Annotated in this window: 39 protein-coding genes, 1 tRNA gene and 2 pseudogenes; 21 read left to right on the plus strand and 21 right to left on the minus strand. The window is 61.2% G+C overall.

The features are described from left to right. Positions 1–187 precede the first annotated feature (187 nt). From ACW9H9_RS23105 to ACW9H9_RS23145, 9 genes are all read left to right on the plus strand, one after another. Positions 188–313: a hypothetical protein gene (locus ACW9H9_RS23105; protein WP_457345968.1), complete on the plus strand. Its 126-nt coding sequence runs from the start codon at positions 188–190 to the stop codon at positions 311–313. Beyond that, positions 314–2,872 (plus strand): autotransporter domain-containing protein, encoded by a 2,559-nt coding sequence (locus ACW9H9_RS23110; RefSeq protein ID WP_457345967.1) that lies wholly within the window; start codon positions 314–316, stop codon positions 2,870–2,872. A 424-nt stretch (positions 2,873–3,296) separates the two neighbouring features. Then, entirely contained in the window at positions 3,297–3,977 is a 681-nt protein-coding gene (locus ACW9H9_RS23115) for a CsgG/HfaB family protein (protein WP_457345966.1), read from the plus strand. Between the two features lie 29 nt (positions 3,978–4,006). Beyond that, positions 4,007–4,366, plus strand: coding sequence for a DUF4810 domain-containing protein (locus tag ACW9H9_RS23120; RefSeq protein WP_457345964.1), 360 nt, complete (start codon positions 4,007–4,009; stop codon positions 4,364–4,366). Next, positions 4,363–5,013 (plus strand): DUF799 domain-containing protein, encoded by a 651-nt coding sequence (locus ACW9H9_RS23125; protein WP_457345962.1) that lies wholly within the window; start codon positions 4,363–4,365, stop codon positions 5,011–5,013. The genes ACW9H9_RS23120 and ACW9H9_RS23125 overlap by 4 nt, the downstream gene beginning before the upstream one ends. Positions 5,014–5,132: 119 nt before the next feature. Beyond that, on the plus strand, positions 5,133–6,761 hold the full coding sequence (locus ACW9H9_RS23130; protein WP_457345961.1) for a vWA domain-containing protein: 1,629 nt from the start codon (positions 5,133–5,135) through the stop codon (positions 6,759–6,761). A gap of 25 nt (positions 6,762–6,786) precedes the next feature. Beyond that, positions 6,787–7,347 carry an RNA polymerase sigma factor gene (locus tag ACW9H9_RS23135; protein WP_457345960.1) on the plus strand — a complete coding sequence of 187 codons (561 nt, stop codon included), beginning with the start codon at positions 6,787–6,789 and terminating at the stop codon, positions 7,345–7,347. Continuing rightward, entirely contained in the window at positions 7,344–7,892 is a 549-nt protein-coding gene (locus ACW9H9_RS23140; protein WP_457345959.1) for a hypothetical protein, read from the plus strand. Before ACW9H9_RS23135 ends, ACW9H9_RS23140 begins: the two co-directional genes overlap by 4 nt. 190 nt (positions 7,893–8,082) lie before the next feature. After that, positions 8,083–8,499, plus strand: a complete 417-nt coding sequence (locus ACW9H9_RS23145; RefSeq protein ID WP_457345969.1) for an NUDIX hydrolase — start codon at positions 8,083–8,085, stop codon at positions 8,497–8,499. Between the two features lie 96 nt (positions 8,500–8,595). On the opposite strand, the gene ACW9H9_RS23150 is transcribed toward ACW9H9_RS23145, so the two are convergent. Together ACW9H9_RS23150 and ACW9H9_RS23155 are read right to left on the minus strand one after the other, a co-directional pair. After that, positions 8,596–8,877: a hypothetical protein gene (locus ACW9H9_RS23150; protein ID WP_457345957.1), complete on the minus strand. Its 282-nt coding sequence runs from the start codon at positions 8,875–8,877 to the stop codon at positions 8,596–8,598. 178 nt (positions 8,878–9,055) lie between these two features. After that, a tRNA-Arg gene (locus tag ACW9H9_RS23155) sits at positions 9,056–9,132 on the minus strand. A gap of 367 nt (positions 9,133–9,499) precedes the next feature. Between ACW9H9_RS23155 and gabD the strand changes: the two genes are divergently transcribed. Both gabD and gabT read left to right on the plus strand, forming a co-directional pair. Then, positions 9,500–10,942, plus strand: a complete 1,443-nt coding sequence (gene gabD, locus ACW9H9_RS23160; protein WP_457345955.1) for an NADP-dependent succinate-semialdehyde dehydrogenase — start codon at positions 9,500–9,502, stop codon at positions 10,940–10,942. 182 nt (positions 10,943–11,124) lie between these two features. Continuing rightward, positions 11,125–12,402: a 4-aminobutyrate--2-oxoglutarate transaminase gene (gene gabT / locus ACW9H9_RS23165; protein WP_457345954.1), complete on the plus strand. Its 1,278-nt coding sequence runs from the start codon at positions 11,125–11,127 to the stop codon at positions 12,400–12,402. 40 nt (positions 12,403–12,442) lie between these two features. Here the strand turns inward: gabT and ACW9H9_RS23170 are convergent, their stop codons facing one another. The 6 genes from ACW9H9_RS23170 to ACW9H9_RS23195 are packed head-to-tail and all read right to left on the minus strand — an operon-like array spanning position 12,443 to position 20,602. Further along, on the minus strand, positions 12,443–13,477 hold the full coding sequence (locus ACW9H9_RS23170) for a PLP-dependent cysteine synthase family protein (RefSeq protein ID WP_457345953.1): 1,035 nt from the start codon (positions 13,475–13,477) through the stop codon (positions 12,443–12,445). A gap of 26 nt (positions 13,478–13,503) precedes the next feature. Beyond that, a complete protein-coding gene (hisC, locus tag ACW9H9_RS23175) occupies positions 13,504–14,613 on the minus strand; it encodes a histidinol-phosphate transaminase (protein ID WP_457345952.1) in 1,110 nt (369 codons plus the stop codon). Positions 14,614–14,629: 16 nt separating this feature from the next. After that, on the minus strand, positions 14,630–16,003 hold the full coding sequence (locus ACW9H9_RS23180; protein ID WP_457345951.1) for an MATE family efflux transporter: 1,374 nt from the start codon (positions 16,001–16,003) through the stop codon (positions 14,630–14,632). Continuing rightward, positions 15,997–16,995: a hypothetical protein gene (locus tag ACW9H9_RS23185; RefSeq protein ID WP_457345950.1), complete on the minus strand. Its 999-nt coding sequence runs from the start codon at positions 16,993–16,995 to the stop codon at positions 15,997–15,999. The genes ACW9H9_RS23180 and ACW9H9_RS23185 overlap by 7 nt, the downstream gene beginning before the upstream one ends. 31 nt (positions 16,996–17,026) lie before the next feature. Further along, on the minus strand, positions 17,027–18,385 hold the full coding sequence (locus tag ACW9H9_RS23190) for an alanine racemase (protein WP_457345949.1): 1,359 nt from the start codon (positions 18,383–18,385) through the stop codon (positions 17,027–17,029). A 33-nt stretch (positions 18,386–18,418) separates the two neighbouring features. Then, positions 18,419–20,602, minus strand: a complete 2,184-nt coding sequence (locus tag ACW9H9_RS23195) for a TonB-dependent siderophore receptor (protein WP_457345948.1) — start codon at positions 20,600–20,602, stop codon at positions 18,419–18,421. Positions 20,603–20,843: 241 nt separating this feature from the next. Between ACW9H9_RS23195 and ACW9H9_RS23200 the strand changes: the two are divergent. Continuing rightward, a pseudogene (locus tag ACW9H9_RS23200) lies at positions 20,844–22,053 on the plus strand (HDOD domain-containing protein). 18 nt (positions 22,054–22,071) lie between these two features. On the opposite strand, the gene ACW9H9_RS23205 reads toward ACW9H9_RS23200, so the two are convergent. Both ACW9H9_RS23205 and desA read right to left on the minus strand, forming a co-directional pair. Beyond that, positions 22,072–23,067, minus strand: coding sequence for a GGDEF domain-containing protein (locus ACW9H9_RS23205; protein ID WP_457345947.1), 996 nt, complete (start codon positions 23,065–23,067; stop codon positions 22,072–22,074). Positions 23,068–23,238: 171 nt separating this feature from the next. Then, a complete protein-coding gene (gene desA / locus ACW9H9_RS23210; RefSeq protein ID WP_457345946.1) occupies positions 23,239–24,423 on the minus strand; it encodes a delta-9 fatty acid desaturase DesA in 1,185 nt (394 codons plus the stop codon). Between the two features lie 166 nt (positions 24,424–24,589). Between desA and dibA the strand changes: the two genes are divergently transcribed. The 6 genes from dibA (at position 24,590) to ACW9H9_RS23240 (ending at position 30,828) form a co-directional block, all read left to right on the plus strand. Further along, positions 24,590–26,497, plus strand: a complete 1,908-nt coding sequence (dibA, locus tag ACW9H9_RS23215; RefSeq protein ID WP_457345944.1) for a phosphodiesterase DibA — start codon at positions 24,590–24,592, stop codon at positions 26,495–26,497. Positions 26,498–26,705: 208 nt separating this feature from the next. Next, on the plus strand, positions 26,706–26,888 hold the full coding sequence (gene oscA, locus ACW9H9_RS23220; RefSeq protein ID WP_003170956.1) for a sulfur starvation response protein OscA: 183 nt from the start codon (positions 26,706–26,708) through the stop codon (positions 26,886–26,888). Positions 26,889–26,964: 76 nt separating this feature from the next. After that, positions 26,965–27,975, plus strand: a complete 1,011-nt coding sequence (locus ACW9H9_RS23225; protein WP_457345943.1) for a sulfate ABC transporter substrate-binding protein — start codon at positions 26,965–26,967, stop codon at positions 27,973–27,975. Between the two features lie 164 nt (positions 27,976–28,139). After that, on the plus strand, positions 28,140–28,958 hold the full coding sequence (cysT, locus tag ACW9H9_RS23230) for a sulfate ABC transporter permease subunit CysT (protein ID WP_457345941.1): 819 nt from the start codon (positions 28,140–28,142) through the stop codon (positions 28,956–28,958). Between the two features lie 13 nt (positions 28,959–28,971). Further along, on the plus strand, positions 28,972–29,844 hold the full coding sequence (gene cysW / locus ACW9H9_RS23235; protein WP_457345940.1) for a sulfate ABC transporter permease subunit CysW: 873 nt from the start codon (positions 28,972–28,974) through the stop codon (positions 29,842–29,844). Between the two features lie 3 nt (positions 29,845–29,847). Then, positions 29,848–30,828 carry a sulfate/molybdate ABC transporter ATP-binding protein gene (locus ACW9H9_RS23240; RefSeq protein ID WP_457345938.1) on the plus strand — a complete coding sequence of 327 codons (981 nt, stop codon included), beginning with the start codon at positions 29,848–29,850 and terminating at the stop codon, positions 30,826–30,828. Positions 30,829–30,889: 61 nt separating this feature from the next. Here ACW9H9_RS23240 and ACW9H9_RS23245 read toward each other — a convergent pair whose 3' ends face one another. Beyond that, on the minus strand, positions 30,890–31,414 hold the full coding sequence (locus ACW9H9_RS23245; protein ID WP_457345936.1) for an Mpo1 family 2-hydroxy fatty acid dioxygenase: 525 nt from the start codon (positions 31,412–31,414) through the stop codon (positions 30,890–30,892). Between the two features lie 83 nt (positions 31,415–31,497). Between ACW9H9_RS23245 and ACW9H9_RS23250 the strand changes: the two genes are divergently transcribed. Continuing rightward, entirely contained in the window at positions 31,498–32,184 is a 687-nt protein-coding gene (locus tag ACW9H9_RS23250) for a Crp/Fnr family transcriptional regulator (protein ID WP_457345935.1), read from the plus strand. A 51-nt stretch (positions 32,185–32,235) separates the two neighbouring features. Here ACW9H9_RS23250 and ACW9H9_RS23255 read toward each other — a convergent pair whose 3' ends face one another. The 5 genes from ACW9H9_RS23255 to ACW9H9_RS23275 all read right to left on the minus strand — a co-directional run bounded on the left by ACW9H9_RS23255 (position 32,236) and on the right by ACW9H9_RS23275 (position 37,854). Next, positions 32,236–32,991, minus strand: a complete 756-nt coding sequence (locus ACW9H9_RS23255; protein WP_457345933.1) for a hypothetical protein — start codon at positions 32,989–32,991, stop codon at positions 32,236–32,238. Between the two features lie 93 nt (positions 32,992–33,084). Beyond that, the gene (locus tag ACW9H9_RS23260) at positions 33,085–33,840 is read right to left on the minus strand and encodes a hypothetical protein (protein ID WP_457345932.1); all 756 of its coding nucleotides are present in this window, start codon (positions 33,838–33,840) and stop codon (positions 33,085–33,087) included. Then, on the minus strand, positions 33,834–35,162 hold the full coding sequence (locus ACW9H9_RS23265) for a toxin VasX (protein WP_457370440.1): 1,329 nt from the start codon (positions 35,160–35,162) through the stop codon (positions 33,834–33,836). The genes ACW9H9_RS23260 and ACW9H9_RS23265 overlap by 7 nt, the downstream gene beginning before the upstream one ends. 281 nt (positions 35,163–35,443) lie before the next feature. Beyond that, positions 35,444–36,259 (minus strand): ABC transporter ATP-binding protein, encoded by an 816-nt coding sequence (locus ACW9H9_RS23270; protein ID WP_457346507.1) that lies wholly within the window; start codon positions 36,257–36,259, stop codon positions 35,444–35,446. After that, a complete protein-coding gene (locus tag ACW9H9_RS23275; RefSeq protein ID WP_457346508.1) occupies positions 36,256–37,854 on the minus strand; it encodes an ABC transporter permease in 1,599 nt (532 codons plus the stop codon). The genes ACW9H9_RS23270 and ACW9H9_RS23275 overlap by 4 nt, the downstream gene beginning before the upstream one ends. Positions 37,855–38,139: 285 nt before the next feature. Here ACW9H9_RS23275 and ACW9H9_RS23280 point away from each other — a divergent pair, with 285 nt between their 5' ends. Next, positions 38,140–39,126 carry an ABC transporter substrate-binding protein gene (locus ACW9H9_RS23280; RefSeq protein WP_457346510.1) on the plus strand — a complete coding sequence of 329 codons (987 nt, stop codon included), beginning with the start codon at positions 38,140–38,142 and terminating at the stop codon, positions 39,124–39,126. Positions 39,127–39,132: 6 nt separating this feature from the next. Here the strand turns inward: ACW9H9_RS23280 and ACW9H9_RS23285 are convergent, their stop codons facing one another. Continuing rightward, complete coding sequence (locus ACW9H9_RS23285) at positions 39,133–40,053, minus strand: LysR family transcriptional regulator (protein WP_457346511.1); 921 nt, start codon at positions 40,051–40,053, stop codon at positions 39,133–39,135. Between the two features lie 175 nt (positions 40,054–40,228). On the opposite strand from ACW9H9_RS23285, the gene ACW9H9_RS23290 reads away from it, so the two are divergent. Beyond that, positions 40,229–41,134 carry a TauD/TfdA dioxygenase family protein gene (locus ACW9H9_RS23290; RefSeq protein WP_457346512.1) on the plus strand — a complete coding sequence of 302 codons (906 nt, stop codon included), beginning with the start codon at positions 40,229–40,231 and terminating at the stop codon, positions 41,132–41,134. Positions 41,135–41,190: 56 nt separating this feature from the next. Here the strand turns inward: ACW9H9_RS23290 and ACW9H9_RS23295 are convergent, their stop codons facing one another. The 4 genes and pseudogenes from ACW9H9_RS23295 to ACW9H9_RS23310 all read right to left on the minus strand — a co-directional run. Next, positions 41,191–42,798 (minus strand): alkaline phosphatase family protein, encoded by a 1,608-nt coding sequence (locus tag ACW9H9_RS23295; RefSeq protein ID WP_457346513.1) that lies wholly within the window; start codon positions 42,796–42,798, stop codon positions 41,191–41,193. A gap of 103 nt (positions 42,799–42,901) precedes the next feature. Then, the gene (locus ACW9H9_RS23300; protein ID WP_457346515.1) at positions 42,902–43,663 is read right to left on the minus strand and encodes a hypothetical protein; all 762 of its coding nucleotides are present in this window, start codon (positions 43,661–43,663) and stop codon (positions 42,902–42,904) included. Between the two features lie 103 nt (positions 43,664–43,766). After that, on the minus strand, positions 43,767–44,507 hold the full coding sequence (locus tag ACW9H9_RS23305; protein ID WP_457346516.1) for a hypothetical protein: 741 nt from the start codon (positions 44,505–44,507) through the stop codon (positions 43,767–43,769). 11 nt (positions 44,508–44,518) lie between these two features. After that, positions 44,519–45,856: pseudogene (locus ACW9H9_RS23310) on the minus strand (T6SS effector BTH_I2691 family protein); the annotation flags it as partial.

A 45,856-nucleotide genomic window follows, 5' to 3' on the forward strand; every position in this document is an offset into this window, starting at 1 on the left:
GCGAGGCACTTGAAGCCGTAGTCAATAAGTAAATTATTTCGAAAACAGTACACTAACAACATAGCTGATAAGCCCAGTCGCCTTTAGCTTCAGGAAAGCGCCGAACAAACCTTCACATATGCCGAAAACACCGCCTCGATCAACCATGCCCTCATCGCGCCAGTGAGCAGCACACACCGGGTCAAAGATGAAACATGTCAAAGAGCCATCATTTAGCCCTAAAGTCGGCAAACACCTTGCCGATGGCCTGTTTCTCGAAACACCCACCACCGCCGGGGCCATGGCGGTGAACCTGGCGTTCATGGAGCGTTAAATGAAGTGCAATGGAATACAGAAAACCGTATTGGCCTTGATGGTCGGTGCGGTGGCGACGCAAGCGAACGCAGCAGACTCGGACGTGACAAGCGGGCAACACACCTGGACAAGTGAAAACATTGGGCAATCCTTGACGCTGGTCGGCAGCCGCACGGTGACGGCTGCGCCGCGTCTCTCGTATGGTGTCAACTTCGTCAATACCAACATTCAAGGCACGTTGCTCAACCGTGCCGATATCACCATGACGGGGACGTCGTTCACCGGGGTGGGTGGGTTGGCACTGGACGGTACGTTCAGCGCGGGGGGTATACCGGCGGGCGGCACCGTTACGGGCGATGTGGTCCAGGCGGGTACGATCACGCTGAACGGGATGTCCAACACGGAAGGGTTTGAAGTCGGCGCTACCCACATCGGTGGCAGCCTCATCAACTCGGGCAAGATCATCATCAATGGCAACGCGGACGGCTCCGGCGAGGGGCTGTACCTCAATGGCTCCAGCGTGGCGGGTGATGTGTCAAACACCGGCCTTATTGATATCACCGGCCCTGAAGGCAGCGGGGTGGTGCTGGACCAGCATTTCAACCTGTCTGTGCAGATCGGCGGCAAACTGCTGAACTCCGGCACCATTCGGGTCACGGGTGACGAAGCGGTGGGCATCGACATCGAGACGCCGACCAGCAACCTGAGGATCGAAAACAGCGGGCTGATTTCCGTCAATGGCAACCAGGCCATCGGGGTGCAGGTGTATGAGGGCACGATTGATTACTTGCTCAATACCAACACCCTTGAAGCCAAGGGCACCGACGCGGTCGCCATCAACCTGCGTGGCGCGACGTTTAACCCCGCCTTGCCTTCGGGCACGGGCGGCATTATCAACCGCGGCGTGATCAGTGCCGACGGTACGGCCATTCTGGTGACGCGCCCCGACCAGGTGTCGGCGTTTGAAATCAATCAGCAGGCCGGTGAAATCCGCAGTCAATCCGGCGTTGCCATCGAGGGTGGCGGCCTGGGGAGCCTGAACTGGACCGGCGGCAAAATCACCGGCGACGTGCTGGGCACCACGGCGGTGAACATCGCGGGCCAAGCCGATTTTGTCGGCAGCCGCCTGGCGGGCCCGGTGTCGATCAACGCCGGTTCCTTGAACCTGTCTGCACCCGGCGCCTCGGTGGTCGGCAACCTCAACGTCGCGCAGGGCGCAGGCATTGATGTGCGCCTGACCAACGCCTACGTGCCCACCACGCCTTACTTGACGGTCACCGGCACTGCGAACTTCGCCTTGGGTTCGGCGCTGACCGTGAACGCCACGCCGGGTGATTTCAACGCCACGGCCAGCGGCACCGAGTACACCCTGCTGCGTGCTGGCAGCCTGCAAAATAATGGCCTGACGGTGACCAGTAACTCCGGGTTGCTGAACGTATTGAGCTATTCCGCCGATGGCCAAACGGTCAAGGCGGTGGTGGCGGCCAAGAATGATCAGCAGGTGCAGGACGAACTGAGCCGCGCAGGGGCCAGCCGCTCGGGCATCCAGGCGATCAACGCGCTCAAGGGCCAGGTACTGGCGCAACTGGGCCAGGATGACCCGGTGTTCAAGGCTGCGCTCAACGGCACCCCGCAACAATTGGCGCAACTGGGCGAACAGCTCGCGCCCGACGTCAACCGGGGCGCGCTGGACATGGCGTTGTCCGGCCAGACGTTGGTGAACAACGCGCTGTTTGATCGCCTGGCCAGCCAGCGTGATCACCGCGAAGCGGCGGGTGTGTGGTTGCAAGGTTTGAGCGGCGACATGGACCAGGATGGCCGTGGCGGTAACAACGGTTATTCGGCCAACAGCAGTGGCCTGGCCGTCGGAGCGGACGGGCAGTTGAACGACAATCTGTTGCTGGGCGTGGCCTACAGCTACCTCAACGGCAATGTTCATTCCGACCGTGGCAACAAGACGCAAGTGCAGGGCAATGCACTGTCGCTGTACGGCAACTGGACGCTGCAAAACTGGTTCGCCGACGCCAGCCTGGGTTATGGGCATAACGACAATGACAGCCGACGCTCCGTGGCCGGGACCACGGCCAAGGGCAGCTATGACAGTGACGTGTGGTCGGCCAGCGCGTTGGGCGGCTACCGCTTTGCCGTGTCTGACGCCGTATCGCTGGAGCCGCGTGTAGCGGCCCGTTACGCCAGCGTGCGCATGGACGGCTTCAGCGAAAAAGGCTCCTCGGCGGCGCTGCGCATTGGCTCCCAGCGTTACGAAGTGGGCGAGTTGGGCGCTGGCGTCCGTTTGGCCGGCCACCTGCCGTTGTCCGCCGGGGCCCTGCAACCTGAGGCCACGCTGATGGCCTATCACGACTTGATCGGCGACCGCGTGGCGCAGACCTCAAGCTTCGTGCTGGGCGGCTCGACCTTTACCAGCACCGGCGCGTCAGTGGCGCGTGACAGCGTCGAAGCCAGCCTGGGGCTCAATTATCAGGTGTCGGCTTTGACCGTGGGTGCCAGCTACACCCGCCAGGCCCGCAGTGGGTTTGACGCCGATGGCGTGACGCTCAAGGCGCGCTATGCGTTTTAACCGCTGAACCGGACAGGGCCTCTGTTGAGGCCCTGTTTTGGGGGAAGCGCCACCGAGGGCATGGAGACTCCCGTTCTAGAGCGGCTGCTTGCAAAATGATCTCATATTGCTATCAATTTCACTTGAGAACGCCCCACAACCTCGTAAAATGCCGCGGCAGTTTGGCTGTACCACTTTTCAGGGACGAATGTGTCGATGCACCTACTTGCCTCGTTGCCGGTATTCACGGTTTTCGCCGGTCGCGCTGCGCGTGTTGACGCCTGCCATTCTCCCGCCCCGATTCGTTTCCTTAAACGCCTGACCTGCCTGATGCCTCCAGCATTTGCGCACGGCCCGGTGCTGCGCTGCGCGCAAGAAACACACCTTCATCCCCTGCGTCTTCCGACACCCAGCGCGGTTTCATGACCGCCACTAGGAGCACTTTGTGAACACTCTGTCGAAAATCTTGCTGTCAGGCTTCACCGCCGCAGCACTGCTGAGCTTGGCCGGTTGCGCCACCGAAAGCTCCCGGGCCCTGCCGATCGAAAAAGTCGCCAGCGCCAACGTCGCCTACTCCGGCGTGCGCGTACCGATCGCGGTTGGCAAGTTCGATAACCGCTCCAGCTACATGCGCGGGATCTTTTCCGACGGCGTAGACCGCCTCGGCGGTCAGGCCAAGACCATTTTGATCACGCACCTTCAGCAGACCAACCGCTTCAACGTGCTGGACCGCGACAACATGGGTGAAATTTCCCAGGAAGCCGCGATCAAAGGCACCGTGCAAAAGCTCAAGGGCGCGGACTACGTGGTAACCGGCGATGTGACCGAATTCGGCCGCAAGGAAACCGGCGACCACCAACTGTTCGGCATCCTCGGCCGTGCCAAGACCCAAGTGGCGTACGCCAAGGTCAACCTGAACATCGTCAACATCAGCACCTCCGAAGTGGTGTATTCCACCCAGGGCGCGGGTGAATACGCCCTGTCCAACCGTGAAATCGTCGGCTTTGGCGGCACCGCCAGCTACGACTCCACCCTTAACGGCAAGGTGCTGGACCTGGCCATGCGTGAAGCGATCAATCGCCTGGTCGACGGCATCAACGCCGGCGCCTGGAACCCACGTAACTGATCTGCGACATCACCAGGAGCTGCACACGGATGAACAACGTCATGAAGTCGGCGCTGATGCTGACGGCGATCGCCACCCTTGCAGGGTGCCAGTCGGCGCCCAAACCGCTGTACCAGTGGGAAAGCTACCAACCCCAGGTGTACCAGTATTTCAAGGGTGAGCCCAAGGAAGCCCAGGTAGAAGCGCTGGAGCGGGACCTGCAAAAGATCAACGCCACCGGCAACAAAGTGCCGCCGGGCTACCACGCCCAACTGGGCATGCTGTACCTGAGCATGGGCAAGGATGACCAGATGGTGCAGGAGTTCCGCACCGAGAAAGTACTGTTCCCGGAGTCGGCCCAGTACATGGACTTTTTGCTCAAGAACGCCAAGACCGGGGACGTTAAATGAACCTGCTAAAACTGTGCACCGGCCTGTTGGCGCTGGCGCTGCTCGGCGGCTGCGCGGCCCCGAAAACCGTGGACTACACCGCCTACAAACAAGCGCGACCCAAATCGATCCTGGTGATGCCGCCGATCAATCAGTCGCCGGAAGTGCAGGCGTCCTACAGCCTGGTGTCGCAAGTGACCTTGCCGTTGGCCGAAGCAGGCTACTACGTGATGCCGATTGCGCTGGTGGACGAAACCTTCCGCCAGAACGGCCTGACCACGCCGACCGACATCCAGGCCGTGCCGACGGCCAAGCTGCATGACATCTTCGGCGCCGACGCGGGCCTGTACATCACCGTCACCGAGTACGGCACCCAGTACAAGTTGATCGCCAGCGACACGGCCGTGACGGCCACGGCCAAACTGGTCGACCTGCGCACCGGCACCACCCTGTGGACCGGCGCTGCACGGGCGTCCAGCGAAGAAGGCCGCAGCAACAGCGGTGGCCTGATCGGCGCGCTGATCACCGCGGCCGTGAAGCAGATCATCAATAGCTCCACCGATGCGGCGTACCCGATCGCCGGTATCACCAGTTCGCGGCTGTTGTCGGCAGGCCAGAAAACCGGGCTGCTGTACGGCCCGCGCTCGCCCAAATACGGCACCGACTGATCCCCCTGCAATAACCCCGGCCGCCTGCGCGGTGGCCGGGATTCGCGGCGCTTAACCCGAACCGCGAATGGCTTGCGTCTGACCTTGTGAACGGATCATTCATTCACGAGGTTCAGACCATGTCCCGTCCCTATCCCTTCTTGCGTCCTGCCGCCCAAGGCATGGCTGTTACCGTGCTGGTGACGCTGGTCGGATGTGGCTTGCCTTCGTCCCGCGAGGCGGCCAAGCCTGCCAAGCCTGTAAGCGTGATCAGGCCCGCGGCGCTGCCAGCTGCCCCGGCGCCCATGATGGCGCGGATGGCCGTGCGTGAATCACCCGCCCTGCCATACCAAAGCGAACCCCGCGAGCAGTACCAGAACCTGCCGGACAACCCCGTGTACAGCGTGGCCCAAACCCCGGTGTCGACCTTCAGCGCCGATGTCGACACGGGTAGCTATGCCAACGTAAGACGTTGGCTCAACGAAGGTCGTCTGCCGCCCGAGGGCGCGGTGCGACTCGAGGAAATGGTCAATTACTTCCCCTACCATTACGCGCTGCCCACCGACGGTTCGCCCTTTGGCGTGACCACCGAAGTGGCGCCGACGCCCTGGAACCCCCACACCCGGCTGATGCGCATCGGCATCAAGGCCTCGGACCGTGCGGTGGCCGACCTTGCGCCCGCCAACCTGGTGTTTCTGGTGGACGTGTCCGGCTCCATGAACCGCCGCGAAGGCCTGCCGCTGGTCAAGAGCACGCTCAAATTGCTGGTGGATCAACTGCGCGAGCAGGACCGGGTGTCGCTGGTGGTGTATGCCGGTGAATCGCGGGTGGTGCTCAAGCCGACCTCGGGCCGGGACAAGGTGGCGATCCGCAACGCCATCGACCAGTTGACCGCAGGCGGCGCCACCGCCGGAGCCTCGGGCATCGAGCTGGCTTACCAGATGGCCCGCGAAGGGTTTATCCACAACGGCATCAACCGCATCCTGCTGGCCACCGACGGCGACTTCAACGTGGGCGTCCGTGACTTCGACAGCCTCAAGCACATGGCCGCCACCCAGCGTAGAAGCGGCGTGTCGCTGACCACCCTGGGGTTTGGCGTGGACAACTACAACGAGCACCTGATGGAACAACTGGCGGATGCGGGCGATGGCAACTATGCCTATATCGACACACTGCGCGAGGCGCGCAAGGTGTTGGTGGAGCAGCTCAGTTCCACCCTGGCGGTGGTGGCGCGGGACGTGAAATTGCAGGTGGAATTCAACCCCGCTCAGGTCAGTGAATATCGCCTGCTGGGCTATGAAAACCGCGCCCTGAAACGTGAGGATTTCAGCAACGACAAGGTCGATGCCGGTGAGATTGGCGCAGGGCATACGCTGACGGCGCTGTACGAAATTGTTCCAAAAGGCGAAAAAGGTCTGCTGGAGCCGCTGCGTTATGCAACGGCGGCGCCGATTGAGGGTCAATCTGCGGAGCTTGCACTGTTGCGCGTGCGCTATCAGCCTGCCGCTGGCGGCAACAGCCGGTTGATCGAACACCCGATCGAGGCAGCAAAAGGTGCCAAGGCCAGCGAGGACTTGCGTTTCGCGGCCGCCGTCGCCGCCTTCGCCCAGCAGCTCAAGGGCGAAGGGCGCTACACGGGCAACATGAGTTTGCAAGACACCGCCGCACTGGCCCGTTCCGCCCGGGGAGACGACCCCTTCGGCCTGCGGGGCGAGTTTGTGCAACTGGTCGAGTTGGCGCAGAGCCTCAAGGCGCCCGCCACTCAATGACGATCTGACAGGAGTTCGCCCGTTAATGGATGCACCCAGCGACGAATCACTGCTGGCCCGCTATCGCGACGGCGACGGGGCTTCGTTCGAAGCCCTGTACGCACGCCATCGCCAGGGGCTTTACCGCTTTCTCGTGTCCTTGAGCAACAAGGCGGAACTGGCCGAAGAAGTGTTTCAGGACACCTGGCTCAGCCTGATCCGAAGTACCAGCCAGCCACAGGGCCGGGCGAGTTTTCGTACCTGGTTGTTCCAGATTGCCCGCAACCGACTGATCGATCACTGGCGCAAGCACGGGGTGCACAACCCGCTGCACGACAGCTACGATGAACAGCTGCACGGCCAACCCGACGACGGCGCCGGCCCCGAACAACTGCTGAGCTTGAGCCGCGACCAGGCGCGCCTCGACGCCGCGCTGCAAGCGCTGCCCGAAGACCAGCGCGAAGTGTTCCTGCTGCGCCTGCACGGCGACCTCGAAGTGCCCCAAATCGCCGCCCTCACCGGCGCCCCACTGGAAACAGTAAAAAGCCGCTTGCGTTACGCCCAGCAAAAACTGCGTCGACTGCTGGCCGAGGAGGTATCCGCATGACTGACTCACCGCACGCCCAACGCCCGAACGACGACGGGCTGATCCACCACTTTCGCGAACACACCCACACCGAGCCCCCGGCCTCGCTGGACGCCTTCATCCTGGCCACCGCCCACCGCGAAGCCCCCGTGCGCACACCGAGCCTGTGGCAACGCTGGCGACAGGCCTGCCTGCAACCACGCTGGCAAATGGCATTCGCCACCGTGGCCGGCGTGGCGCTGCTGATCGGCGTGGTCATGCGCGCCCCGGTGCCGCAGGCCGAACTGGCCACCGCCACCTTCTCCGCCAGCGCCCCGCCTGCCGCCCCCGCGCCCATGGCCCGCATGGCCATGGCCCCACAGGCACCCCAGGCAGAGCCCGCGCTGGGGGCGGCCATGAGCAAACGTGCACTTGCCGTGCAACCTTCGCTGGAACAAGGGTTACAGGAAATCCTGGACCTGCGCCGGACCGGGGAGCGTAAAGCGGCGGATGAAAAACTGCTGGCGTTGGCCAAACGCTTTCCACAGGAAGACCTGGCGGGGCGGTTGGAGGGGATGCAGCCGTGAATGCGCGGCGCTCGTGAGTGGTTCGTTACGTTGCCCAAGCCCGCCGTTTTTACGGGGAGCGTCATCGCTCTGGGTAAACGTCGGATTACTCCGCCCGCTGGCGATTCATGGATAATCGCCAGCACGACGTATAACGGACTAAACCCAAGGGAGTTTCACTCATGTTAGCCCCGCGCATTGCCCGCTCGCGCTGTGTATCTTTCATCACCAAGGAAAAATACTGGTCAACCCATTCACTGATGCGGTTGGCGGGCAGACCCTTTTCCGGCCTATTGGCGGCGGTATCGAGTTTGGCGAAAGAAGCATGGATGCCATCGTCCGCGAAGTGCAGGAGGAACTGGGCCTTTCGATCAATAACGTTCGACTGATTGGCACGCTGGAGAGTCTTTTCACCTACGCGGGCAAGCCTGGGCACGAGATCGTTCAGGTCTACGATGCAAGGTTTGACGACGAAACGGTCTATGAAAAACCTCTGTTAGAGGGCTATGAAAGTGACGGTGCATCGTTCAACGCCATTTGGCATGACAGCGCCAGTTTCACGGCGACCTCCCCATTGGTGCCTGAAGGGCTATTGGATTTGCTCAAGAACGCTTCGTTGTTGGATTGAATGCTGGGCGGGTGCGGGCTTGTTAGTCGGTGGTGGTCAGGGTGTATAGAGCCCGGGCAAACGTACGCTTGACGATGATTGATGGCACAATGCCTCTTACTCGCAATCAATTGCACAAGGAGGTTCGGCAATGGGTTTTACCCTGGCTTTGGCTCTAAGTAATTGGGTGAATCTGTAAATCGCGAGATGTATGTCGTCTTGGGTATCTCCATCCCACTCCTCAACCGTTTCCAAGTCGGCTCGTAAGCTGGCAATACGCTGTTCGATCTCAGCAGCACCACATTGCTCAGCGATTGCCTGCCAAGCTTCATCAGAAATTTTTTCGTCGAGAGCCAAGCCGGAACGGGCATTTACGATTAGGTTCTGGAGGTTACTCATCTGGGGGCTCGGGTAGGCGGTGACAAAAGGCGCTGGGGGCCCTGAGGATAACTTGAGGACACGGATGGGAGTTACAGGGTTAGACCGGTACGGACATCCAAAAACAACAAAACCCGCACAAGGCGGGCTTTTCTTGAAGCGTTTCGTAGACTGTCCAAGACAGCCCAAAACTGCAATATGGTGCACCCGGCGGGATTCGAACCCACGACCCCTGCCTTCGGAGGGCAGTACTCTATCCAGCTGAGCTACGGATGCTTGTGCGGGCGACATCATACCCATGTCGACCTTGGGCGTCCATGCCGGTTTTTGGGGCGCGTGGCGCGGGAATTTGCCTACCCAATGCCCTGTCTCGGGCCATTTGCGCTACAGGCCTGCCATCGGCTACTTACACGCCGATCTGAAAAAACCTGCAAATGCGCCGTTTTCGTTCTTTTTTTCGAACATCCTATTGCCCTGCCCCCCCATTACTCCTAGGATTCGTTTGAGATTTCAAACGCCCTGTCTCCCGTGCGCTGTTTCTTCGCTCGCGCCCAGACTGATTTCCCTGACGGCAGCCCACAAGGCGCCTTTCTACAACTCTAATTCGCTCCGCGCGTGCGCGGTGCTGTTAAGGAAAGCCGACATGCAGCTTAAAGACACCCTGTTGTTCCGCCAGCAAGCCTTCATCGATGGCGCTTGGGTAGACGCGGACAACGGTCAGACGATCAAGGTCAACAACCCGGCCACGGGCGAGATCCTGGGGACTGTGCCAAAGATGGGCGCTGCCGAAACCCGTCGGGCCATTGAGGCCGCCGACAAGGCGCTGCCGGCCTGGCGTTCGCTCACTGCCAAGGAGCGCGCCACCAAGCTGCGCCGCTGGTTTGAGCTGTTGATCGAAAACCAGGACGACCTCGGTCGCCTGATGACCCTCGAGCAAGGCAAGCCGCTGGCCGAGGCCAAGGGCGAAATTGCCTACGCCGCGTCGTTTATCGAGTGGTTCGCCGAAGAGGCCAAGCGCATCTACGGTGATGTGATCCCCGGCCACCAGCCCGACAAGCGTCTGATTGTGATCAAGCAGCCGATTGGCGTGACCGCGGCCATTACCCCGTGGAACTTCCCCGCCGCGATGATCACCCGCAAGGCCGGCCCGGCCCTGGCCGCCGGTTGCACCATGGTCATCAAGCCAGCCTCGCAAACCCCGTTCTCGGCCCTGGCGCTGGTGGAGCTGGCGCACCGTGCCGGTATCCCCAAAGGCGTGTTGAGTGTGGTCACCGGCAGCGCGGGTGACATCGGCGGCGAGCTGACCAGCAACCCCATCGTGCGTAAATTGTCCTTCACCGGCTCGACCGAAATCGGTCGCCAGTTGATGGCCGAATGCGCCAAGGACATCAAGAAAGTCTCGCTGGAGCTGGGTGGCAACGCGCCGTTTATCGTGTTTGACGATGCCGACCTGGATAAGGCCGTTGAAGGCGCGATCATCTCCAAGTACCGCAACAACGGCCAGACCTGCGTGTGCGCCAACCGCCTGTACATCCAGGATTCGGTCTACGACGCGTTCGCCGAAAAACTCAAGGCGGCCGTGGCCAAGCTCAAGATCGGCAACGGTCTGGAAGACGGCACCACCACCGGCCCGCTGATCGACGAAAAAGCCGTGGCCAAGGTCCAGGAACACATCGCCGACGCGGTGAGCAAAGGCGCCAAGCTGCTCAGCGGCGGCAAACTCATCGAAGGCAACTTCTTTGAGCCGACCATCCTGGTGGACGTGCCCAAGGACGCCGCCGTGGCCAAAGAGGAAACCTTCGGCCCGCTGGCGCCGTTGTTCCGCTTCAAAGACGAAGCCGAAGTGATCGCGATGTCCAACGACACCGAGTTCGGCCTGGCGTCCTACTTCTATGCCCGCGACCTGGGCCGTGTGTTCCGTGTGGCCGAGGCCCTGGAGTACGGCATGGTGGGCGTCAACACCGGGTTGATCTCCAACGAAGTGGCGCCGTTCGGCGGCATCAAGGCCTCGGGCCTGGGCCGTGAAGGCTCCAAGTACGGGATCGAGGATTACCTGGAAATCAAATACCTGTGCCTGGGCATCTAAGGCCCGGCATGGCATCGCTGTAAACGCCAAGGGCACGAGAGCGCTGCCCTTGGCGTGTTTGAAGACGTTATTCGCAGTGGCCGGGAACGCTGTGGCAGTCGATCATCGCATGCTGCCGTAGTTGCCTCCCCGCCACCTATTCCTTGAGCCACGCCGCCCGATGAGCGGCGAATGAGGACTTTATGAGCAAGACCAACGCATCCCTGATGAAACGCCGCGAAGCCGCTGTACCCCGCGGTGTTGGCCAGATTCACCCGATCTTCGCCGAGAGCGCGAAGAACGCCACTGTGACCGACGTTGAAGGTCGTGAGTTCATCGACTTCGCCGGCGGCATCGCTGTGCTGAACACCGGCCACGTGCACCCTAAAATCATCGCGGCCGTGACCGAGCAGTTGAACAAGCTGACGCACACCTGCTTCCAGGTACTGGCCTACGAGCCGTACGTGGAGCTGTGCGAAAAAGTGAACGCCAAGGTGCCGGGCGATTTCGCCAAGAAAACCTTGCTGGTCACTACCGGTTCCGAAGCCGTTGAAAACGCCGTGAAAATCGCCCGCGCCGCCACGGGCCGTGCCGGTGTGATCGCCTTCACCGGCGCTTACCACGGCCGCACCATGATGACCCTGGGCCTCACCGGCAAAGTGGTGCCGTACTCGGCCGGCATGGGCCTGATGCCCGGCGGCGTATTCCGCGCGCTGTACCCTAACGAACTGCACGGTGTGAGCGACGACGACGCCATCGCCAGCATCGAACGCATCTTCAAAAACGATGCCGAGCCGCGTGACATCGCCGCCATCATCATCGAGCCGGTGCAGGGCGAGGGTGGTTTCTACGTGGCGCCAAAAACCTTCATGAAGCGCCTGCGTGAACTGTGCGACAAGCACGGCATCCTGCTGATCGCCGACGAAGTGCAAACCGGCGCTGGCCGTACCGGCACCTTCTTTGCGATGGAACAGATGGGCGTCGCCGCCGACCTGACCACCTTCGCCAAATCCATCGCAGGCGGCTTCCCGCTGGCCGGTGTGTGCGGCAAGGCCGACTACATGGACGCCATCGCGCCAGGCGGCCTGGGCGGCACCTACGCCGGTAGCCCGATCGCGTGCGCCGCGGCCCTGGCGGTGATGGACGTGTTTGAAGAAGAGCACCTGCTGGACCGCTGCAAGGCGGTGGGCGAGCGCCTGGTGACCGGCCTCAAGGCGATCCAGGCCAAGTACCCGGTGATCGGCGAAGTGCGTGCCCTGGGCGCGATGATCGCGGTCGAGCTGTTCGACGACGGCGACACCCACAAGCCAAACGCTGCGGCGGTTGCCTCCGTGGTCGCCAAGGCGCGTGAGAAGGGTCTGATCCTGCTGTCGTGCGGCACCTACGGCAACGTATTGCGCGTACTGGTCCCGTTGACCTCGCCCGACGAGCAACTGGACAAGGGCCTGGCGATCATCGAAGAGTGCTTCGCCGAGCTGTGAGTGCCCGGGCCGTCAGGCTCGCTTGAACCAGCCGCTGATGCTAACGCTCAGCGGCTTTTTCATTTCGGGCCACCGCCCGTGTCACCGGCACGGGCGCCAGCCACTGAGCCAGTTCGCGCTGCACCTCGGGGGCCAGCAGTTGATGGGCTGCCATCCACTCGTCGTTGAATACCGTGTCCAGGTATTTCTCGCCCCCGTCACACACCAGCGCCACGATGACACTGTGGGCCGGCGCCGTTTGCGCCTGGCTCAGCGCCTGGTAGATCACACCCCCTGCCGAGCCGCCCACCAACAGGCCCCGGCGCCGGGCCAGGTAGCGCGCGGTTTCAAACGCGCGGGAATCGCTGACGGTCAGGCCCTGATCGATCAGGTCGTAGTCGATGAGGTCACCGATCTCGGCGCCCGCCGGTGTTCCGGTCCCGGACTGGTGATACGGTGCGCCGGGGCCACCGAAGATCACCGAACCGACCGGCTCCACGCCAATCACTTGCAGCGCACCGGAGCGCCGTTTCAGGGCGCGCGCGGTGCCGCACAACGAGCCGCCGGTGCCGACGGCGCCTACCAGGTAATGAATCTCGTTGCCCAGTTCGGCGCGCAGTTCTTCGGCCAAGGCGTGGTAGCCGTTGGCGTTGGCGGGGTTGTGATGTTGGCGCGTCCAGTAGGCGTCTTGCTCGCGGGCGATGCGCTGGGCGGTGGCGTCCCGGTCGGCGGTGGCCAGGCCGGTGTCGGGCGCCCCCACGCGGACCAATTGCGCGCCGTAGGCCTGCATGCCACGCAGTTTGTCGGCGCTGGCGTGGTGGTCGACCACGGCGGTGAAACGATAGCCGCGCTCAGCGGCAATCAGGGCCAGGCCCAGGCCGGTGTTGCCGGATGTCGACTCGACGATCCACCCCCCGGGCTTGAGCTGCCCCGAAGCCTCGGCCTCGTCCACCATTTGCCGGGCCATGCGTATCTTCGCGGTGCCGGTGGGGTTGAACTGTTCCAGCTTGAGCAGCACGCAAGTGCCATTGGCGGTGACGCACAATTGCAGCAGGGGCGAGCCGCCGATCAGTTCTGAGATGTGGGTCTTGATCATGACAACCTCGGGGCAGGTTAAAAAAATCAGCGGGCCAGCAGTGCGACGGCCTTTTGCAGGCTGGCGAAGAACTGGTCGTTTTGGGCTTGGGTGCCCAGGGACACGCGAATAAACGTGGCGCACGCCGGGTCGTCCCAGGCTTTGACAATCACCCCGTCTGCGAGCAGTGCGTTGACGATTGCCAGGCCGTTGCACCCGGTGTCTACAAACAGGAAGTTGGCCTGGGACGGCACCACGCCAAATCCTGCGCCTTGCAGGGCGGTGCTCAGGCGTTGGCGCTCGCTGCCCACGAACGCCTGGCTGCGGGCCAGGTGTTCGTGGTCGTGCCAGGCCGCAATCGCCGCGTCCTGGGCCAGTTGGTTGACGTTGTAGGGCGTGCGCACGCGGTGCAGCGCGTCGATCAGGTCCGGGTGGGAGGCGATGCCGTAGCCCACCCGCAACCCTGCCAGGCCATAGGCCTTGGAAAAGGTGCGCAGCACGATCCAGGGCCGTGCCTGGGCACTCAGGATCGCCAGGGCATCGGCCGGGTTGTTGGCGAATTCGTAGTAGGCCTCGTCGATCACCAGCAGCGTGTCAGGCCGGGCGAAGGTCACCAGCGCCTCCAGCGCCTGAGTCGACAGGGCATTGCCCACCGGGTTGGAGGGCGTGCTCACCATCAGCAGCTTGGCCGGTGACGCCAGGGCGGCTTTCCAGGCGTGGGGGTTGAAGCTGAAGTCTGCGTGGGCAGGCACCTTGTCTACCCGGGCGCCCATCATGCGCGGGAAAATATCGTGCAGGCCAAAACAGGGCTGCTGTGTGACGACCCGGTCGCCCGGGTCGAGAAAGGCCAGGCACAGCAACTCCAGGATGTTTTCCGAGCCGTTGCCCAGGATGATCCGCGCCGGGTCCACGTCCAGGCGTTCGGCCACCACCCTGCGCAAGGCTTTGCCGCTGGGGTCGGGGTAACGTTGCAGACCGTCGCCCGTGCTGGCAGCAATCACCTGCGCGGCGGCCGGCGAAACGCCCAGCGGGTTTTCGCAGTTCGACAGCTTGGCGATCGTGGGCGCGGTGAGGCTGTGGGGATCGGCGCCCGGATCGTATAGCGGCAGGTCGCGAACGCAGGGGCGGATAAGCGCCTGAAGGGCCTTGTCGTGCATGACGGCGTGCTCCTGTTCAAACCGCCTGGGCGGCGGGTTCGTGGGGGATGAGGGCCTTGAGCTGTTTTTCAAACGACCACACCAGCAACAGCGCAGTGGCGGCCAGGCCAATCGCCAGCCCGCTCCACACCCCGAAAATCCCGTAGGTGCCAACGATGCCCAACAGATACGCCGCTGGCAGGCCCACCAGCCAGTAGCCGAGCAACGAAATACGGAACGGCCCGGCGGTGTCACCGATGCCGCGCAAGATGCCGTTGCCGATGTTCTGGCTGGCGTCGAACACCTGCAGCACGATGGCGATCAACAGGCCGGTGGCGGCGAGGTTCACGGCGTCGAGGTTGTTGGCGTGATCGGCGCTGATAAACAGCGCGATCACCTGTTCGGGGATCAGCGCGTAGGGCGCGGCGAACATCAGCATGGTCACCACGCCCATTCCCAGCGCCAAGTACCCCAGGTGCCGTGCGCGGCGGTATTGGCCAATGCCGCATGCCTCGCTGATGTGGATAGAGGCGGCATGGGAGATCCCGGCGGAAAACATGAACACGATGTAGATGATTTGATTGAGCACCGTCTGGGCTGCCAGGGCTTCCATGCCCAGGGTGCCGATCAGCAACGTCAATACACTGAAAAATCCGGCTTCGCTGGCGTAGGTGCCCGCAATCGGAAGGCCCAGCGTCCATACGGCCTTGACCTGCGTCCAGGAGAACGTCAGCTGCGACAGCACGAAGTATTTCGACAAATGCCGGTTGCTCAGCACCACCGCCAGAAACATCAGGCACGACAACGCAAACACCAGCAGACTGGTGAGCGCCACGCCTTGCAAGCCAAGGGCCGCAAAACCGAATTTGCCGAACACCAGCACGTAGTTCAGGCCCGCGGTAAGGGCGATGGAGATCAGGGTGATCGCCAACAGCGGGCCCGGGTGTTTCAGGCCGACGGTGAAGTGGCGCAGGGTCTGGAACCACAGGCAAGGCAGCAGGCCCGGGGCCAGGATCAGCAAGAAGTCTGCGGCGTCGGCAACCACGCCAGCGTCCTGGCCCAGCCACGCCAGCGGTGTTTTGAGCAACCACAGCACGCCCATGAACACCAGCCCGCTGACGGTCGCCCAGAACATCCCCGCCACCAGCAACGCGCGCACCTGGGCGTCGTCACCCCGCGCATTGGCCTGGGCCACCAAGTTGCTGACGCCCGTGACCAGGCCGGTGCCAGTGGTACGCAGTTGGTTGAACAGCGCCAGGGCCAGGCCACCGGCTGCCAGCTCCTTGGCGCCCAACGTGCCGAGCACCAGCACATCGATGGTGGTGAGGGCCACGTAAGCCAGGTTGGTGAGGATCAGCGGCAGGGCCAGATAAAGCAGCGCAGCGCTGTCTTTTTTCCACAGGCTCACCATAACGAGACCCTCTGGCCACGTTGCCGGGCGATGGCGTGTTCGGCCATCAGACGGCCCAGGGCGACGTCGGTGACGACCATGCCGCTGTTGTAGGCGAACACAATGTCATCGGGGTGGCGGCGTGCCGGAACGGTGCCCAGCAGGATGTCGGGCAATTGGGCCTCAACGCGCGGCAGGCTGCCGTCGGGTTTGGCCAGGTCGGCGCATGTCACTTGCATTTGCGCGATGTCGGTGGCGATACGGTAGTCGGCGTTGTGCAGCACGTCGGCGTCCACGCCATACCCCACCAGCACCGCGACGGCGCCGGGCTTGAGCCAGGCATGGCGCACTTGCTCGCGCACCGAAAGCCCGGAAACACCCAGGATGATGTCAGCGTCCGCGGCCGCCGTGGCCAGGTCCTGCGCGATGTGCACCTCACGCCCGGGGCAGTGGCGCTGCAGGGTTTCGCGCACGGCTTTGAGCCCGTCGGCGTAGTGCCCGTAGACACAGAGCCGTTCCAGCCCCGGTAAGGCGGCTAGCAGCATGGGCAAGGCGATCTGGCCCTGTACGCCAGTCCCTACCACCAGGGCGCTGCGCGCATCAGGGCAGGCGGCACGGGCGAACAGCGCCGAAGTGGCCGAGGTGCGCAGCGGGCCCAGCTTGGCCACGTCCATCAAAGCGATCGGCTGGCCGGTCAGGTCATCGCACAGAAAAATGAACGAGTGAAAACGATAGGCATCGCGCCGCCGCTCTGGATCATGCTCGTACACCACCTTGAAACCCACGGTGTTGCTGGCGCCGTCACGCCCGACCATGGAGTAGCTGATGGAGCGCTTGTCCAGAGGCTCCACGATGGTCTTGAGCGGGTTTTGTGAATCGCCGTTGCGCAGCGCCTTGTAGGCCTGTTCGACCACTTCGAGTACCTGGGTGTAACTGACGGGCAAGTCATCGAGCGCAGCCTGGGGCAGCACCCATAAGTCGCCCGGGGCAGGGTGTTGGGGGGACGTGTTCACTGCGTTCTCCTGTGAGTGATGGCCCGCGCGTTCAGGCCAGGTGGTCCAGCTTCCAGTGAAGGTGGGGGGGGTGCAGTTGCACCGCGACTTTTTGCGGCAGCGCCACCCCATGGAAAGGCGATTCGTTGGAGTCCATCTGATAGCCCGCCGTGTTGAGGTAAATCAGCAGGTCGCCCGCGCGCAGCGGATGGCTGAAGGTGAGCTTGCGCCAGGTCAGCATGTCGCCGTCCAGGCAGCTCGCCCCGCCAATGCAGGCCACGAAGGGCTCGGGCGGGCGTGGTGATACGGGCAACAGCAGGGGCTCGGGCAGAAACTCGCTGTTAAACCACTGTTCGGACAGGCTCAGGCTGCTGCCCTGGACCGTCACGTGGGCATAGCCATCGGTGGCATGCCGGTCCTTTACGCCCTGCACCCGGAACACGCTCATGCCCGCCTGGTCCAGAAGCGCGCGGCCCGGCTCGATGATCAGGCTCACGCCATGGGCCCGGGCCTTGTGCGCCAGGTCGTGGCGACCTTCCACCACCGTGGTGAGCACATCGTGCAGCGCTTCGGCACCGCCACGCGGTGAGCCATAGGGGTAAAAGCCCTGGAAGGTCTTATGCCCGTGGTAGTGCTCGGGGCGGTCTTGCGCGGTGAAGGTCTGCCAGTGTTGCGGGGCCACGTAACCCACGGCAAATCCACCCCCCATGTTGACTTGGCGGCAGGTGCTCAACCCCCTGCGGTGGCAGAGGTCGATCAAGTGGCTGGCGGTGCGCGCGCGCTCTTGCGTGCTGTAGCCGCTGAGGTGGAAGGCGAACCCCTCGACGCGCAGCCGGTCGCGGTGGGCCCGGCAGTATGCCAGCGCCCGCTCGCACTCGACGTCGGTGAGGCCGAAGCGGCTGTGGGCCTGGCTGTCAGGGCGGTAGCGCAGCAGCAGGCGCGCCGGGACAGACAGGGTTTGAGCCAGGTGATGCACGCCGTCGAGTTCGTTCAGCGAGTCGATGGCCACCTGGCTCTGGTGGGCCAGGCCAAGTCTGAGAAGCGTTTCGCTTTTGTGCGGGCCAGAAAGGCCGATCTGGCGCCCGGTGATGCCCGCGGCCAATGACTTTTCCAGCTCTGCCACACTGGCAACATCCACGCCGATGCCATATTCCCGGCAGGCTCTGACAAAGCTGTCGGCTTTGTTGGCTTTTTTGGCGAACAGCAGCCGGCCGGGCACGCGAGCTTGTTTGAACACCTGCTGAAAGGCCTCGATATTGGTCCCCATGATCTGCGGGAATACCAGGTGCAGGGGCGAGCCCAGACTCTCCACCAATTGATGCAGCGCGCGTGGGTGCTGGGCCAGCCATTGTTCGATCAAAGGGTGCCGCAGGCTGGGCAAGCCACTGTTTGCGGGGTGAACCGGCGTCATTGTCGCGTTCCTTGTGCGGTGCGAAGGTGTGGCTCAGAACTCGAACTTGGCCGAGAGAAACACTTCACGCTCACGCCCGACCTCCAGCCCGCCCTGGTAGTAGGTGCTGGCGTAGTAGTACTTGTCGGTCAGGTTGTTACCGTGCAGGCGGTACGTCACGGGTGTGCTGCCCAGCCGGGTGCGGTAGCTGGCGCCAGCGTCGAGCAGGGTGTAGCTGGAGATGTAGCCGCTGTTTTGCGCATCCACCGGCCGGCTCCCGACGTAGCTCAGGGTGCTGTCGAGCGACAGGCCCGCCACGGCGGGCACGTTGTAATGAGCACTCAGCGCGCCTTTCCACTTCGGCACGCCTTCACTGCGGTTGCCGCGCACGGCGGCATCGTCCACCCCCACCAGGCGCGTGGCCAGGTACGCCGCGTTGCCACTGAGGGTCAGGTCATCGGTCACGCGGTCGGACACCGTCAATTCGACGCCCCGGTGGTGGTACTCGCCGTTGCTGACAAAGGTGTTGTGGCTGTCCAGGTAACTGGCCTTGCGCCGGATATCGAACACCGCCACGCCCGCATCGAGGCGCTGCGCGACTTCCCACTTGAGGCCCACTTCGTACTGCTGCGACTCGATGGCGTCGGTAGGCTGGTTGCCGTTGGTGGCGTTGTAGGGCGCGTAGTCGCCTTTTTCAAAGCCCCGAGAGTAACTGATGTACGTCATCAGGCTTGGTAGCGGGCGGTAGATCAGCGCGGTGCTGGGCACGAACACGTTGTGGCTTTGCGAAGGCGCGACCGCCGACAGGTGCTCGGCGCGGTACTCGATGTAACGTCCGCCCAGCATCACCTGAAACTGCTCACTCAGCGTGATGAGATCGCTGGCAAAGAGCGAGCTTTCCTTGATGGTGGACACAAACTCGGTGGCCTGTTTGGGGCCAAAGTGCCATTTCTTCGGGTTGACGGGGTTGAGGATATTGCCCACCGAAACGTCCGTGACGCGGCGGCCTTCGTCGCGGCTGTCGACGGCGTCCCAAAACGGGCTGCGGTCCTTGAATTGCTTGTAGCCCAGGCCGAAAAACACGTCGTGGTCGATTTGCGCGGTGCTGAACTTGCCTGCCAGGTAGGACTGCAGTGACCACGTGCTGAAGACTTCGCCCCGGGACACGTAGTAGTCGGCGTAACCGATATCGCCATTGGGCTGGATGTCGAACAGGTCGTTGTAGCCACCGTGGCGTTCCGCCCTGGAATAGTTGCCCTGGGTGATGGAGGTCCAGTTGTCGTCCAGGTTCAGCTCGAACCGGGCATCGAGGTTGGCGCCTTCGGTCTGGTGGCGGAACCAGGAGCCGGTCAGCAAGTCGCGACGGTTGATCTTGGGCGGGCGCACGTAACTGGAGGCGTCCAGCGGGTTGGCGCGACCGCGCTGATCGGCCCGCAGCAAGGGGTCGGCCACCGTGGACTTCCACGACCAGTCGGTGTTGAGTTGCAGCAGTGCACGGTCGCTGAGGCGAAAGTCGGTGGCCAGGGCGATGAACTTGCGTTCCATGTCGCGGGCATGGTTGTAGTCGCCGTTTTTCTCATAGCCAGCATTGAGCCGGTAGCCGATGGCGCCGTCATTGAGCGCGTTGCTGGTGTCGATGGCCACATAGCGGCCAAGCAGCGACGAGCCTTGCAGGGTCACGTCCAGCAATGGCTTGAGGGTGGGGCGCTTGAGGACATAGTTGATGGTGCCGCCCGGGGAGTTGAACCCGTACAGGAACCCCGAAGGGCCTTTGAGTACATCGATGCGCTCGATGTTTTCCAGGGGCACATCGTGATGCGGCGCCAGGGCCAGGCCGTCGCGGCGAATAGTGTTGAAGTTGTCCATGGCGAAGCCGCGCAGGCGCAAATTATCAAAACCGCTGCCGGCCGAGGCGCTGAGGACCGAAGGGTCCAGGCTCAACACATCGACGGCGGTGCGTGCCGAACGATTGGCAATGGTCGAGGCCTTGTAACTCTGGATGGCCAGGGGGATGTCCATCGGGTCCTTGGCGCCGAAGCCTCCGGCGTTGACCTCAAAGGCCGCGTTCAACGGCTGCGCGGTGACGCTGATGGGGCTGAGTTCGGTGGCCGACTCTTCGCGTTCGCGCTCCTCGCCCCGCTCGCGGGCTTCGCTGACGGGCAGCAGGCCCAATGCACAAATCAGACCGGTGGCCAGCAGGGGCACAAGCCCAACGGAGGTTTCCCGCAAGTCGTTCATCGTCAATCCCTTGATGCACCAGCGTGCTGATGCGGAGTTTAAATTTTGAGAATCGTTATCAATAGATACATTATAACATTTGGTTTTGCCTGGCAATGTCCGGCTAAAACGGCTGGGTTATCCGGGCTGCGGGCGCGTAAAAGTGCTCAAGCACAGGCTTTTGCACCTATTTGAGGGATTTTTCCTGTATCAACCGGACGTGTTTGACTAAGGTGCAAGCATCGCGTGTGGAGTGTCCTGGATGACTGCTGTTGATTTACCCGCTGTACCCCGTGTGTTGATCGCCGAGGCGGACCCTTGGTCGCGGGACCTGCTCAAGCAGGTATTGTTGAATGTGCGCTGCGATGCCCGCCTGGACGTGTGCGGCGATGGCCAGCAGGCCGCTGCGCTGCTACGCGATAAACCCTACGACTTGATCATCGCCGACTGGGAACTGCCCGGCGTCGATGGCCTGAGCCTGCTGCGCAGCGTGCGCCAGCGCAAGCGCACGCCCTTGTTGCCGTTCATCCTGCTGAGTGCACGCAACGACAGCGCCAGTGTGCGCGAGGCCCTGCCGCTGGCGCCCACGGCGTACCTGACCAAACCGCTGAACATGGAAGGCCTGACCCAACGCCTGCAAGACCTGCTGCTTAACGAGGGCGAGACGGTCTACTGCGAAGTGCCGGCCCTCGCGCCGGGCGTGACGTTGCCGGTGTTTCTGGAGCGCCACCGCGAAGCCTCCGACGGCGCGCCGCTGCGGGTGGACGTGAAGGCGGCCGTGCAACACAGCCTGACCCCGGAAGGCCTGGACCTTGGCCGCCTGGAAGACCAGGTGCGCGCCGACCCGCAGATCACCGCCGTGCTGATCGCCGCCGCCAACAGCGCCGGGCATCACGGCTCGCCGGTGCAGACCTTGGCCATGGCCCTGCACAAGCTGGCGGCCGGGCAGAGCATGAACCTGATCCTGGGCCTGGCGCTCAAGCACAATGTGGTGCTGACCGACCCTGGCCTGGCCGATTACGCCGAGCGTTACTGGGTACTGTCCCAAGCCACTGCCGACTACGCCCGCAGCCTGGCGCGCCTGCTGGAGCTGGATCACGAACGCTGCTACAGCGCCGGCATCCTGCACCGGCTGGGTGACCTGGCGTTGTTGCGCTGCCTGGCGGCGTGGCACCAGGGGGGGCGGGGCCTTGGATGACGCGGCCATCGGCGAAGCCCTCGACACCTTTGGCGCGGCCTATGGCTCCGCCCTGCGTACCCGCTGGCGCTTGCCGTTGGAGTTGCGCCAGTTGATCGCCGCGCTCTATTCGCTGGACGGCGGGGTGTATTCGCGTGAAGCGCTGGTGGTGAACCTGGCGGCGCAGATGGCGCACTTGACCGAGCACGAAGGGCTGGAGGGCCTGGCCACGGGCAAGACGGCGCGGTTGCTCAAGGTAGGCCTGTCGGAATTGACGCGGGTGCGCCAGCGCTGACGCCCGCGGCGGCGCGGCTCAGCCCGCGACCACGCGGTTTTTGCCCTGGCGCTTGGCTTCGTACATCGCGGCGTCCGCCCGGGCGAACAGGTGGTCGAGTGTCTGGTCGTGCGGGGTCAGGCTGGCCAGGCCCTGGCTGACGGTCACGCCGTACCGCTGGCCATCGCTGCTGAAGCGTTGCTGCGCAATCTCGTGGCCCAGGCGCTCGGCCACTTGCCGGGCCATGTCGGGTGAACACCCCGGCAGTACGGCGGCGAACTCTTCGCCGCCGATACGCCCGAACAAGTCACCCCGGCGCAACACCGTGCGGCCGACGTCGGCGATGCGGCGCAGCACTTCATCGCCCTCCAGGTGGCCGTAGGTGTCGTTGACGCCTTTGAAGTCATCGATGTCCAGCAACAAAAACGCCAGCGGGATGTCCTGGGCGCACGCCCGGTCGAACTCATGGTGGGCGCATTCAAAAAAATAGCGGCGATTGCTGCTACGGGTCAGCACGTCGGTGGTGGCCAGGCGCTGCAGTTCTAGCTCCAGCTGCTTTTTGTCGGTGATGTCCTCGGCCATGCCCACCACGATCACCGGCTGCCCGGGTTGGGCCTGCTGGTTGATGTAGCACTTGTCGCTCAGCCAGCGAACGTGCCCCTCGGTGGTGATGATGCGGTATTCACGGTCTTCCACCGCGCCGGTTTCCAGTACCTGGGCCAGGCTGTCTTCGGCGTAGTCGAGGTCGTCGGGGTGGATGCTGTCGCGCCATTGCCGGTGATCGGCCAGCAGCAGGTCGACCGGGCGGCCAAAAATGCGCTCGTAGGCCGGGCTGACATACAGCACGCGACGGGTGTCCCATTCGACCGCCCACAACGCGGCGTTCACGCTCACCAGCAGGGCGCTGAGCAGCTGTTCGCGCTCGCTCAAGCGCTCCACTTCGTCCCGGGCCTGCATCAATGCCAGCAAGGTAGTGGCGGCGGCCGGGCGCGCGGGCTCCAGGTCGGACGTGGGCAGGGTGTGTTCGTGGGCCATCGGTACAACTCTCTCGGGGCGGACCGCAAGGGCGGCAGCAGTTGCAACAAGGGCCGCCATGATGGCGAAGTGTTGCTTGAGAGGGGGGATTTGCAGCGAAGTTCCGTGTGGGGGGCGCCCAGCTAATGGCGTCAAAAACCGGTGGCGCGGGGGCGAACCCCCGCGCCAGGGTCAGGCCGAGGCAGGTCGCAGCGAATAGGTTTTCAACTGCCCGGCGAAGTCACGCAGGGACTGAATCCCGCTGGCCTCGGCTTCGTGTACCCATTCTTTGATGGCGGCCAGCATGTCGTGGCCGTTGCTGCTGGTCTTGACCCAGATCTGTTGCAGCGCCAGGCGCTTTTCATAGATCACCTTCAGGGCCTGGCTGTGTTCGAGCATGCTCTGGATACGCACGTGGTGGCGGTCATCGAGCAGGCTGGTTTCCCGCGAGAGCAGGCGCTTGGCGCGGTGGAACTGGTGGCGCACCGAGTGATCGACCTTGTCCAGCTCCTGCTTGACCAGCGGGCCGATCACCAACTTGCGGTACTGGGCCATGATCTGGAAGCGGTTGTTGAGGATGGCCATGGCGGTGTCCATGTCCAGGTGGCCCTTGCCCTCCACCCGGTGGGCGATGGGCGCCACGCGCTGCACCTTGGCCAGGCGCAGGAAGCTGAGCACCTTGATCCAGGCCCAACCCATGTCGAACTCCCATTTTTTTACCGACAGCTTGGCGGAGTTGGGGTAGGTGTGATGGTTGTTATGCAGCTCCTCGCCGCCCACGATGATGCCCCACGGGATCAGGTTGGTCGCCGCGTCCCGGCATTCGAAGTTGCGGTAACCGAACGCATGGCCCAGGCCGTTGATCACGCCTGCGGCCCAGAACGGGATCCACATCATCTGGATCGCCCAGATGGTGATGCCGATGGTGCCGAACAGCAGCAGGTCGATGACGGCCATGAAGACCACGCCCAGCAATGGGTACGGGGTGTAGAGCTTGCGCTCGATCCCGTCTTCGGGGCAGTTCTTGCCGTAGATGCGCAGGGTTTCCGGGTTCTCGGCCTCGGCGCGGTACAGCTCGGCGCCTTTGCGCATCACCGTGGACAGGCCCTTGATCACCGGGCTGTGAGGGTCGTCGAGGGTTTCGCACTTGGCGTGGTGTTTGCGGTGGATGGCGGTCCATTCGCGGGTGTTCTGGCCGGTGGTCAGCCACAGCCAGAAGCGGAAGAAGTGTTTCAGGCCACCGTTGAGCTCCAGGGAGCGGTGGGCCGAATAACGATGCAGATAAACCGTGACCGAAACGATGGTCACGTGGGTCATCAACAGCGTGACTGCCACCAGTTGCCAGGCGGACAGATCAAGAAAACCGTTGTACCACATAGGCTGTATGGCCCTCAGATAAAGAAAAAAACAGCTCACGCATTATCACTAAGCCTGCCGAGAAAACCAGCCACCCTTTCAGATAGAAGTGACGGGATGTTTCTTATTCTATAATCCGCAACCTTTGTAGGGCGAATCTGCTTTTTGAGTAAGGATTACTGAGCATATGGGGTTTTCATACCGGAGTGCCCTGAGAGCAGGGCTGGTATATCTGTTGGTTTCCATCGTGTGGCTTCAGCTCAGCCATCAAGTTTTGATCAACTTTTTCGATGACCCGGCCCAGTTAAGCCGTTGGCTGCAACTGCGCGGCTACTTGTGGGTGAGCCTCAGTGCCTGCGCAGTGGTGGTGTTGTGCGCCCGCAGCGCGCGTGCAAACCAGGCCCGCCAACCCCTCAAGGAAAACCGCGAGCGCCTGCGCCAGGCCGCCGCCGTGTTTGATTGCACCCGGGAAGGTGTGCTGGTCACCGACGCCCGGGGGCTGATCGTGCACGTCAACCGCGCGTTTATCGAGATCACCGGTTACCGGCAGGAAGACGTACTGGGCCGCGAGCCAAGCGTGTTCAAGTCAGGCCGCCACCCCACCAGCTTTTACCAGCAGATGTTCCAGACCCTGGCGCAGCAGGGCGAGTGGAGCGGCGAGATCTGGAACCGTCGCAAAAGCGGCGAGGTGTACCCCCAGTGGCAGACCATCCGGTTGATCCACGATGACCAGGGCCAACCCAGCCACTACGTGGCGGTGTTTTCCGACATCAGCGCCATCAAGCATTCCGAGCACGAGCTGGCGCACCTGGCCCACCACGACCCACTCACCGACCTGCCCAACCGCCTACTGTTCACCGACCGCGCCGAGCAGGCGCTGGCTTCGGCGCAACTGCAAAAGCGCGGCTGCGCCTTGCTGCTGTTGGACCTGGACCACTTCAAGATCATCAACGACAGCCTGGGCCATAACGTGGGCGACCAGTTGCTCAAGGCCGTGGCCGAGCGCCTGCAAGGCCTGTTTGGTGCAGGCGTGACCCTGGCGCGGCTGGGCGGCGATGAATTCGCGGTGCTGGTGGAAAATTGCCCGCAGCTCGGGCAGGCAGCGGCCCAGGCGGAATGCATCCTGACGGCGATGAAACAGCCGTTCATATTTGACGGTCATCAGCTGTTTATCAGCGCCAGCATCGGCATCAGCCTGTTTCCCGGCGACGCGCTGAGCGCCGAGCAACTGCTGCGCAACGCCGACTCGGCGCTGTTCAAGGCCAAGAGCGCGGGCCGCGAAAGCTACGCGCTGTACACCGAAGAACTCACCGCCCACGCCCAGCACCGCGTGGAAATCGCCAGTGAACTGCGTCGTGCCTTGGAGCAACAGGAACTGCGCGTGTACTACCAACCCGTGCACGACCTGCGCAGCGGGCGCATGGTCGGCGTCGAAGCCCTGGTGCGCTGGCAGCACCCCGAGCGCGGCCTGGTGCCGCCGGGCGACTTTATCCCCATCGCCGAACGCACTGGCCTCATTGCCCAGATCGACGCCTGGGTCATGGACCAGGCCTGCCGCCAGATGGGCCAGTGGCTGGCCGCCGGTGCGCCGCTGGATTTTCTGGCGGTGAACGTGTCCAGCCGCCTGTTTGCCCGACGGGCGTTATACGACCAGGTGGCCCGCGTGCTGCACGACACCGGCCTGGATCCCGCGTTTCTTGAGTTGGAAGTCACCGAGAGCGCGGTGATGGACGACCCCGAAGTGGCCCTGGAACAGCTGCACCGCCTGCGGGACCTGGGCCTGCGCCTGGCCATCGATGACTTTGGCACCGGTTACTCCTCGCTGCTGCGCCTCAAGCGCTTGCCGGTGCAAAAACTCAAGATCGACCAGGGTTTTGTCGCGGGCCTGCCGGGGGATGAAGACGATGTTGCGATTGTGCGCGTCGTCATCGCCCTGGCGCAGAGCATGGGCCTGCAAGTGCACGCCGAAGGCATCGAGCAAATGGCGCAAGCGCGCTTTTTACTCGATCAGCACTGCGACCTGGGCCAAGGCTACGGGTTCGGCCGCCCTGTGCCCGCCGCCGAGCTGGATTGGACCCATATTCCACGCTACTGAAGGCCTGGGGGGAGCGTTCCCTGGCAGCGCGAGGCCGGGGTTTGCCCGGCCCATTCACGCGCAACCCCGCGTCCTGCCACAAAATTCTTTCCAGTTATATAAACATTCTTAAATAGTATTTTTAAGAATATCCGCGCTTATCTACTATCGCTCCCACGCCGTAAGCAGTGCCGCCACTGCCAGGCACTTCCCATTTCAGGAGCACACCATGAGCGCATCTCTACGTAGCGTTGACGGCCAGGACGAAGCAGCCATTTTGCGCGAGATCCAGAGCGCATTGCGCGATCTGCGCTTTGGTGCGGTGGAAATCACTGTGCACAACGCCCAAGTGGTACAGATCGAACGCAAAGAAAAATTCCGCCTGCAAAACCCTGGCAACAAGCCAAGCTGAGTAACACCGGCGATTTGAAACTGAACTCGCACCTATAAGAAAAAAGCCAACACCCCCAGCATTCCAGGAGCCTTCCATGTCGTCGATTCGCCGTTACGCCCTCGCTGCACTGGCCAGTGCCGTGTTTGCCGGTTCTGCTGTTGCCAAGGATTACGAGCTGCTCAACGTCTCGTACGACCCGACCCGTGAGCTGTACCAGGACTACAACGCTGAGTTCACCAGCTTCTGGAAACAGTCCCACCCGGGCGACAATGTCAAAATCCAGCAATCGCACGGCGGTTCGGGCAAGCAAGGCCGTGCGGTGATCGATGGCCTGCGCGCCGACGTCGTGACCCTGGCCCTGGCCGGTGACATCGACGAAATCGCCAAGCTGGGCAAGACCCTGCCGGAAAACTGGCAAACCCGCCTGCCGGACGCCAGCACCCCGTACACCTCGACCATCGTGTTCCTGGTGCGCAAGGGCAACCCTAAAGGCATCAAGGACTGGGGCGACCTGATCAAGAAAGACGTGTCGGTCATCACGCCCAACCCGAAAACCTCCGGCGGTGCGCGCTGGAACTTCCTCGCCGCGTGGGCCTATGGCCTCAAGTCCGGCGGCAGCGAAGCCAAGGCCCAGGAGTACGTGAAAGAGCTGTTCCAGCACGTTCCTGTGCTGGACACCGGTGCCCGCGGCTCCACCATCACCTTTGTGAACAACGGTCAGGGTGACGTGTTGCTGGCCTGGGAAAACGAAGCTTTCCTGGCCCAGCAAGAAGACGGCGGCGCTGACAAATTCGACATCGTCGTGCCTTCGCTGTCGATCCTCGCCGAGCCGCCTGTAGCGGTGGTGGACAAGAACGCCGAGAAAAAAGGCAACACCGAGATCGCTACCGAATACCTCAAGCACCTGTACAGCCCGGCTGGCCAGGAGATCGCCGCAAAGAATTTCTACCGCCCACGTGATGAAAACGTCGCGGCCAAATACGCCAAGCAGTTCCCTAAACTGGAACTGGTGACTATCGACAAAGACTTCGGCGGCTGGAAAACTGCCCAACCGAAATTCTTCAACGACGGTGGCGTGTTCGACCAGATCTACACGGCGCAGTAAGCAACACGACCTGCAGGAACGCGCTGCCCGGTTGGCGCTGGTTGCCTGCGAGAGCATCACCTGGGTGTGACTGACACCCCTCGGAACGCTCATCGCAAGCAAGCCAGCACCCACAGGGCGGCGCGTTCTTGCAGTGGCCTCTACCCCGCTAACCAAGGACTCTTATGTCGCGTCGTATCTCCCCCGTCATACCCGGCTTCGGGCTGACGCTGGGCTACACCGTGGTGTACCTCAGCCTCATCGTACTCATCCCGCTGGCGGCGATGTTTGTACACGCCGCGCAGCTTACCTGGGACCAGTTCTGGACCATTATCTCGGCACCGCGGGTGCTGGCGGCGTTGAAGCTCAGCTTCGGCACGGCGTTGTACGCCGCCATCATCAACGGCGTGATCGGGACGCTGCTGGCCTGGGTGCTGGTGCGCTACACGTTTCCCGGTCGCAAGGTGATCGACGCGATGATCGACCTGCCGTTCGCCCTGCCCACGGCCGTGGCCGGTATTGCGTTGACCGCGCTGTACACCCCGACGGGCCTGGTGGGGCAGTTCGCCACGGACCTGGGGTTCAAGATCGCCTATACCCCGCTCGGCATCACCCTGGCCCTCACCTTCGTGACGCTGCCGTTCGTGGTGCGCACCGTGCAGCCGGTACTGGCCGACATCCCCAGGGAAATCGAAGAAGCCGCCGCCTGCCTGGGCGCCAAGCCGTTGCAAGTGTTCCGCTACATCCTGGTGCCAGCGCTGCTGCCCGCCTGGTTGACCGGCTTTGCGCTGGCCTTCGCCCGGGGCGTGGGTGAGTACGGCTCGGTGATTTTCATCGCGGGCAACATGCCGATGAAAACCGAGATCCTGCCGCTGCTGATCATGGTCAAACTCGATCAGTACGACTACCACGGCGCCACGTCCATCGGCGTGTTGATGCTGGTGGTTTCCTTTGTCCTGCTGCTGCTGATCAACTTGCTGCAGCGGCGCATCGAACACCCTTAAGGAGGCGCGGAACATGTCCCAATCGTCTATTTCCGCCGCGTCTTCGGCCAACGCTGCCCGCCGCGGCAGTGTGGTGTCGCGGCGTATCCTGATCAGCCTTGGCTGGCTGGTGTTCGCGCTGTTTCTGTTGTTGCCGCTGTTTATCGTGGTGTCCCAAGGCCTGAAAAACGGCCTGGGTGCGTTCTTTACCGCCATCCTTGAGCCCGACGCGCTGTCGGCGCTCAAGCTCACGGTGATCGCGGTGGTGATCTCGGTGCCGCTCAACGTGGTGTTCGGGGTCAGCGCCGCCTGGTGCGTGAGCAAGTACTCGTTCCGGGGCAAAAGCATCCTGGTGACGCTGATCGACTTGCCGTTCTCGGTGTCGCCGGTGATCGCAGGCCTGGTCTACGTGCTGATGTTCGGCGCGCAAGGCTTCTTTGGCCCGTGGCTGGCGGACCATGACATCCAGATCGTGTTTGCCCTGCCGGGCATTGTGCTGGCGACCATCTTCGTGACCGTGCCGTTCGTGGCCCGCGAGCTGATCCCGCTGATGCAAGAGCAAGGCACTCAGGAAGAAGAAGCCGCGCGCCTGCTGGGTGCCAACGGCTGGCAGATGTTCTGGCACGTCACCGTACCCAACATCAAGTGGGGCCTGATCTACGGCGTGGTGCTGTGTACCGCGCGGGCCATGGGCGAATTCGGCGCGGTGTCGGTGGTGTCCGGCCACATCCGCGGCGTGACCAACACCCTGCCGCTGCACGTCGAGATTCTCTACAACGAATACAACCACGTTGCCGCGTTTGCGGTGGCGAGCCTGTTGCTGATCCTGGCGCTCTTCATCCTGCTGCTCAAGCAGTGGAGCGAGAACCGTATCAATCGCCTGCGCGCTAGCAGCGGTGAGGAATAAGTCATGTCCATCGAAGTCCGTAACGTCAGCAAGAATTTCAACGCCTTCAAGGCTCTGAACAGCATCAACCTGGACATCCACAGCGGCGAGCTGGTGGCGCTGCTGGGCCCGTCCGGCTGCGGCAAGACCACGCTGTTGCGCATCATTGCCGGCCTGGAAACCCCGGATGACGGCAGCATCGTGTTCCACGGCGAAGACGTGTCGGGGCATGACGTGCGCGATCGCAACGTCGGGTTTGTGTTCCAGCACTACGCGCTGTTTCGCCACATGACCGTGTTCGACAACGTCGCCTTCGGCCTGCGCATGAAGCCCAAAAACCAGCGCCCCAGCGAAACCCAGATCGCCAGCAAAGTGCACGAGCTGCTGAACATGGTGCAACTGGACTGGCTGTCGGACCGCTACCCGGAACAACTCTCCGGCGGCCAGCGCCAGCGTATCGCCCTGGCCCGTGCGCTGGCGGTGGAGCCCAAGGTGCTGCTGCTGGACGAACCCTTCGGCGCCCTCGACGCCAAGGTGCGTAAAGAGCTGCGCCGCTGGCTGGCGCGCCTGCACGAAGACATCAACCTGACCTCGGTGTTTGTGACCCACGACCAGGAAGAAGCCATGGAAGTGGCCGACCGCATCGTGGTGATGAACAAGGGTGTGATCGAGCAGATCGGCTCACCGGGCGAGGTGTACGAGAATCCGGCGAGTGATTTTGTGTACCACTTCCTCGGCGACTCCAACCGCCTGCACCTGGGCGAGGACAAGCACGTGCTGTTCCGTCCGCACGAGGTGTCGTTGTCGCGCCATGAACTGGAAGATCACCATGCCGCCGAAGTGCGGGATATCCGGCCGTTGGGCGCAACCACGCGGGTGACGTTGAAAGTGGAAGGCCAAAGCGAGTTGATCGAAGCCGAGGTCGTGAAAGATCACGACAGCCTCACGGGCCTGGCGCGTGGCGAAACCTTGTTCTTCAAGCCTAAGGTCTGGCAAAAGGCCTGATCTTCAGCATGTTCGGTGGGAGCGGGCGTGCCCGTTCCCATCGTTGAAACCCTGCCAACCGTTACACCGTGGCGTTCTTGACCTGCACGGCCACCGGCCCTGCGCGCTCCTCGATCTGCTGTTTGAGCGCATGGCGCAGCCCGAGCAAAAACGCCAGCTCTGCCACCACAAACAACGGCCCTACGATGAGCCCCGACAGGTCATCGACAAATGCCGGTTTGCGGCCCTCGTAGTAATGCCCGACGAACTGGATCACCCAGCCCACCACAAACAGCCCTAACCCGCTGCTCAGCCACACCAGCGTGCTTTGCGCCGCCAAGGCGTGCCCGGCCCACACCGACAGGCCCATCAGCACGCTCATCAACACGCCGAGCGCCCGCTCCAGGCGCAGGTAAAACACGCACGAAAACAGCGCCAGCACCACTGCTGGCGAGAGCCAGAGCCCGGCCACGGTCCATTCGGGGCGTGACAAAAGCACGGCCACCGCCACCACGATCATCGGAATGCCGACGAAATGGCTGGCGATATTGCGCGGGTCACGGTGGTAGGCGGCGTATTGGCTGAGGTGGTCGACGAGGCTTTTCATTGTTGTTCCTCCTGTAGGATGGTTCATCATGCCCTGTCAGAATTTGGCGAACTGTCAGCTGGGCGACAATCTTCGGAGTTCTCATGGACGCAGAGAAATGGCACGCGCGCCTGGCGCTGGGGCACTGGTACAGCCACTTGCCAGCCCCTTTGCAGCATAGCCTGCTGACCCACGCCCGCTTGCGCCAACTGACGGCAGGCCAAACCCTGTTCAAACGCGGCGACCCGCCCTGCGGGCTGTACGCGGTACTGGAGGGCACCCTGCGCATCAGCGCGGTGAGCGAGCAAGGCAAGGAGGCCGTGCTGAGCCTGGTGGAGTTGCCCTACTGGTTTGGCGAAATCTGCCTGTTCGACGGCCTGCCCCGCACCCACGACGCCAGCGCCGTGGGCCCGTGCACGCTGTTGCAGGTGCCACACCAGGCGATGCTCGGCATTCTCGACGCCACGCCGCGTTACTGGCGTGACGTGGCGTTATTGATGAGCCAGAAACTGCGCCTGAGCTTTATCGGCCTCGAACAACTGAGCCTCATGCCCGCCTCGATGCGCCTGGCACACCGGCTGTTGATGATTGCCGAAGGCTATGGCGACATCGAACAGGCCCGGCGGGTGTTGCAGTTGCCCCAAGAGGACCTGGCGGCGATGTTGAGCCTGTCACGCCAAACCACCAATGCGCTGCTCAAGGACTTGCAGGCCCAGGGGGTGGTGCGGTTGGGGTATGGCGAGATTGAAATTCTTGATGTGTATCGCCTCAAGGCGATTGCCCAGACTTGATGGGGCACCGCTTTATGTGCAGTCGATGTAAACGCTTGTGTTGTTTAAGGCTTAATCCGTGCTCATGGGGACGTTGACCTTTGCTCTGATGAAAGGGGTATCAGGGGGTAGATAAGGCTTGATGAGGTTGGCGACAGATTCTTTTTGTTTTCTTTTGCAGAAAATATTGAGGCTTCCGGTTGTTTTGTAATCATCACCTTTCAGGGTGAGGCTGTACTTCAAGTCAACTACCTCCCGGTTAGTAGCAATGGCGAGCTGTGTAAAATCTTGCCATTTAAACGCATAGTAATGGTACTCGGTGTGCAGGTCCTGAAACCGCTTGGAATTAGCCATTGAGAGGTACATCAAACCCATGCCACCTGGACCGATTAATGCCCCGAGCAAGAAAGCCGGATCAAGGGTGGCTAGAAAAACAAATAGGATGGCGGTTATACCGGTGAACCATTTTAAAAAGGTTAATACCCATTTTTGGAAGTCTTTCCATTTGCAGAATTCAACGCCTGAATGAGTAATCCGGCAAGCAAAATTTATACACTGGTGAGTCATGCTTGAGATTATAGATAGCGCAATTGAAAAATAGAGAATGCAAGATAATATGCGCCAAGGCTGACTCATTCCCTTATAAGCAGCGTACAATATGACCGCGCTGCCGAGCGTCAATGCCGCCATAAAAATGAACATACCGTTGGCAATCGCTGTATTGTAATTTCGTGCCCGGATTGTCCATGCCAGCAGTTCCGGTTCATCTGCATCCTCCCATCGCAGTTGCGGTGGGAGGGTGAGAGGTTTTTTAAAGTCAAATAGCATCTGATTCCATTTTTATTTTGTGCAGGGTGATCTAATTATGCTGGCTGCACCTTTTAAAAGGTACGATAAAGGCGGTCCGCATAATATTCATATTTAGTCGGTGCTCAGGGGGACGTTGACATGTGCTTTGATGAAAAGAACGTCAGAAGACAGATAAGGTTTGATAAAGTTGGCGACAGTTTCTTTTTGTTTTATTTTGCAGAAGACATTAAGGCTTCCGGTTGTTTTATAATCGTCTCCTTTCAGGATGAGGCTGTACTTCAAGTCAACTGCCTCCCGGTTAGTAGCAATGGCGAGTTGTGTAAAATCTTGCCATTTAAACGCATGGTAATGGTACTCGGTGTGTAGCTCCTGAAACCTTTTGGAATTAGCCATTGAGAGATACATCAAACCCATGCCACCTGGGCCGATTAATGCCCCGAGCAAAAAAGCCGGATCAAGGGTGGCTAGAAAAACAAATAGGATGGCGGTTATACCGGTGAACCATTTTAAAAAGGTTAATACCCATTTTGGGAAGTCTTTCCATTCGCAGAATTCAACGCCTGAATGAGTCATCCGGTAGGCAAAATTTGTTCGTTGATGGGTGATGGATGATAGGGTCAGCAATAGGAGAGTAAAAAAAGATAAGCTCACAATGATTTGCATCAAGTGACTTTCACGCGGGGCAGGAAATAAGTAAATGATATAGGCGGCGCCTGCAGTTAAGAGGGCCATAAAAGCAAACATGCCATTGGCCACACATGTATTGTAATTACGCGCCCGGATAGTCCAACCCAATAACACTCGCTCGTCTGTGTATTCCCAGCGGAGCTGAGGGGGGAGGTTGAGAGGCTTATTAAAGTTTAACATTGGCTGGCCTGGGCTTCATTGCAGGTGTCGTGGTAGATCGCTTCGGCGTTGGGGTCCAGTTGGTTGAGCCAGGTGACGAGGTCGTCCTCACTTCGCTGGCAATGGTTGCGCAACCGCTGCGCCTGGAGGGTGGTCTGCCTCAGGTAGGTTTGCACCTCGTCAAAACGCACGTCTTCACGCCAGAGCCGTTTGGCGTTCCAGTCCTGGAGTGCGGCTTGCCATTTCTCTCTGTCGGGCAGGTGGCCCCAGGTTGTCTTGAACACCGCCTGCGCGGCAGACAGGGTCGGCATGGCCCCGATATCCACCAGTCCGGCCTCGGCAAACCCCGCCAGGTCCTTGCCTCGCTCGATGTCATCGTGAGTCGTGAGCAGTGTGTAGAGGTCGTCGGTATAAGCCTGCCGTTGGACCGGGTCTTTTATCGATGCAGGGATAAACGGGTCGGTGTCGAAACCACACAGGTTCTGCACCGCAAAAGCACTTTGTAATGCGTGCTGATGTGTCGCCTCAAACTCGCTTTGCTCCATCAACCGCCCCGCCAGGTTCATGCCCAGGTCATCAAGCATGGCCAGCGGGTCATCCAGGGCGATGAACAGTGCGGTGTCCTGCTCGGGCACATTACCGCGCACCAGGGCTTCGTCGAACGCGGCCTTGAACGGTGCTTCGGCGTCGCTGGCCTGGGTCGGGAGCAGCGTGCTGGCGAACGTGGGGGCGCTGCCATCGGCAGTCAGAATATCCGCCACGCTTTTGCCCAGTTCGGTAATAAGCGCTCCGTGCGCAACGGTGCCGTTGGCGCAAAATGCCGGGAGGTCCACGCTTCGCATCCAGCGGGTTTGTTCGGGGGTGCTGTGGCGCATCAGTTCACACAGGCGCCAGGTCCATTGCACCGGGGAGTAGGCGATGCGCAGTTGGCTGCGGCGTGGGTAGAGCAGGTACGGATGGCTTCCACCGGGGTTGTGGCGCACATCCGTGTTCAACTGGCTGTCGGTCCAGAGGTGGCGGGTGAACAGCCGGCCGCTGACCTGGTACTCATGAAAGGTCTGGTCGACGCCGTTGTACACATACACCCAACCATCGCGCAGTTGGCGCAGGGTGTAGCTGCGGGTTTTCAGGGTGGGTGGTGTGTTTGACCAGCCTTTGGGGAGAGGATGAGGCCCTTGGTTATCGCCCTTGTGCAACGGCGACTCGTCCAGCGCATAACGCACGGGAAACAGGGCGACCTCTGCCGCCATCAAGGCGCACTGCCCCATGCCCATCGGGGCGTTGGTGAAGGCCTGGTTGCGCCTGGCCCTGCTCAGTTGGGCATCGGTGATGGGCGGGTTCATCGCACTTCCTTGCTTATTTCGATGTCGGGGAAGTCATCGTCCAATCAAACTTCGTGCCATGTTATTTATTGTTATAAAGAACAGTTAGTTGAAAAATATTATGTATCCATATGTTATTTTCAGGAGGCGAAATAGGAAAAAGTGCGCAAGAAGTTGCGCACTGCTGTGCAACTTCTTGCGCACTTGCCTGGGAGTCTTTATGAGCATGGCCTGCCTAAATGTATGCACAGGGTTATCCACATTTTAGTGCGCAACTAGTTGCGCATAATGGCCGCCAGCCATCAACAGGCAATAAACGCCAACGGCAAATCACGAATCTGCGCCCTGACCGGCGGCTGATACTGACCGTCCCCCGTCAACGCATGCAGCAGTTCCTCGCGCAGCGCATGAAAATCAAAATGGCTGCGCTGGCGCGGGTGCGCCAGGGGGATGTTCACCACCTGCTTGATGCGCCCCGGACGGGGCTCCATCACCACCACGCGGTCGGCCAGGAAAATCGCTTCTTCCACATCGTGGGTCACCAGAATCGTGGTGATTTTGGCGCGCGTACGAATCGCCAGCAACTCGTCCTGCATCTGCTGGCGAGTGAGGGCGTCGAGGGCGCCGAAAGGTTCGTCCAGCAGCAGAATGCGCGGGCTCGCCACCAGGCCCCGGGCAATCGCCACCCGTTGCGCCATGCCGCCGGAGAGTTGGTGTGGATAGGCGCGGGCGAACGGCGTGAGGCCCACCAGTTCGATGAATTGCGCGATGCGTTGCTGGCGCTCGGGCGCACTCAACGGCTCGTTGACCAGCCCCAGGCCGATGTTGTCTTGCACGGTCAGCCACGGGAACAGGCGGTGCTCCTGGAACACGATGCCGCATGCGTTGCCGATTCCGGTGACGGCGTTGCCGTCTACGCGGATCTGGCCGTCAAACTGGGTGTCCAGGCCGACTAGCAAGCGCAGCAAGGTGGATTTGCCGCAACCGCTGGAACCGACGATGGCGACGAATTCGCCCTCGGCGATGTCCAGGTTGAAGGTGTCGATGGCCTGCAGTTCAACGCCGTCGACGTCGAAGGTTTTGCCCACGTTGTTGAAGCTGACGATAGGTGCGTTCATGCGTGTCTCCAGCGGGTGGCGCGGGTTTCGATGCGTTGGCCCGCCAGGTTGAGCGCAGCGCCGGTGAGGCCCACCAGCAGCATGCCGGCCAGGATCAGGTCCATGCGCAGCAGCTGTTGCGCGCCGATCATCAGGCTGCCGATGCCGCCGTTGGACGGCATGAAATATTCCGCGCCAATAGTGCCCAGCCACGCATAAATCAGGCTCAGGCGCAGCCCGGCGAAAATCCCCGGGGCCGCGCCCGGCAGCACCAGCCTGCGCAAGCGCTGGCCCAGGCTCAGGCGCAGCACCCGGGCGGCTTCGTTCAGTTGAGGCGACAGGTTGAGCACGCTGCGTTGAGTGGCGACAAACAGCGGGAAAAACGCCGCGAGGGCGATAAACACCCATTTGGCCAACTCCCCCAGGCCGAACCAGGCGGTGAGCAGCGGCACCCAGGCAAAAATCGCGATCTGGCGCAGGGCCGCCAACGTGGGCCCGAGTACGCGCTCACAACGTGGCGACAGCCCCAGCAGCAAGCCCAGCGCAAACCCCAACCCGCCGCCCAGCACCAGCCCGCCCAGCGTGCGGGTCAGGCTCAGGCCCAGGGCGCCGCTCAAACTGCCATCGGCCAGGCCTGTGGCGGCAGTGCCCAGCACGGTCCAGGGGCTGACAAGGATGTTCGGGTCGACCCATTCGCGTTGCGTAGCCACCTGCCACAGCCCCAGCAGGCCGACGGGCAGCAGCCACGGTTGCAGGCGTTGCCAACCGTGATAGGGCGGCCCGCGACGAATCTGCGCCGTGGCCGGATGGGGCCAGTGCACCCACTGGCGGTCCAGCCAGCCGATGCCGCGGTCCAGCGTCACGCCCAGCACGCCGATGACCAGAATGCACACAAAGACGATATCGAGCATGAACAGCTGCCGGGCCCACACCATCAAGTAGCCGATGCCCTCGCTGGAGGCGAGCAACTCCACCGCCAGCAACGAAGTCCAGCCCGCCGCCAGCGCCAGGCGCACACCGGCCATGAACGCTGGCAGGGCGGCGGGCAGGATCAGGCGGCGGATCAATAAAAGCGTGGGCAGGCGCAGCACCCGCGCGGCTTCGCGCAGGCCCGGCTGGGCGTCGCGCACGCCCACCAGTGTGTGCAGCGTCACCGGCACCACGATGGCCTTGACCAGCACCACCCACTTGAGGGTTTCGCCAATGCCGAAAAACACCATGAACAGCGGGATCCACGCCAGCGTCGGCACCTGCGCCAACGCGCTGAACGTGGGCAGCACCCAACGCTCGGCGCGGCGGCTCAAACCCAGCAGCGCGCCCAACAACGCCCCGGCGCCGATGCCTGACAGCAGGCCCCAGCCCAACCGTTGCAGGCTGATCGCCAAGTGGCCCCACAACTCGCCACCCGCCAGCTCCACGGCGCTGTGCCACACCAGCAAAGGCGCCGGCAGGATTTGCTCGCTCATCCAATGATTGCGGCTGGCCAGCCACCACACGACAAACAACGCCAGCGGCAGCAACCAGGGCACCAGCCGCTGGCCTGCGTTTGGCCAGCGGGGCTTGAGACCTTGGGCAGGCGGCGCCAGCGGCAGGCTCAGCAGCGAAATTCGGGCCATGGATGACCTCCGTTGTCCGGTGGGCGTTATGCTTTTTTAGCCTTATAAAAACTCAATCCATACGATTGAGGGATAAGAAAAGCCATTTAAAGCGTCGGCCCTCCCTGCATCCAATGCATTTGGAGAATATTTTCGATGCTGCTGATGCATGGCCCCACAGGCTGGGCGCCTGACTGCCCATAGTCATAAAAGTTATTAAATTGTGAATTTATAGTATTTAAAGTTTTTAACGCGTTGTGCCTATTTTTCTGCTCCCGGCCATCCCCCTCAAGGAGCACTCCCCTCATGAAGCAGCCGTTCAAACACCTGATCACCTTGTTTGCAGGCACCGCGCTGGCGGGCCTGGTGCACGCCGCCGACCTAAAGGAAATCCGCATCGCCGTTCCCGACCTCAGCGCCGGGGCCCAGCACAGTGGCACCGGGATCGTGGACGTGCTGCGCGACCAGCAGGTGTTCGAAAAGGCCTTTGCCGACCAGGGCATCAAGATCCAGTGGAATTTCTTCAAGGGCGCCGGGCCCGTCATCAACGAAGCGTTCGCCAATGGCCAGGTAGACCTGGCTTACCTGGGCGACCTGGCCGCCATCATCGGCAAGGCCAATGGCGTCGACACCCGCTTGCTCAGCGCCAGCGCCCGGGACGTGAAGCAATACCTGGGCGTGGTGCCGGGGTCGGGCATCAAGACCCTGCAAGACCTCAAGGGCAAACGCGTGGCGGTGTTTCGCGGCACCGCCAGCCAGCTGTCGTTCGATGCTGCGCTGGCCAGCCAGGGCCTGAGCGAGAAGGACCTGAAGGTGATCAACCTGGACTTCAACGCGGCGGTTGCCGCACTGGCCGCCAAACAGATCGACGCCACGTGGGGCAGCTCCGGCCTGACCGCGTTGCAAGCCAAGGGCCTGGCCGAGATACCGCTGAACACCAAAGACCTGGGCGGCGCGGGCAGCATTCAGAGTGTGCTGGTGGGCAGCGGCAAGTTTGTCGACGAGCACCCGCAGGCGGTGGCAAAACTGCTCAAGGCCCAGCAACAGGCGGTGCAGTGGTTGACCGATGACGCCAACAAACCCGCTTACATTCAGCTGGTGTCGGGGCTGGCGAGTTACCCGCCGGCCATCCTGACCGATGACTTGAAAGACCAGGCATTCAGCGCGGTGTTCCCCTCGACCCTGGACCCGGTGTTTCTCACCCGCTTGCAAGGCAAAGTGGACCTGGCCTCGCAGCAGCGCTTGATCCGCAAGGGCTTTGCGGTCAGTGACTGGGTGGCCCCGGGCCTGTAAGACGCGTCAGACCGCCACGCTCACCGGCTGACGGTCCACCGCCACCAGTGTCTCGATCATCGCCTTCGCCGCTGGCGACAGGCGATACCCGGTACGGCTGACAATCCCGCAACGGGCGTTGAGACTCTCCAGGTTCTGCGGCAAATTGCGCCAGTGCAGCAGCGCCAGTGCGCCGCTGGCGATGTCCTCGCCGAAGGCTTCTTCGGTGCCCACGCCAATGGCGTCCGACTGCAGCACGATCTTCACCAGCGCTGGAAAATGTTCGGTCTGGATACTCGGCTCAAAATCGATGCGCCCGCTGAGGTTGGCCAGCAGCTTGCGCGTGCCTTGGGAAATCAGCGGGGTGGCCAGCGGGTAGTCGAACATGTCGTTGGTCGACAGGCTGTCCTTGGCCAACAGCGGGTGCCCGGGCCTGCAAAAAAATACGCCGCGCTTGGGCGTCAGCGCCTGGGTCTGGAAGTTCGGGTCGGCCTCGAACTGGCGAATGTCGGCGATGAAAAATTCGATCTCTTCACGGCTCAGGCTGCGGCTGAGTTTTTCCCAATTATCCACCTGGAAATGCGTGCGGATCTTCGGGTGGGCCTGGATGAACCGCGCCACGGCATCCGGCACCAGTTTCACCGCGGGCGCAGGGCCGGTGCCAAAGCGCAGTTCGCCAGCATCGAGCTTGGTCATGCGCGTGACTTCGCTGCTGAGCAAGGCCGCGCCATGCACCAGGCTCAGGGCGTGTTGCAGCACCACCTGGCCCTCCGGCGTGGGGCGCAGGTCTTTGTTGCCCCGGTCGACCAGCACACACCCGAACTCTTGCTCCAGGCCCTGAATACTGCGGCTGAACGCCGGTTGGGTGATGCCCATGGCATCGGCCGCACGTACGAAACTTCGGTGTTCGTTGAGGGCAATGAAGTAGCGCAGTTGGCGAAGATCCATATGCTTTCCTGGCATCCAAAAAATAGGTCGAAGGCATTTGCGACCGTGGGAGCTGAGGTTTTAAATGCAAGCTCTTATTCCGTCAACGAAGCATTTGTTCATTTGCTAGACCTAAATTACATATGAATAGAGCGTTGTCGCAGAGCGTTTCCAACCGCAGATGAGGGTCAACACCATGAGCAATGCCGCACTCGCTGTTCAACCCGTCGCCCAGGCGCTGGACATTCACCCGGTGGCCGGACGCATCGGTGCCGAGATCCGGGGCGTCACCTTGTCCGGGGCGCTGGACGTCGCCACCGTCGAGGCCATCCAGCAGGCGCTGGTGCAATACAAAGTGATCTTCTTTCGTGGGCAGACCCACCTCGACGATCAGAGCCAGGAGGCCTTCGCCCATTTGCTCGGCGAACCGATTGCCCACCCCACCGTGCCTGTGCGCGACGGCACGCGCTTTTTGATGGAACTGGACGGCGGGCGCGGCCAGCGGGCCAATTCATGGCACACCGACGTGACCTTTGTGGCTGCGTATCCCAAGGCGTCCATCCTGCGCTCGGTACTCGCGCCCGCCTCGGGCGGCGATACGGTGTGGGCCAACACCGCCAGCGCCTACAACGACCTGAGCGCCGAACTGCAGGCACTGGCCGACACGCTTTGGGCGGTGCACAGCAACGAGTACGACTACGCGGCGCGCAAGCCAGACGTGTCGCCGGAAAAGCTCGAGGAATACCGTAAGGTGTTTACCTCCACGGTGTACGAAACCGAGCACCCGGTGGTGCGAGTCCACCCGGTGAGCGGTGAGAAAAGCCTGGTGCTGGGGCACTTCGTCAAACGCCTGAAGGGCTATTCACAGGCCGACTCGGCGCACCTGTTCAACCTGCTGCAAAGCCACGTCACCCGCCTGGAAAACACCGTGCGCTGGCGCTGGGCGACCGGCGACGTGGCGATCTGGGACAACCGCTCCACCCAGCATTACGCGGTGAACGACTACGGCACCCAGGCGCGCATCGTGCGGCGAGTCACGCTCAAAGGCGATGTGCCGGTGGGCGTGCAAGGGCAACGCAGCCAGACCACCAAAGGCCTCTGAACCCCGTGCGTTCCAACGGTGGGAGCACGCGTGCTCCCACCGGGGATTTGTGCGATTTACCAGACGCCGATCTGCACCACTTTCTGCGTTTCGGGGTCGCCATAACGGAACCGTTGCCCACGCAGGTCGATCTCGGCATGGCTGATGGTGGTGCGCCGCTTGAGCCCCCGCAGCCATTCAAACAGATACCCCTGATGCGTCTCGCGCACCTGCGCATACGCCGGGTTGGCCCCCAGGTCATGCAGCTCTTGCGGGTCGTTTTGCAGGTCAAACAGCTGCGCCCGAATACCGTCGTAGGCCAGGTACTTCCAGCGCTCGCTGCGCACCATGGTCATGCGGCAGCGGTCGATCGGCTGCCCCAGACGCTCCCGGGCGGGGGCCTGGAAGGCGTAGTCATATTCGGCAATTGCGTACCGCCGCCAGTCGATGGTTTCCCCGTGCAGCAACGGGATCAACGAACGGCCCTCCAGGCGGTGCTCGGCCCCTGGCAGCCCCAACGCCTGTAAAAAGGTGGGCAGCGCATCGATGGTTTCCACCAGCCTCTCATCCACCGAACCCCGGCTCACATCAGCGGCAGAGCGCGGGTCACGCACGATCAGCGGCACCCCCACCGCAGGCTCCAGCAAAAACTCTTTTTCGCCGAGGAAATGGTCGCCCAGAAAGTCACCGTGATCGCTGGTAAACACGATCAGCGTGTCATCCCAACGCCCATTGCCTTGAAGGAAATCGAACAGGCGACCGAGTTGATCGTCCACCTGTTTAATCAACCCCATGTACGTCGGGACCACCGTGAGGCGCACCTCGTCTCGAGAAAAATTCAGGCTCTCTTCATGCTGGCGAAAAGCCTGGTACACCGGGTGATCACTGGCGTTTTGCGGCAGCGGCCGAATCGGCGCCTGCACCTGGGCCGCGCCATACAACGCGTGGTACGGCGCAGGCGCGATATAGGGCCAGTGCGGCTTGATGTAGGACAGGTGCAGGCACCACGGCTGCTCGCCTTGCTCGCTGATGAAATCGATAGCGCGGTCGGTGGTGTAGACCGTTTCCGAGTGCGGCTCGGCCACCCGCGCGGGCAGGGGAGCGTTGCGCATGTGCCAGCCACTGAGCACGTCCCCCGCCTCACCGGCCGCCGCATTGGCCCAGGTGTGCCACGGGTTTTCACCGTCGTAACCGTGCAGGCGCAGGTAATGGGTGTAGGGCGCAGACTCGCGCTTGTCCTCGAACAACGGGCTGTCGGGGAAAATCCCGTCATGCCGGCAATACGCCTCAAACCCCACTTCATTCAGCGGCTGCGCCTGATCGCCGTCGGGGTCGATCTCAAGCCGCTGCAAGGCTTCCAGGTTGGGCGTCGCATGCGTCTTGCCTACCAGCGCCGTACGAATGCCATGGGGCCGCAGGTAATCGCCGAGGGTCAACTCTTCCAACGGCAACGGCACCGCGTTCCACGCCACCTGATGACTGCTCACATAGCGCCCGGTGTAAGCCGACATCCGCGACGGGCCGCAAATGGTGCCTTGGGTGTAGGCCCGACTGAACCGCACCCCGGCGGCAGCCAGGCGGTCGATATTGGGCGTGTGCAGGTGCGGGTGACCGTAGCACGAGAGGTAATCGCGACGCAGTTGGTCGCACATGATGTACAGCACGTTGCGCAGGGGCTGGGGCATGGAGGGAGCACCGGACGGGGAAAATGCGTTTTTCGCCGGTCGGGTGGGGGGCTGGCAAGTGCATTTGGGGAATGGGGTTTATGCAAGGGGTGCATGGGGGCGGTTATAGAGGGTCGGTGCTCATGGGGACGTTGACCTTGGCGCTGATGACGGGGACGTTGGGGGATAAGTAAGGCTTGATAAGAGTGGCGACGGCCTCTTTTTGGTTGCGGTGGCAAAAAAGGTTGAGGCTCCAGTGGGTTTCGTAGCGGTCTCCTTTTAGCGTGACACTGTATTTAAAATTTACCACTTCTCTGTTAGTGGCGATGGCTAACTGTGTGATGTCTGACCATTTAAAAGCGTAGTGATTGAACTGGGTGTGCATTGCCTGATAATTTTTGGAATTCGCCATCGACAGGTACGTTAAACCCATACCGCCTGGGCCTATTAGGAGCCCGAACAAGAACGCAGGGTCAAGAGTGGCAAGGTAAATAAAGAGGATAGCGGTGATCCCGGAAAACCACTTCAGAAAAGTTAACGCACTTTTTGGGAAGTTTTTCCATTTGCAATATTCAACGCCTGACGAGGTGATTCGATAGGCAAAATTGATTCGCTGATGAGTCATGCTTGAAACTATAGACAGGGCGATCACAAAATAAAAAGCACAAGATAATATTCGCCATGGTTGGCTCATGCCTTCGTAGACTGCGTACATTATGAATGCGCCGCCCAGCGTGAGGACGGTCATAAGTGTGAATATGCCGTTGGCTACAAATGTGTTGTAGTTACGTGCGCGAATCGTCCATGCCTGCAGTTCCAGTTCGTCTGTATGCTTCCACTGGAGTTGAGGTGGGAGGTCAAGGAGCTTGCTGAAGTTAAATGCCATTTGACAGCGCCTGCTGCTTTGTGGGGCTTTAATTATCTGCTCGCATATTTTTATGCGCAAATATCGGTCGAGATGTTAAAACTTATTTAATATAATTTCATTTTTAGGAAGTGCTCATGGGGACATTAACTTTAGCCCTGACGAAGGGGACGTCAGTAGGTAAGTAAGACTTTATAATGCGACCGACATTTTCCTTTTGTTTTGTTTTGCAGAAAATATTTTGGTTCCAAGAAACCATACCTTCATCGTACATTGTGTATTTTAGATCAACGACTTCTCTATTGGTTGCAATCGCCAGTTGGGTGAAGTCCTTCCATTCGTAAGCCAGATGGTGGTAGTGGGTATGCATATTTTGATGATTTTTTGAGTTTGCTATTAACAGATAAGTCAGACCCATGCCTCCAGGGCCTATAAGTGCTTCAAATAGCGAGGCGGGATCGACAACAGCTATGAATATAAAAATAATTGCCGTGGCTACTGTCAGCCATTTTAGAATTGCCGGAGAGAATTTAGAGGGTTTTTTCCATTCGCAGCACTCTATTCCCGAAGTTGTAAGGCGATAGGCGAAGTTAATCTTGTGATGGGTTATTGAAATGAGAACAATGTTGGTGATAATAAAAAACGCTAGGGTAAGTAACCCGCTGAACAATGGATCATCATCCATGCTTCGATAAATCAGAATTGAGCCTCCTGATATTAGAGTAAAGCAGGTCCAAAACATTGTATTGGCGATAAAAGTGTTGTAGTTGCGTGCGCGAATTGTCCAGCTGAGCAACGCCGCCTCATGCAAATATTTCCACTGCAGTTGAGTGGGCAGATCGAGAGGCTTATTGTAATTAAACATGGATAGACTCATTAATCAATTGAGTTGGGCACTGCCAATTTCAACAGCACGGTGCTGTTTCTAGCTAGCACGATATCGTTCTCGGCTTCCAACACACTATTAAACGGGGTGTTAACACGATCCGAGTCGGTTGTGGCTCGATCAAATGCGATCCGGAACATATAGCCACGGCCATCATTGCGCTGAAGTACTCCAGCCGGATACTTAATCTCTAATTCAAGAATTGGATTTTGCGTTGAGGTGTTGATCCATACTTGCCACAGTCGCGGCTGCTCACTGTCTAGGTAGGAGAAGTCCGCTGAAACATTTGGCTCTTTTGGGCTGTTAGGAAGCACTCCCAGCGTCTTCGGATCTGCCCAGTTTCCGTTAAGAAACTGATCATAAAATCTATCCTTCACGGATAGTAGTTCATCTTGAGAGAAATGGTGTTTGTTGATCATTGCCGGTTGGAGGATTATTTCTTTCCCGGACAAAGCTGCAGGTACTTGGACTTGTACCCAAAAGCCCAGCCATTTTCTCGGGGTACTGCCACCGCCGGAATACAATACCCTCCCGCTTACGCTTGGGCGTTGTAGTGTTTCCAATAAAGCTTGCATCTGTTTGAGATGTCCCGTATCGCCTAGCCAGTCCGGTATAGCTCCTTGCCCCCAATTACAGTGATAGAGCCATAAACGCAGCCCCTCACGCTTGTAGCGGTTGATAGTCATCGTCAAGCTTAAATAAGCAATACCAAGAAACGCTATAGCAACTGTTATCGGGGTAGACATGATCCAAGCGAAGCCGAGCCAGTAACCGAGGCCCGCCCCGACAGTTTGTACACCAGTAATCACAAACATGCCTAATACAACGACTCTTTTTGCTTTAAGAAACTTTTGTTCTTCTTCACTGGTCGCATTATTTATTTCATCGGATAGTTGCCAGACTTCAAGTCCTGCAGCAACAGCACCTAATGCTGCCCATGTTACAGTTTTTAAAATCAGTCCTTTGGAAGCGGCTGCAAACTTGCTAGCCAGTGCTGCCTCACCTGGGTTTTTTGAAGCAACAGCAGCAGCCCATTGGGCGTATCCAGCACTTGTGAGAGACAAGGTCTGGCGACCCAGCTTCGCCGACATCCCCCCCGCCCGATTCCACGCCGGCCCCACCCACAACGCCGCAATCGCATTCGCCGCATACGCTGCGCTCGACCCCATATTGCGCAGCTCATCCGCCGTGAACCTTCCATCGTTCTGCGCCTGTTTGGCAATGTGGTGGGTGTTCCACACGTTCAGCCCCACCAACAAGGCGGGCAGTGCGCTGCCCAGGTTCTGGTTCATCCAGGCCTTGGTGCGGGTGAGGTATTCGTAGGTGCC

Source organism: Pseudomonas sp. SDO5215_S409 (genome assembly GCF_054071325.1).

Excerpts from the sequence above, each read along its gene's own strand:
- ACW9H9_RS23105 (WP_457345968.1), top strand. The coding sequence starts at position 188 with ATGAAACATGTCAAAGAGCCATCATTTAGCCCTAAAGTCGGCAAACAC.
- ACW9H9_RS23110 (WP_457345967.1), top strand. The coding sequence starts at position 314 with ATGAAGTGCAATGGAATACAGAAAACCGTATTGGCCTTGATGGTCGGT.
- ACW9H9_RS23120 (WP_457345964.1), top strand. The coding sequence starts at position 4,007 with ATGAACAACGTCATGAAGTCGGCGCTGATGCTGACGGCGATCGCCACC.
- ACW9H9_RS23125 (WP_457345962.1), top strand. The coding sequence starts at position 4,363 with ATGAACCTGCTAAAACTGTGCACCGGCCTGTTGGCGCTGGCGCTGCTC.
- ACW9H9_RS23130 (WP_457345961.1), top strand. The coding sequence starts at position 5,133 with ATGTCCCGTCCCTATCCCTTCTTGCGTCCTGCCGCCCAAGGCATGGCT.
- ACW9H9_RS23135 (WP_457345960.1), top strand. The coding sequence starts at position 6,787 with ATGGATGCACCCAGCGACGAATCACTGCTGGCCCGCTATCGCGACGGC.
- ACW9H9_RS23140 (WP_457345959.1), top strand. The coding sequence starts at position 7,344 with ATGACTGACTCACCGCACGCCCAACGCCCGAACGACGACGGGCTGATC.
- ACW9H9_RS23150 (WP_457345957.1), bottom strand. The coding sequence starts at position 8,877 with ATGAGTAACCTCCAGAACCTAATCGTAAATGCCCGTTCCGGCTTGGCT.
- gabD (WP_457345955.1), top strand. The coding sequence starts at position 9,500 with ATGCAGCTTAAAGACACCCTGTTGTTCCGCCAGCAAGCCTTCATCGAT.
- gabT (WP_457345954.1), top strand. The coding sequence starts at position 11,125 with ATGAGCAAGACCAACGCATCCCTGATGAAACGCCGCGAAGCCGCTGTA.
- ACW9H9_RS23170 (WP_457345953.1), bottom strand. The coding sequence starts at position 13,477 with ATGATCAAGACCCACATCTCAGAACTGATCGGCGGCTCGCCCCTGCTG.
- hisC (WP_457345952.1), bottom strand. The coding sequence starts at position 14,613 with ATGCACGACAAGGCCCTTCAGGCGCTTATCCGCCCCTGCGTTCGCGAC.
- ACW9H9_RS23180 (WP_457345951.1), bottom strand. The coding sequence starts at position 16,003 with ATGGTGAGCCTGTGGAAAAAAGACAGCGCTGCGCTGCTTTATCTGGCC.
- ACW9H9_RS23190 (WP_457345949.1), bottom strand. The coding sequence starts at position 18,385 with ATGACGCCGGTTCACCCCGCAAACAGTGGCTTGCCCAGCCTGCGGCAC.
- ACW9H9_RS23195 (WP_457345948.1), bottom strand. The coding sequence starts at position 20,602 with ATGAACGACTTGCGGGAAACCTCCGTTGGGCTTGTGCCCCTGCTGGCC.
- ACW9H9_RS23205 (WP_457345947.1), bottom strand. The coding sequence starts at position 23,067 with ATGGCCCACGAACACACCCTGCCCACGTCCGACCTGGAGCCCGCGCGC.
- desA (WP_457345946.1), bottom strand. The coding sequence starts at position 24,423 with ATGTGGTACAACGGTTTTCTTGATCTGTCCGCCTGGCAACTGGTGGCA.
- dibA (WP_457345944.1), top strand. The coding sequence starts at position 24,590 with ATGGGGTTTTCATACCGGAGTGCCCTGAGAGCAGGGCTGGTATATCTG.
- oscA (WP_003170956.1), top strand. The coding sequence starts at position 26,706 with ATGAGCGCATCTCTACGTAGCGTTGACGGCCAGGACGAAGCAGCCATT.
- ACW9H9_RS23225 (WP_457345943.1), top strand. The coding sequence starts at position 26,965 with ATGTCGTCGATTCGCCGTTACGCCCTCGCTGCACTGGCCAGTGCCGTG.
- cysT (WP_457345941.1), top strand. The coding sequence starts at position 28,140 with ATGTCGCGTCGTATCTCCCCCGTCATACCCGGCTTCGGGCTGACGCTG.
- cysW (WP_457345940.1), top strand. The coding sequence starts at position 28,972 with ATGTCCCAATCGTCTATTTCCGCCGCGTCTTCGGCCAACGCTGCCCGC.
- ACW9H9_RS23240 (WP_457345938.1), top strand. The coding sequence starts at position 29,848 with ATGTCCATCGAAGTCCGTAACGTCAGCAAGAATTTCAACGCCTTCAAG.
- ACW9H9_RS23245 (WP_457345936.1), bottom strand. The coding sequence starts at position 31,414 with ATGAAAAGCCTCGTCGACCACCTCAGCCAATACGCCGCCTACCACCGT.
- ACW9H9_RS23250 (WP_457345935.1), top strand. The coding sequence starts at position 31,498 with ATGGACGCAGAGAAATGGCACGCGCGCCTGGCGCTGGGGCACTGGTAC.
- ACW9H9_RS23255 (WP_457345933.1), bottom strand. The coding sequence starts at position 32,991 with ATGCTATTTGACTTTAAAAAACCTCTCACCCTCCCACCGCAACTGCGA.
- ACW9H9_RS23260 (WP_457345932.1), bottom strand. The coding sequence starts at position 33,840 with ATGTTAAACTTTAATAAGCCTCTCAACCTCCCCCCTCAGCTCCGCTGG.
- ACW9H9_RS23265 (WP_457370440.1), bottom strand. The coding sequence starts at position 35,162 with ATGAACCCGCCCATCACCGATGCCCAACTGAGCAGGGCCAGGCGCAAC.
- ACW9H9_RS23270 (WP_457346507.1), bottom strand. The coding sequence starts at position 36,259 with ATGAACGCACCTATCGTCAGCTTCAACAACGTGGGCAAAACCTTCGAC.
- ACW9H9_RS23275 (WP_457346508.1), bottom strand. The coding sequence starts at position 37,854 with ATGGCCCGAATTTCGCTGCTGAGCCTGCCGCTGGCGCCGCCTGCCCAA.
- ACW9H9_RS23280 (WP_457346510.1), top strand. The coding sequence starts at position 38,140 with ATGAAGCAGCCGTTCAAACACCTGATCACCTTGTTTGCAGGCACCGCG.
- ACW9H9_RS23285 (WP_457346511.1), bottom strand. The coding sequence starts at position 40,053 with ATGGATCTTCGCCAACTGCGCTACTTCATTGCCCTCAACGAACACCGA.
- ACW9H9_RS23290 (WP_457346512.1), top strand. The coding sequence starts at position 40,229 with ATGAGCAATGCCGCACTCGCTGTTCAACCCGTCGCCCAGGCGCTGGAC.
- ACW9H9_RS23295 (WP_457346513.1), bottom strand. The coding sequence starts at position 42,798 with ATGCCCCAGCCCCTGCGCAACGTGCTGTACATCATGTGCGACCAACTG.
- ACW9H9_RS23300 (WP_457346515.1), bottom strand. The coding sequence starts at position 43,663 with ATGGCATTTAACTTCAGCAAGCTCCTTGACCTCCCACCTCAACTCCAG.
- ACW9H9_RS23305 (WP_457346516.1), bottom strand. The coding sequence starts at position 44,507 with ATGTTTAATTACAATAAGCCTCTCGATCTGCCCACTCAACTGCAGTGG.